This window comes from Faunimonas pinastri (genome assembly GCF_900110915.1).
Taxonomy (GTDB): domain Bacteria; phylum Pseudomonadota; class Alphaproteobacteria; order Rhizobiales; family Afifellaceae; genus Faunimonas; species Faunimonas pinastri.
Map to the genome: position 1 here is coordinate 53447 of NZ_FOFG01000013.1, position 55033 is coordinate 108479.

A 55033-nucleotide genomic window follows, 5' to 3' on the forward strand; every position below is an offset into this window, starting at 1 on the left:
GCCCATGTGACGGCTGACGACGCCATCACGATGCGGACCTGGGAGCGCGGCGTCGGCATCACGCGGGCTTGCGGCACCGCCGCCTGCGCCACCATGGTCTGTGCCGCCCGCACCCGCCGCACCGGCCGCAAGGCGACGATCACCCAGCCCGGCGGCATTCTGGATATGGCCTGGGACGAGCGCGACCACATCTGGATGACTGGCCCCGTGGAGCAGGAATTCACCGGGTTTCTCAACCCGGAAACCGGCCGCTTCACCCGCGAAGCGCAGGCGGCCTGAGCGCCTGGATGGCGATCGACGTTGTCACCTTCGGCTGCCGGCTCAACTCCTATGAATCGGAGGTGATGAAGGAGAAGGCGGAAGCCGCCGGGCTGTCTGACGCCATTCTCGTCAACACCTGCGCCGTCACCGGCGAGGCCGTGCGGCAGGCCCGCCAGACGATCCGGCGCGCCCACCGCGACCAGCCGGGGCGTCCGATCATCGTCACCGGCTGCGCCGCGCAGACCGACCCGGAAAGCTTCGCCGGGATCGAGGGCGTCACGCGCGTCCTCGGCAACGAGGAGAAGCTGACCGTCGGCGGCTATAACGGCGTGCCTGACTTCGGCATCGGCGCCGCGCCGGAACTCCTCGTCAACGACATCATGAGCGTGCGCGAGCAGGCCCTGCACATGGTCGAAGGTCTGGGCACGCGCGCCCGCGCCTTCGTGCAGGTGCAGAACGGCTGCGACCATCGCTGCACCTTCTGCATCATCCCCTTCGGTCGCGGCAATTCGCGCTCCGTGCCGATGGGTGCGGTCGTGGACCAGGTGAAGCGTCTTTCCGCCAACGGCTACCGCGAGGTGGTGGTGACGGGCGTCGACATCACCTCCTATGGCGACGACCTGCCCGGGCGGCCGCGCCTCGGTACGCTCGTGCGCGCGATCCTGAAGCACGTGCCGGAACTGGAACGGTTGCGGCTTTCCTCCATCGATTCCGTCGAGGCCGACCCGGACCTCCTGCGCGCCATCGGCGAGGAAGAGCGGTTGATGCCGCATTTCCACCTTTCGCTGCAATCGGGCGACGACATGATCCTGAAGCGCATGAAGCGCCGGCATCTCCGAGCCGACGCGATCGGCTTTTGCGATGAGGTGCGGCGGCTCAGGCCCGACGTGGTCTTCGGCGCAGACCTGATCGCCGGCTTCCCGACAGAGAGCGAGGCGATGTTCGCCAATTCGCTCCGAATCGTTGAGGACTGCGGCATCACCTATCTCCACGTCTTTCCCTTCTCTCCCCGTCCCGGCACCCCGGCCGCGCGCATGCCACAGGTCAACGGCGCGATCGCCCGCGAGCGAGCCGCGCGCCTGCGCGCCGCCGGCGACGAGGCGCTTGCCCGCCGACTGAGCTCCGAGGTGGGCAGGCTGCGGAACGTGCTGGTGGAAGGCCCTGAATTCGGCCGAACGGAACATTTCGCGCCCGTTCGGCTTGGCGCAAACAAGCATGGGTCCCTTGTGCCCGTGCGAATCGTGGGTGCGAACGCGACGGAACTCGTCGGTGAAGCGCTCCAGGAGGCAGCATAATGGCAGAAGAGAAGAAGGGATTTTTCGGCCGTCTCTTCGGCGGCGGCAGCGACAAGGCGGATGTCTACAAGCGCCCGACCTCCGACGCGCCGATGCAGGACGAAGCCCGGGCGATCAAGACGGACATTCCGGTCCACAACACCGACATGCACGAGCCGGACGAGCACGGCGTGGCGGCGGCCGGAACGTCGGCCGACGAGGAAGCGGGGGCCAGCGCCGCCGGCGATGACGATAGCGGCGGCATCGAGCCGCTGGATCGAACGCGCGGGCCGGAGGAGACCCCTCCGGCCGTTCTTCTCACGAAGCAGGCCCCGGATCTGACCCCGAGACTGGCACCGGAGCCGGTTCGGGAGCCGATCCCCCAGCCTTCCCCCCAGCCTTCCCCCCAGTCGGGCCCCCAGTCGGGGCCCCAGTCGGGCCCACAGTTGGGCTCCGAGCCTTCCTCCCAGCCGGAGCAGGAACCGCGCTGGACGGACTGGAACGGCGATTCCACTCCGGCGACGACGGAACAGGCCCGTGGTGGCTGGCTTCGCCGTCTGACGTCCGGGCTCTCCCGATCCTCCAACGCGCTGTCGAATAACATCGCGGGCAGCTTCACCGGCCGCCTGCTGGACGATCAGACGCTGCAGGATCTGGAAGACATCCTGATCCAGGCCGATCTCGGCGTGGAAACCTCCGCGCGGGTGGCGGAGGAGTTGTCGCGCGAGCGCTTCAACCGGGCGGTCAGCGCCGACGACGTTCGCACCGTGATGGCGCGCGAGGTGGAAAAGGTGTTGGGCCCCGTCGCCCAGCCCTTCCGCATCGACCGCAACCACCTGCCCTATGTCGTGCTCATGGTCGGCGTGAACGGCACGGGCAAGACCACGACGATCGGCAAGCTGGCCGCCAAGTTCCGCGCATCGGGCTTCAAGGTGATGATGGCGGCGGGCGACACGTTCCGCGCGGCCGCCATCGAGCAGCTCAAGGTCTGGGGCGAGCGCACCGGCACGCCTGTCATTTCCCGTGAGGGAGGGGCAGATGCCGCGGGGCTCGCCTTCGACGCGCTGACGGAAGCCAAGCGGCAGGGTTCGCACATCCTGCTGATCGACACGGCCGGCCGGCTGCAGAACCGCATCGAACTGATGGCCGAGCTCACGAAGATCATCCGCGTCATCAAGAAGCATGATCCGAGCGCACCCCATGCGGTGCTGTTGACGCTCGACGCCACGACCGGGCAGAACGCGCTGTCGCAGGTGGAGATCTTCCGTGAGCAGGCCGGCGTCACCGGCCTCATCATGACCAAGCTGGATGGCACGGCGCGCGGCGGCATTCTCGTCGCCATCGCGGAGAAGAGCGGACTACCCGTGCATTTCATCGGCGTCGGCGAAGGCGTCGACGATCTCGAACCTTTCGCGGCGCGCGATTTCGCGCGGGCGATCGCAGGACTGGATAAATGAGCATCTTCGAACCGGCCCCCGACCACGAGGGACGGACGCAGCATCCCTATCTCAAGCTGGCGCTCGAACTCGGGCCCCTGCTGGTCTTCTTCATCACTAATTCCAGGTTCGGCATCTTCACGGGAACGGCGGTCTTCATGGTCGCCACGATCCTGGCGCTCGCCGCATCATGGTTCCTGATGCGTCGCCTCGCCGTCATGCCGGTCGTGACGGCGGTCGTCGTGGTGATCTTCGGATCGCTGACGCTGATGTTCCACGACGACGTCTTCATCAAGATGAAGCCCACCATCGTGAACACCCTGTTCGGGGCCACGCTGCTGATCGGGCTCGCCTTCGGCAAGTCGCTGCTGGGCTACGTCTTCGACAGCGTCTTCAAGCTGGACGAGAGGGGCTGGAAGCAACTGAGCCTGCGCTTCGGCCTGTTCTTCCTGTTCCTGGCGGTGCTGAACGAGGTGATCTGGCGCTCCTTCTCCACGGAGTTCTGGATCTCGTTCAAGGTGTTCGGGACCATGCCGCTCACCTTCGTCTTCATGCTGCTGCAACTGCCGCTGGTCCAGCGCCACGGCATCGAGGAACCGGGAAAGCAGGCGTAAACCGCCGCTCGCCGCCCGGCGCAGCCTTCAGGGCTGCGCCAGCGCCTTCTCGATTGCCGGCATCAGTTGCGCCTGTAGCGACTGCGGGCTGAGCGGTCCGACGAACTTGTAGACGATAGTGCCGTTCTTCACGACGAAGGTCTCGGGCACACCGTAGACGCCCCAGTCGATGGCAGACCGCCCCGTGCGGTCCGCGCCGATGCGGGCGAAGGGATTTCCGAGCGCGCCCAGATAGTTCACGGCGTTGTCGGGCACGTCCTTGTAGTTGATCCCGACCAGCGAGAAGCGCTTGTCCTTCGCCAGATCCAGCAGGATCGGGTGCTCTTCCCTGCAGGGCGCGCACCAGGACGCGAAGATGTTCACGACGTGCACGCCGGTTGCCAGTGCCGTCGTATCGAGGCCACCTGCGTCGCCTCCCCCGCCCGATGCGCCCTCCAGCGCCGGCAGGCTGAATTGCGGCACGGGCTTGTCGATCAGCGGCGACGGCACCGCCGAGGGATCGCGACCTGATTCCAGCTGCACCATGAAGAGCACGGCAAGCGCCACGAAGGCGACGACCGGCAGGACCAGCCAGAAGCGCAGGCCGGACCGGGGCGCCTGCCCGGCTTCGTTTTCCGTGGCGGGATCCGCCTGCCGATCGGGCATATCCGTCATGCCGCCGGCCTCCGGGAGCGACGGCGCGTGCCGTCCCGGTCGAGCCGGGCGAGCTTGCGCTTCTGCGCGGCGAGGTCGAGCCAGACCCAGAGGATCAATCCGACGATCACGATGAACGCCGCGCCATAGGCGGCAAGGATGTAGCCGAGATGGGTCATGCGGTCAGGATGCCGAAGCCGGCGACGCGGCGGCGGACACGGGCGTTGCGGCGGCGACGCTCGCTCGTGGCCGCGCGGCCACGAGCTGTGCCGTGCGCACGCGGCGGCGATAGATCTCCGCCCGCATCGCGCCCATCAGCAGCGTGGCGAAGAGCAGGCCGAAGCCGCCCAGCATCAGGAAAAGCGGGCGCAGCATGGAGGGATCGATGGTCGGGCCGCCCATGCGGAAGATGCTCTCCGACTGGTGCAGCGTGTTCCACCAGTCCACCGAGAACTTGATGATCGGGATATTCACGAAGCCGACCAGGATCAGCACGGCGACGATCCGCGAGGCGCGGGCGGGATCGTCGAAGGCGCGCCAGAGGGCGATCAGGCCGAGATACATGATGAAGAGCACGAGGAAGGACGTGAGCCGCGCGTCCCAGACCCACCAGGCGCCCCACATGGGCTTGCCCCAGACGGACCCGGTGATCAGCCCCAGCAGCGTGAAGGCCGCACCGATGGGCGCCGCCGAACGGGCCGCCACGTCGGCCAGCGGATGCCGCCAGACCAGCGTGCCCAGCGCCGAGGCTGCCATCAGCGTGTAGCACCCCATGGCAAGCATGGCGGCCGGCACGTGGATATACATGATCCGCACCGTATCGCCCTGCTGGTAGTCCGGCGGCGAGGCGAAAAGCCCGTAATAAAGCCCGACCGCCAGCACGATGGCGGCGGCCGCGGCGAACCACGGGATCAGCTTGCCCGAGAAATCGAGAAAGCGGGTCGGATTGGCAAGCTGGGTCAGGCTCGGCATGACGTCCTCATACGCCCCGACCGCAGCGGCGGCAATGCGGCGCGATGGGCCACCTCACTCCACCGAGAGCTTCAACGCCGCCGCCGCCGCGATCGGGGCGAGTACGAGGGCGGCCAGTGTACAGGCGCAGAGGATCAGGAAGGGCGGCAGGAACGGTGCGGGATCGGAGATCGCACCCGCAGTCGCGGAAATGCCGAAGATCAGCACCGGGATCGTCAGCGGGATGATCAGCACGGCGATCAGCATGCCGCCACGCGCGAGCCCCGCCGTCAACGCCGCGCCGACCGTGCCGATCAGCGTCAGCGCCGGCGAGCCGACGAGAAGCGTCAGCGTCACGGCCGCGAGCCCCACCGGCTCCACGTTGAGAAGCAGGCCGAGCACGGGCGCGGCGATCACCAGCGGCAGGCCGGTCGCCAGCCAGTGGCCGATCGCCCGGCCGATCACCACCAGCATCATCGGCTGGCCGGAGATGATGAAGAGATCCAGGGAGCCGTCCTCGCGGTCGGCGCCGAAAAGCCGGTCGAGGCCCAGCAAGGAGGCGAGCAGCGCGCCGATCCAGAGAATGGCCGGACCGATTCGCGCCAGCAGCTTCAGGTCGGGACCGACGCCGAAGGGAATCACGGTGACCACCGCCAGAAAGAAGACAAGGCCCACGACCGCGCCGCCGCCGGCGCGCAGGCCGAGACGAAGGGTTTGCCCGATGATAGCGAGAAGCGCGCTCATGCGAGGACCACGTCCTGCGGCGCCATGTCGAGCGTGGCGTCCGGGACGATCGGCAAATCGAGGTGAGTGGCGACGAGGATCGAGCCGCCGGCCGCCAGATGATCGCGCATCGCTTCCCCGAGAAGCCCCTCGCCGTCGCGGTCCAGCGCGGAGGTCGGCTCGTCCATCAGCCAGAGCGGCCTGGGCATCAGGATCAGCCGCGCAAGCCCGGCCCGGCGCCGCTGCCCGGCGGACAGCGCACCGATCGGCAGGTCCGTCGCATGGGCGAGCCCGACCCTGTCGATCGCGTCCAGGATTGCGTCCTCATCGGGAGCCGGTTCGTCCAATGCGTAGACCCGGCACCAGAAGGCCAGCGTTTCGAGCAAGGTAAGCGATGCCTTGAAGGCGTCGAGATGGCCGAGATAGTGCATCCGCCCCGCATCGGCCCCCTGCCCGCCCACTTCGAAGCGGACATGACCGTCGACGGGCCGGATCAGGCCCGCGACCAGCCTGAGCAGGCTGGATTTGCCCGAGCCGTTCGGGCCGCGAAGCGCCAGAGAGCGCCCTGGCTCCAGCCGAAAGCTCACCCCGGAAAAGATGAGGCGACCTCCCCTTTCGCAGGAGAGATCGTCGGCCACCAGCAATGAAGGAGGCAGTCCGGTCGGATGATTGTTCAAAACCTGCGCATTCCGTAGTTTGGATCGTCTCTAGACTCTGGTCTCGGCCGGGGAAATACACTATATGCCGCGTGACCGACGACGGTAGGCGCTCCTTCTCGTCGGACCATGCAAAGATTACGATTGCGCCGCTGCGCGCTGACGCCCCGACCTTGAATCGGTGGCGCCGCCGGGTGCGACCATCGTGCCTTGGGAGCCTCACCGTGCCAAAATCTCTGGACAGCTTTAAATCTCGCCGCACCCTGAATGTCGGCGGGAAGGAATACGTCTATTTCTCCCTTCCCGAAGCGGAAAAGAACGGGCTTGAGGGCATCAACCGCCTGCCCTTCTCCCTCAAGGTCCTGCTTGAGAACCTCCTGCGCTTCGAGGACGGCCGCACCGTTACGGCGGACGATATCCGCGGCGTCGCCGAATGGCTGAAGGAGCGCTACTCCACGCGCGAGATCGCCTATCGTCCCGCCCGGGTGCTGATGCAGGACTTCACCGGCGTTCCCGCCGTAGTCGATCTCGCCGCCATGCGCGACGCCACCACCAAGCTCGGCGGCGATCCCAAGCGCATCAATCCGCAGGTGCCGGTCGACCTCGTGATCGACCACTCCGTGATGGTGGACTTCTTCGGCTCGCAGAACGCCTTCGAGAAGAACGTCGATCTGGAATATGAGCGCAACGGCGAGCGCTACACCTTCCTGCGCTGGGGCCAGGAAGCCTTCGACAACTTCCGCGTCGTGCCCCCGGGCACCGGCATCTGCCATCAGGTGAACCTCGAATATCTCGCCCAGACGGTGTGGACGCGTGACGAGGCGGAGGATGGCGGCACCGTCACCTACGCCTTCCCCGACACGCTGGTCGGCACCGATTCGCACACCACCATGGTCAACGGCCTTTCGGTGCTCGGCTGGGGCGTCGGCGGCATCGAGGCCGAGGCCGCCATGCTCGGCCAGCCGATCTCCATGCTGATCCCCGAAGTCGTCGGCTTCAAGCTCACCGGCAAGCTGCCGGAAGGCACCACGGCCACCGACCTCGTGCTCACCGTCACGCAGATGCTGCGCAAGAAGGGTGTCGTCGGCAAGTTCGTCGAGTTCTACGGCCCGGGCCTCTCCAACCTCTCGCTGGAAGACCAGGCGACGATCGCCAACATGGCGCCGGAATACGGCGCGACCTGCGGCTTCTTCCCCGTGGACAACGACACGGTCAACTATCTGAAGGCCACCGGCCGGCAGCAGGATCGCGTGGCGCTGGTCGAGGAATACGCCAAGGCCCAGGGCATGTGGCGTCTCGACGACATGGCCGACCCCTACTTTACCGACACTCTGGAACTCGACCTGTCCACGGTCGTCCCGTCGCTGGCCGGCCCGAAGCGCCCGCAGGATCGCGTCGCCCTCACCGACGTCGCCCCGGCCTTCGCCAAGGCGCTCGGCGAGATCCGCCCGACCGACGGCTCCTTCAAGACCGCCCCGGTCGAGGGCGCTGACTACACGGTCGGCGACGGCAGCGTCGTCATCGCGGCGATCACGTCCTGCACCAACACCTCGAATCCGAGCGTGCTGATCGGCGCAGGTCTCCTCGCCCGCAAGGCGCATGCGAAGGGCCTGACCGCCAAGCCGTGGGTCAAGACCTCGCTGGCGCCGGGCTCGCAGGTGGTGACCGAGTATCTCGCGAAGGCCGACCTGACGAAGGATCTCGACGCGCTCGGCTTCAACCTCGTCGGCTATGGCTGCACGACCTGCATCGGCAATTCCGGCCCGCTGCCGGAGCCGATCTCGGCCGCCATCAATGCGGGCGATCTCGTGGCCGCCTCGGTGCTGTCGGGCAACCGCAACTTCGAAGGCCGCGTCAACCCGGACGTGCGGGCGAACTATCTCGCCTCCCCGCCGCTGGTCGTCGCCTATGCCATTGCCGGCTCGCTGAACATCGACATCACCAAGGAGCCGCTGGGCCAGGACCCCGAGGGCAACGATGTCTATCTCCGCGACATCTGGCCGACCTCGGCCGAGATCGCGAGCGTCATCCGCGACGTCATCAGCCGCGAGATGTTCCTGTCGCGCTATGGCGACGTCTTCAAGGGCGACCGTCACTGGCAGGGCATCCAGGTCAAGGGCGGCATGACCTATGACTGGCCGATCAGCTCGACCTATGTGCAGAACCCCCCGTATTTCGAGGGGATGAGCATGACGCCGAAGCCGCTGACGGACATCAAGGGAGCCCGCGTCCTCGCGCTCTTCCTCGATTCCATCACGACGGATCACATCTCCCCCGCCGGCTCGATCAAGAAGAACGGCCCGGCCGGCGAATATCTCATGGAGCACCAGGTGCCCGCCTCGGAGTTCAACTCCTACGGCGCGCGTCGCGGCAACCACGAGGTGATGATGCGCGGCACCTTCGCCAACATCCGCATCAAGAACCAGATGGTTCCGGGCGTGGAAGGCGGCGTGACGCTGCACCAGCCGGACGGCGGGCAGATGTCGATCTACGACGCCGCGATGAAGTACCAGGAGGAACAGGTTCCGCTGGTCGTCTTCGCCGGAAAGGAATACGGCACCGGCTCCTCGCGCGACTGGGCGGCCAAGGGCACGACCCTGCTCGGCGTTCGCGCCGTGATCGCGCAGTCCTTCGAGCGTATCCACCGCTCCAACCTTGTCGGAATGGGCGTGCTGCCGCTGGTCTTCAAGGACGAGCAGAGCTGGCAGACGCTCGGCATCAAGGGCGACGAGAAGGTGACGATCGAAGGCGTGACCGAGCTGAAGCCGCGCCAGACGATCGACGCGAGGATCGAGTTCGCGGATGGTCGCGTCGAGACCGTCCCGCTGCTCCTGCGCATCGATACGCTGGACGAGATGGACTACTTCAGGAACGGCGGCATTCTTCAGTACGTCCTGCGGAACCTGGTTTCGCAGGCGGCCTGATCCCCGCAGCTCCCAAAAACAAGGCCGCGCTCCCGAGCGCGGCCTTTTTCATGTCAGGCATCCGAATGCGGCCAGCCGACCGGCATCGTCACTGCGGAGCGGCGGTCCCCTGCGTGTTCGCGGGCCCCTGCGTCGTCGCCCCGGCCGGAGCCGGGGTGGCCGGGACTGGAGTAGCAGGAGCGGCTGCGGCCGGAGCCGGCGCATTCGCGCTGGGAGCGGCAGGAGCCGGTGCGTTCCCGGCGGGAGCGGCAGCATCCGGCGGCGCGCTGTCGGCGGCGCTGTCGTCGTCATCGTCGTCTTCGTCCTTGGGCGCGAGGGCCGCTTTCACGAGCGCCTCGGCATAGGGCGTGATGCGCTTGACGATCTTGGCGATGCCTTCCGCCGTCGGATGGATGCCGTCGGACTGGGTCACGAGGTCGTCCGCAGCGACACCTTCCAGGAAGAAGGGATAAAGGCCGACCCGCTCTTCCGCCGCGACCTGGATGAAGATCCTGTTGAAGGCGCGGGCAAAGTCCGGCCCCATGTTCGGGGGCGCCTTCATACCGGCGAGAAGCACGTCCTGGTCGCGTTCCGTCAGCTTGTCGAGGATCGCGGTGAGGTTCTTGCGCGTCACCTCCGGGTCGATGCCGCGCAGCGCGTCGTTGCCGCCGAGTTCGACGATGACAGCCTGCGCATCCTTCGGCACCGACCAGTCGACACGGGCGAGCGCAGCCGTGGTCGTGTCGCCGGAGACGCCGGCATTGTCCACCTTCACGTCATAGCCCTTGGCCTTCAGCGCCGCTTCCAGCTGCTCGGGGAAGGACTGTCCCGGGCCAAGCCCGTAGCCCGCCGTCAGGCTGTCGCCGAAGGCCACGATGTGCACGGGATCGGCCAGAGCGGCGGAGCCCGGCCCCATCAGCCCGAGCGCTGTGCCGAACAGAGCGGCGGCCGCCCAAGGCGCGTTTCCGGGAAGCCGGTTCGCTTTCATTCTCATCGTCACGAATCCCTTGTCCTGCTGTCCACCCGGTCTCTGTCCCTGAACCCTGCACGACGATCCGAACGCTCGGAAAGGGTTTTCGTGACGACGACGCGCGGCATGCCCGTCAGAAGCACGAGATGGTGGCGAAAAAAGCAACGGCGGGGCAAACCCACGACCCTGCGACGCTTCGACCACATCTCGTCTCGGGCCGCGACGGCACGCAGCGCCGGTGAGCCGGCGGGTGTGTCCACCTAGGTGCCTCGGATCGCCTGCGCCTCAGCCCGGCTCCGTTGCGCCGCATGGAACCCGACCCGGCGGAAGAGCAGGTCGAGGTCCTCGCGGCTGACGTCGAAGGTTTCGCCGAGATCGTGCAGCGCGCGGTCCACGTCCTCCGGGTGCGGAACGCCGTCGAGGGCGGGTGCCATATGGCCGACCACGGGAACGGGACGGTGCGGATAGGAATGGCCGGAAAGGCGGTGGAAGGCGATGCCGGCCAAGGTCAGCAGGACCGCGTTGATCGCCACGGGCACGAAGGGAAAGAGGTAGCCCGCCGAGGCGACCGCCGGGCCGCCGATGACGGCGGTTAGCGCAGCCGCGCCGCCCGGCGGATGCAGGCAGCGAAGCCACGACATGGCGAGGATCGCGCCGCCGACCGCGAGTCCGGCGGCGAGATCCGGATTGGGCACAAGCCTCGCCACGCTCACGCCCACCAGGGCGGAGACGAAATTGCCGCCGATCACCGACCACGGCTGGGCCAGAGGGCTGGACGGCACGGCGAAGACCAGCACGGCCGAGACGCCCATCGGCGCGACCAGCAGCGCAAGGGTCGCCGAATGCAGGAAGACGGCCGCGCCGATCGCACCGGTGAGCGCGATCCCGATCAACGCGCCGAGACCGGCGACGGTCTGGTCGCGGAGACTGGAACCCGCAAGGATGGGAGGAAGGGAGAAGCGCATGGGTGGCCCGGCATATTGGTCGGCGTCGCACCGGCAACGGAGATGCGCCGGACTGCCTCGACCGCCAAGCCTACCCGGCCAGCGCACCCTGGAACAGAAACGGCTTTCCAACGGGAGATCGGGTGCGGGAACACTGTTCTGGAGCGTTCGCCTGCCGATCGACTCGGGTCGGCTGGAATGATACCGGCCGAGGTCCCATATCGGCGGAACCCGCCGCTCCAAAGGTCTCCCCGTGAACGATGCCGCCATCCTCCTCGACAATGTCGATCTCACGTTGGGCAGCGGGGCTTCCCGGGTCCATGTCCTGAAGCAGGTGAGCCTGAGCGTCGGTCGCGGCGAGACGGTGGGTCTTGTCGGGCCGTCCGGCTCCGGCAAGTCGACATTGCTGCTGGCGATCGCCGGGCTGGAACGGATCGACAGCGGGCGGCTGGTCGTGGCGGGGCAGGATTATGCCGGGTTGGGCGAGGATGCGCTGGCGGCGTTCCGGGGCCGGGAGATCGGCTTCGTCTTCCAGGCCTTTCACCTCATGCAGACCATGACGGCGCTTGAAAACGTCGCCGTTCCGCTGGAGCTTGCCGACGAGCCCGATGCTTTCGCCCGCGCCCGCGAGATGCTCGGTCGCGTCGGCCTCGCGCACAGGATCGGGCATTACCCGGCGCAGCTTTCCGGCGGCGAGCAGCAACGCGTCGCCATCGCCCGCGCGCTCGCGGTCAAGCCGTCGATCCTGATCGCCGACGAACCCACCGGCAATCTCGACAGCGAAACCGGCGAGGAGATCGCCGATCTGATCTTCCAGACCTCACGGGAGAACGGCTCCACTCTCGTCCTCGTGACGCATGACCAGGGCCTCGCCGCCCGCTGCAGCCGCACCGTGCGCATCGCATCCGGCCAGATCGAGGAAGCTGCCCAGACCGTGCGGCGGACGGCATGAACGGGGCTGCCTCGGCGCAAAGCCGCTCGCTGCCGATTTCGCTCCGCTTCGCGCTTCGCGAACTCCGGGGCGGCCTCGCCGGCTTTTATGTCTTTCTCGCCTGCATCGCGTTGGGCGTCGCGTCCATCGCGGGCGTCAATTCCGTTTCCCATGCGCTGACGGAAGGGATCTCCACGCAGGGCCGCACGATTCTCGGCGGCGATCTCTCGATCTCGCTGATCCACCGCGATCTCGGGCCCGAGCAGAAGGCCTTCTTCGCCCGGCAGGGAACGCTCGACACGGTCGCCACGATGCGCGCCATGGCGGTGCGGCCGGACGGCGCCGACCAGACGCTGGTGGAACTGAAATCGGTCGATGCCGCCTATCCGCGGCAGGGCGAACTGGCGCTGGAGGGCGGCGGCGACGGACAGGCCTTGCTGCGCGAAACGGACGGCGCCTTCGGCGCGCTCGCCGCGCCGGAACTGCTGGACCGGCTGAACCTGAAGGTCGGCGACGATCTCAAGCTCGGCGCGCTCACCCTGAAGCTGCGAGGCGTCATCGCGTCCGAGCCGGACCGCCTTTCCGAAGGCATCGGCTTCGGTCCGCACCTGATGATCTCGCTGGACGCCCTGCAACGGACGGAGTTGCTGCAGCCCGGCGCGCTCGTCACCTGGATGAACCGCCTCTCCTTTGCCGGGCCGGCCGATCCCGCCCGGGCGAAGCAACTCGCGGCAGATGCCGACAAGCAGTTCCCCAATGCCGGCTGGCGCATGCGGACCAGCGACAATGCCTCGCCCTCGCTGTCCGGCAATATCGACCGCTTCGCGCAATTCCTGACACTGGTGGGGCTTACCGCGCTGATCGTGGGCGGTGTCGGCGTCGCCAACGCGGTATCGAGCTTCGTCGATCTTAAACGCCCAGCGATCGCCACGCTGAAGAGCCTGGGCGCCAGCGCCGGCACGATCTTCCGCATCTATTTCCTGCAGATCCTGATCCTGGCGCTGTTCGGCATCGCGATCGGGCTGGTGGTCGGCGCGATCCTGCCCTTTGTCGCCAAGTGGGCGCTGTCGGACCTCCTGCCTGTCGCAGATGTCGGCCTTTACCCGGCGGAGCTCGGCCTCGCTTTCGTCTACGGGCTGCTGGTGACGGTCGCCTTTTCGCTCTGGCCGCTCGGCCGCGCCCGCCAGATGCCCGCGACCAGCCTCTTCGCCGACCGGGCGCTCGGGTCGAACGTCCGGCCGCCCTGGATCTACCGCATCTTCCAGCTGGTCGCGCTGTTGCTGCTGGCGGGGCTCGCCATCGCGCTTTCCAGCCAGCAGCGCCTTGCCGTCATGTATATCGCGGCCGTGGTGGTGGCCTTCGTGGTGCTGCGGCTGGTGGCGGTGCTCATCACCTTCCTCGCCCGCCATGCCGGGCGCATCAGAGGCACCACGCTGCGGCTGGCGATCCGCAACATTCAGCGACCGGGCGCGCTCACGTCCAGCGTGGTCCTCTCGCTCGGCCTCGGCCTGACGCTTCTGGTCAGCCTCGCGTTGATCGACACCAATCTGCGGGGCCAGTTGACGGGCGCCATCGCGGACAAGGCGCCGGACTTCTTCTTCATCGATATCCAGAACGCGGACCGCGATCGCTTCGTCGACCTGCTGAAACGGGAGGCTCCGGCCGCGTCGGTCGACACCGTCCCCATGCTGCGGGGACGCATCACGGCGGTGAAGGGTGTGCCGGCGACCGAGGTGAAGGCCGGCGAAGGCGGCAGCTGGGCGCTTCAGGGCGACCGGGGCGTGACCTTTGCCGATACCCTGCCCCGCAATTCGCGGCTGGTGCAGGGCTCGTGGTGGGCGGCCGGTTATGACGGCGAGCCGCTGGTCTCCTTCGAGGAAGGTGTGGCGAAGGCGCTGAATCTCGGCATCGGCGACCATGTGACCGTGAATGTGCTCGGCCGCAACGTGACGGCCAGGATCGCCAATATCCGCGCGGTGGACTGGGATTCGCTGTCGATCAACTTCGTGATGGTGTTCTCGCCCAACACATTCGCCGGCGCGCCGGTGACGGATCTCGCGACCCTCTCCCTGCCCAAGGGAGGCGATCCCGGTCTCGACCGGCATGTCGCCTCGGTCGTGACGAAGACTTTTCCGGCGGTCACCAGCGTGCGGGTCAAGGACGCCATCGATTCCGTCAACGACCTGATCGGCAAGCTGGCGCTGGCCGTACGGGTCGCCGCGTCGCTGGCGCTCGTCGTGTCCATGCTGGTGCTGGGCGGCGCGCTGGCGGCCGGCCATCGCCAGCGGCGGCAGGACGCCGTGATCCTGAAGGCGCTGGGGGCGACGCGCACCCGGCTCCTGACCGCGTTCTCGCTGGAATACGGGATCCTCGGGTTGGCGACCGCCGTCTTCGCCGTCGCCGCCGGGTCTGTCGCGGCCTGGTATGTGGGCGAGAGGGTCATGCATATCCCCTTCCACTTCCGCCCGGAAATCGCGGTCGCCGCGGCCCTGATCGCGCTTGCCGTGACCCTGGGGCTGGGGCTCGCCGGCACCTGGCGCATCCTCTCGGTGAAGGCCGGGCCATTCTTACGAAATCTTTAGGGCCGCGTGATCGACCTTGCCCTTGTGACAACGGGCCGCGCCGGCCATATTGGGGACAAACCCCGGTCGTTTCCGGGCGTGGGGGATACAGGAGAGTAACATGGCTGAATACGACCGCCGATATGCGACGGCCGTTCGCACGGGAGCCGGGACACGCGCCCAGGGGATCGACCAGGGCCTCCGCTCCTTCATGCTCGGCATCTACAACAATATGGCGATGGGCCTGGCCGTGACCGGCCTGTTCGCCTTCGGCACCTTCTATGTCGCGGCGACCAACCCCGCCGTGGCGCAGGCGCTTTACTTCAGCCCGCTGAAGTGGATCGTGATCTTCGCGCCGCTGGTGGTGGTGTTTGCCTTCTCCGCCGGCATCAACCGCATGACGCCGTCGACCGCTCGCCTCGTCTTCCTCGGCTATGCCGCGCTGATGGGCCTGTCTCTGTCGTCGATCTTCATCGTCTATACCGGCGTCGGAATCGCGCGAACCTTCTTCATCACCGCTGCCTCCTTCGGCGCGCTGAGCCTCTACGGCTACACGACGAAGCGTGACCTCAGCGGGATGGGTTCGTTCCTGTTCATGGGCGTGATCGGCATCATCCTGGCGTCGATCGTGAACATGTTCCTGCATTCGACCGGTCTGCAGTTCGCGGTTTCGGTCCTCGGCGTGCTGATCTTCGCGGGCCTGACGGCCTACGACACGCAGAACCTGAAGGCGATGTACGACTATGTCGGCAACGACCGCGAGGCCGCCGGCCGTGCCTCGATCATGGGAGCGCTCAGGCTCTATCTCGATTTCCTGAACCTCTTCATGTTCCTGCTGCAGTTCACGGGCAACCGCCGCTAAGCGGCTCGCGCCGGACGGGACACTGGATTAAGAAAGGCGGTGCTTCGGCGCCGCCTTTTTCTTTGCCTGGCCCTTCTCCTTGCCGGAATCTCCATGCCCTCCGACGACATCCTGATCCGTCCCACCGACGAGACGGACATCCCCGCTTTGACCGAAATCTACCGCCACGCCGTGCTGCACGGCACGGCATCCTACGAAGTGGAGCCGCCTGGCGAGGCGGAGATGCTGCGCCGATGCCGCGACCTGACAGGCCGCGGGTTTCCGCATCTGGTGGCGGAGCGTGGAGGTCGAGTCCTGGGATATGCCTATGCGGGGCCCTATCGCCCGCGCCCGGCCTATCGCTTCTCGGTCGAGGATTCGATCTATATCGCGCCTGACCTGCACCGCGCGGGCGTCGGCAGCCGGCTCCTGGCCGCACTGATCGAAGCTTGCGAGGCCAAGGGTTTCCGCCAGATTTTCGCCAGCGCCGGCGGTGGCACGGAGAACCCGGCTTCGGTGCGGCTGCATGAAAAACTGGGCTTCCGCACGATCGGCATTTTCGAGGGCTCGGGCTTCAAGCACGGACGATGGCTCGACACCGTCCTCATGCAGCGCCCACTTGGCCCCGGCAGCAGCCAGCCGCCGGAAGAGGCCGAGCCTAGGAACTGACCAGCGAAAGCTGCGGCTTATCCAGAACACGCATGACTGTGGGCAGATCGTGGCCCCGCTTCAGGATAGCGCCGGACGCCGCGACGACGCGATAGGCGCCCTGCTTGCGGGCTAGCTCCGGGATTTTCTCCACACGGTAGAGCGGCATCTCGCTGGTGCGGCGGAAGATCGAAAAGACGGCGCGGTCCGCCAGATGGTCGATCGCATAATCGCGCCACTCGCCTTCCGCGACCTTGTGGCCGTAGACGCGAAGGATCGCGTCGAGCTCGCGGCGATGGAAGGCCACGTATCCAGGCGCGGATTTCGGCTGCGAACTCGTCGAGATGGTGGACAGGATCTTTGCGCCCTCCGGTGAACGGTTCTCGAAATCGGTCAAAGCCTGTCTCCTGACGAAGTGCCTATTGAGGCGGAAAACGCCGTGCCGCGCAAGCGCCGGTCCTCCCGATATAGGGACGTGCGGCGCTCCTGCCATCGTCTGCGGCATTCCCGACGGAAGTGCTGTACCCGCTAACGAAAAATCTCATTTTGGCCGCGATCCGGCCTTTGGGCCGCCATTTGGCGCAGGCAAATAGTGATCGTTGCCCAACGGCCTGGTGCCGGGGAAGGTTATCTGCCCCCCAGCCCAGAACCGGCACCGGCCGGGCACGCTTTAGAGTATGGTTTAATCCCCAGAGTCTCCTAGGCCGGCATTGCCGGCCTTTTCTTTGGGCTCCGGCGCGGTCTTCTCCTGCCCCGACAGATCGCGCAGCGCCGCACTCCGCAAATCTCCGAATTGCGTTATCCTCTCTCTCGCCACGTCACCCCCTTCGATTCGAGGAGGCTGAAATGCCGAGGCTTTTTACGGCGCTGGAACTCCCTTCCGACATCACGTTCTCGCTGTCCCTGCTGCGCGGCGGCCTGTCCGGCGCACGCTGGATCGACCAGGCGAACTATCACATCACATTACGCTTCATCGGCGACATCGACGATCGCACCGCCGACGAGATCGCCAACCAGCTTGCGCGGGTGAGCCGGCCGCGCTTCGATCTTTCGCTGGATGGCGTGGGCTGCTTCGGCGGTCGCAAGCCGCATTCGATCTATGCCGGCGTTCGGTCTTCCCCGGCGCTCCGGGAACTGCAGGCCGAGCACGAACGGCTGGTGCAGCGCATCGGGCTGGAGCCGGAACGGCGCAAGTTCACGCCGCACGTCACGCTGGCGCGGCTACGGGGAACGAGCGAGCCGGATGTGGCGGATTATCTCGCGCTGCGCGGCAGCTTCGGCACGACTCCCTTCCCCGTCGGCCGCTTCGTGCTGCTGTCCTCGCGCGCCTCGCGCGGCGGCGGCCCCTATGTCATGGAGGAAGCCTACCCGCTCGCCGCCTGAGGTCGCGGGCCTCCCCCTCAGGCGAAGAGCCCGTGCACATACCAGAAGGGCCGGTCGGTCTCGCGGCCGTAAAGGCCCTCGCGGTAAAGCCAGTAGCGGCGGCCCGCCGCATCCTCCACGCGGTAGTAATCGCGCGTCCGCTCGTCGGAGAGCCCGGCGGGCGGGGCCGTCCCGCTCTGCCCCACCAGCCACCATTCCGGGGCGATCCGCTCCGGCCCCTCCGATCGCCTGACCTCGTGCACCGTACGGCGCCAGCGAAAGCGCACGGGCGCGCCTTCCGGCACTTCGGCCATGACCTCCACCGGCTCCGGCCGCTCGAAAAGCCGCAGCGGACGCAAGGCCGGCTCCTCCCGCTCGCCCGACAGGAGGGGCCAGTCGAGGCCACCCTCACCCTCCGCCAGCGCCGCCAGTGGCCTTGCCGCGACCGCCCGCTCCGGCAGATGGCTGTCCAGCGCGACGAACCGCATGACACTTGCCGAACCGAGCCGCGCGCCCAGCCGGTCCACCAGATGGTCGAAGCTCGCCTCCACGCCGCCTTCGCCGGCAAGGTCGATCTGCGCGGGGCCGAGCGGGCCCGTTTCCACGACGGAAAGGCGGATCGTGTCGAAGCCGAAGCCGGGATCGACGCTGTCGCCCAGCGTCGACAGGCGCTCGGCGAAAAGCGCCGTCATCCGGTCCGCTTCCCGCATCGGTCGCGCCGTGCCGAGCGAAATGCGGGCGACGCCGCCATCGACGCGGAACAGCGCCAGTTCCAGAAGCCGCGCGCCCAATGCCTGCCGCTCCAGCGCCTCCGCCAGCGAGCGGCCCAGCGAGCGCACAGTTTCGCGCACGCTGTCCTCCTCGCAGACAGGCTCGGCAAAGCGCCGCTCGGCCGAAAGAGCCGGTGGCGCCAGGCGCGGCGACAGCACCTCGTCCTCATGGCCGAGCGCCTGATCCAGCCGGCGAACGAGATCCAGCCCGAAGCGCGCGGCCAGCGGAGCGCGCGGCTGGCCGACAAGCTGGCCGATCCGCTTAAGGCCGAGCCGGTCCAGGAGACCGTTTTCCGGCTCGCCGATGCGGAGCGCGGCCACGGGAAGACCGGCCAGCGCTTCCCGCTCGCCGCCCGGCAGAACGATGGGTTCGCCGCCTCCATGCGCAACGCCCCAGGCCGCGCCGGCCGTGGAGGCGATCGCCGCCCGCGCCTCGAAGCCCTGCCGGCGGAGCCGCCGCAGGAGATCGGACCGCAGCGCCGTCTCGCCATCCTCCCCCTGCCGGGCAAAGAGATGGGTACAGCCGGAAATATCCAGAAAGAGCCCATGCGGCACATCGAGCGCGACCAGCGGCGTATAGCGATCGCACCAGTCGGCAATCGCCACCAGCGCTTCCCGGTCTGCCGCCTCGTCGATTTCCGCGATCGCCAGATCCGGAACCGCCCCGCGCGCATCGGCCAGCGACATGCCGGGGCGCAGGCCGCGACGCTCCGCTTCCCCGTCGATCACGGCCAGGCGGAAGGCGCCCTTGCTTCGGCTAACGACGGCGCGCGGCGGCGGATTGGCGCCGTTCGCGGAGGCTTCAGGAGGCGCGTTTCCAGCCACCCGGCCTTGCCCGGAAAAGCACTCCCGGCCGTTCCGCTCCAGCCGCAGCAGCCGATCCATCGGCAGACGCGGCAGCCAGAGGCAAAGGATTCGCTGCGGCGTCCGACCGGGCGAGGGAGCCGACGGAGCGGTCGATGGGGAGGGCGAGGCCGGAGAAGTCCTCGGCAAGGGACCGGGTTGCGAAGCGACGCTCATGACCATTCCACTCCACGATGAAGGCGCCAGTGCGCCCCAGTCGGTTCTTTTCCAGATCCAGCCGCCAGGCCGTGCGCCCGACTCCGTTGGCGAGCGCCCCTATCTGGCCGGCGGGCCTTGCCGAAAGCCGCCATCGCGTTTCCGCAGCACTCGGTTCGGCGGGTGAGGCGACGCGAAGCAGGAAGCCCGTGACGCCGGTTTCGCGGGCCCGCAGCGCGGCACGGCGGGTCGCGGTGAGGTCGAGACAGGCCGCGCGGCGCAATTCGCAGACGGCGAAGCTCAGCCCCTTGCAGGCGAGCCCCGCCTCGAAGGCCCAGACGGCATCCACCGGCCGGGCCGCCTCCACCCAGACGATGCGGGCGGGATCGAGCCCCATCGCCGCAAGTCCCGGGCCGTAAAGCGTGCCCGTCTCCCGTCGGCTTTCCGCCGAGCTGACCCAGAGCACGGTGCCGGGAGCGGCCTTTTCGCCTTCTCGGGCAGAAGCCAGAAGCGCCAGCACGAAGCCCGCCGCGGCCGATGCATCGCGGGTCTCGGCCGTGCGGATCTCGTGCAGCGCCGCCCGCGCCAGTCCGCCCTGCAGCAGCGTGTCCAGTTCCGGCACGCCGAGGCTCAACCGATCGGAGGCAAGGCGCGCGGCCGCCGGTCCGGCCGCCATCGTCCCTTTCGCGTCCGCGGGAGCGCCATCCAGAGACAGCTTTTCCGCTTCCGACATCCGGCCTTCCAGCCGGGCAATATCACTGCGCAAGCGGCAAAGCTCCGCCTGCGCCCGAGCGCTGACCGCCATGGCGTCACCTAACTGTTCCCTATTTGTTCACATAGATTCCGAAGCCGTGAAGCAGAGTCAAGGGACGGCATCCAAATCCTGTGCTAAGGGCGAAGAACTGGAGATTCAGGGCAGTGTCCAAAGCATGTTCGAAATCCGCCTTGCCCGAGAGGCAGATTACCCCGCACTCGCTGCCCTGCTGATCGAGGAACAACGGTTCTATCATCTCCCCCAGCCTGCCCGGCAGCATCTCCTGCGCGATCTCGCGGCCCTGCCGGACGGCGTGGAAGCGCTGGTCTGCTTCGACGGCGCGGATCTCGTCGGCGCGGCCTGCTTCAGCGCCGTCTATCCCGGCCCGGGTCTCACGCGCGGCCTGTTCCTGAAGGATCTCTTCGTCGCCGAGCGAGCGCGCGGAAAAGGCGCCGGGCGCCTTCTCATGCAGCAAATGGCGACCCTTGCCGCCGAGCGCGGCTGCACCTTCATCGACTGGACGACGCAGAAGGACAATGAGCCGGCCCGCGCGCTCCATGCGAGCCTCGGCGCCCGAGTCCGTTCTGAAAACATCGCCTATCGCCTGCAGGATCAGGCGCTTCTCGACGCGGCGCGCGGACAGGGTCGCGAGACAATTCCCGGCTCCCGATCCGAGGCACCGGAGCCCGTCAGGGGCTTTCGCCGGCGCATGGCCAGCCGCGTGGTCCGCCAAGGGGCGCGACTTCATTCGATCGGCGCGACCCGGCCGCTCGTCGCCACCCTGTTCGTGACGACGCTGCTGTCGATCCTCTTCATGGCGTGGCCGGCTCTCGACATCGCCGTGGCGCACGCCTTCTACATCCATCAATACGGCTTCAACGGCCCGGCCGTGGAACTCCTGCAGCTGATCCGCCATATCGGCCAATATATCGAGATCGCCGTCCTGGTCGGGCTGCTGCTGCCGCTGCTCCTGAAGCTCCTGCTGCCGCGCACGCGCATGCTGGTGCTGAAGGCGCGCGAGATCTTCTTCGCCGTCGGCGTCTTCCTGATCGGCCCCGGCCTCATCGTGAACGGCATCTTCAAGGATTATTGGGGCCGCGCCCGCCCGCGCGACATCCTGCAGTTCGGCGGCCAGCAGCACTTCTCCCCCGCCTGGTTCTTCTCCAACCAGTGCGACGACAATTGCTCCTTCGTTTCCGGCGAGGGATCCACCGCCTTCTGGATCGTGGTGCTGGTCTTCCTGGTGCCGCCGCGTTGGCGAAAGGCCACGGTGCTCGCCACCACCGGCTTTGCCGCCACGGTCTCCTTCACGCGCATCGCCATGGGCGGCCATTTCCTCAGCGACGTGCTGCTATCCTGGTGCTTCACGCTGGTCGTCATCCTGATGATGAAGCAGTTCGTGCTGGACGGATTGCCCACGAGCTTCGACCGCGCGGTGGAGAACGGCATCGGCCGGGCCGGGCTCGCCCTGCGGCGCGCGCTTGGCGAAGTTCGCCGTCTCGTCGTCAAGCTTTCCGGCTTCGCCTTGCGTCGACACTTCCCCTCACTATAGTGCGCCGCGCATTCAAGTTCCTCCACGGACCTCATCAATGGCGCGCGACATCAAGAAGGTGGTTCTGGCCTATTCCGGCGGCCTCGACACCTCGATTATCCTGAAATGGCTGCAGACAACCTATAATTGCGAGGTGGTGACGTTTACCGCCGACCTCGGCCAGGGCGAGGAACTGGAGCCGGCGCGCCGCAAGGCGGAAATGATGGGCGTCAAGGAAATCTACATCGAGGACGTGCGCGAGGAATTCGTTCGCGATTTCGTCTTCCCGATGTTCCGGATGAACGCCGTCTATGAGGGCGTCTACCTCCTCGGCACCTCCATCGCCCGCCCGCTCATCGCCAAGCGCCTCGTCGAGATCGCCCGCGAAACCGGCGCCGATGCCGTCGCCCATGGTGCGACCGGCAAGGGCAACGACCAGGTCCGCTTCGAGCTCTCCGCCTATGCGCTGAACCCCGACATCAAGGTGATCGCGCCCTGGCGGGAATGGGAGTTCAAGTCGCGCACGGACCTGCTGGACTTTGCCGAGAAGAACCAGATCCCGGTCGCCAAGGACAAGCGCGGAGAGGCGCCGTTCTCCGTCGACGCTAACCTCCTGCACTCCTCCTCCGAGGGCAAGGTGCTGGAAGATCCGGCGCAGGAGCCGCCTCCCTATGTGTTCCAGCGCAGCGTTTCCCCCGAGGAAGCGCCGGACAAGGCGACCACCATCGAGATCGGCTTCCGCAAGGGCGACGCCGTCTCGCTGAACGGCAAGGATCTGAGCCCGGCGACGCTCCTGGCAGCGCTCAACGATCTCGGCCGTGACAACGGCATCGGCCGCCTCGACCTCGTGGAAAACCGCTTCGTCGGCATGAAGAGCCGCGGCATCTACGAGACGCCCGGCGGCACGATCCTGCACACGGCGCACCGCGCGATCGAGTCCATCACGCTGGACCGCGAAGCCATGCACCTCAAGGACTCGCTGATGCCGCGCTATGCGGAGCTGGTCTATTACGGCTTCTGGTTCTCGCCGGAACGCGAGATGCTGCAGGCGCTGGTCGACCGCAGCCAGGAGAACGTCGAGGGCACCGTCCGGCTGAAGCTCTACAAGGGCAACGTCACGGTGATCGGCCGCGAAAGCGACATGTCGCTTTATTCCGATGCGCTCGTCACCTTCGAGGACGACCGGGGCGCCTACGACCAGCGCGACGCGGCGGGCTTCATCCGCCTCAACGCGCTGCGCCTGCGCACGCTCGCCATGCGCGACCGCCTTACCCGCAAGGACTGAGCGAAAGCTTCGATATAGTCGCGACGGGTCGCCCTATGGCGGCCCTTTTTTTTCGCCTCGCGCGGAGAAGCGGAAAGTCAGGCTGGAGCAGAATACGGCCGACCGGGAAGCCTTGGCGCGTGCGCCGCTTCCATGTCCGCGCCGCGCCCAACCGCCGGTCAACATCTCCAGACACGATTGAGCGGGCGGCTACCGCCCTGCCCCTCCCCAAAGGGAAGACTGTCAGAGGACGATGTCGCGCCCCTCATTGCCGAGATTGGAGCGCATAACGTTCAGCACCCGATGCAGCAGGCCGATCTCGTCCTCGCTGAGGCCGTTGGTCGCCTGCTGGCGCACGGTGCCCGCCGTTTCCCGGATCTGTTCCAAGAGGCTGTCCGCCTTCTCGGTCGTCGTCACGATCTTGGCGCGCCGGTCGTCCGGATCGGTCATGCGCGTGATCAGGTCGCGCTGCTCCAGCCGGTCCAGGAACCCGGAAAGCGTCATCGGCTCAACCAGCATCTTCTCAGCCAGCACCGCCTGACGCACCCCGCCGAGCAGCGAGACATAGAAAAGCGTGCGGGATTCGCCGGACGTCAGGCCCCTTCCTTCCGCCAGAAGGGCACGCTCGAAATGCTGCCTGAACAGGCGCGCGACTTCCGAGACCAGGAAACCGGTCGTTTCCGAATTCGATGAACTGAGGACCATTTTTATCCAGCTTTACGGCGGGCTAGGGTTGGCTTTCAGCTTTCCAGTGTCAATACGGCGCAGCCATGACGAGATGGTTCTCCCACTCACAACTGTGCGAGTCTGTCGCTTTTTCTGTCCTGAAAAGCCTTCCAGGACGATTTTTCCGCGCCCTTTCCGCTTCTATTAGGACGTCAGCATGCTTCAGGTTCTCCGAACCGACGGGCCGTTGTGCTCGCCCTGCGTCGAGCGCAGCATCCCGGCTCGGGATCCCCGATCGGAGCCACGCCGCTGTGTGGCGCGGTGCTGATCCGACCGGCAGGAAGAAGATCGCGGCGGCCGCAAGTCATTCCCGCAGATTTCGACAGAAGACGAAGCAGTTCGAGGTGGCCATCCTTCGAACGCAACCCCGTCCTGCGGTTTTTTGCCTTGATATTCGCGTCTGCGTGAACATATCAACCATCAGGCACGCGCGACGGATCGCATCGGCAGGATAGGCTCTATCTTGCAGCGCAAAAATCCGTTACGTGGGTGCAACCTCCAAAACCTGGACCATCTATGACCGCGACTCTCCGCAACGTCGCCATCATCGCGCACGTCGATCATGGCAAGACTACACTGATCGACGTGCTCCTGCGCTCGTCCGGTTCGTTCCGCACCGGGCAGCAGGTGGCGGAACGCGCCATGGACTCCAACGATCTGGAACGCGAGCGCGGCATCACGATCCTGGCGAAGGTGACTTCGCTGGTCTGGAACGACGCCCGCATCAACATCGTCGACACGCCCGGACACGCCGACTTCGGCGGTGAGGTCGAGCGCATCCTGAACATGGTGGACGGCGCCATCCTGCTGGTCGACGCCGCCGAAGGCCCGATGCCGCAGACGAAGTTCGTGCTCTCCAAGGCGCTCGCCATCGGATTGAAGCCGATCGTCGTGATCAACAAGATCGACAAGCCCGACGCCCGTCCCGATTTCGTGCTGGACGCCGTGTTCGACCTCTTCGCCGCGCTGGACGCCACCGAAGAGCAGCTCGACTTTCCTGTCATGTACGGCTCCGCCAAGCAGGGCTGGATGTCGGACAGCCCGGACGGCTCGCAGGAAAGCATCGGCCCGCTTCTCGACAAGGTGCTGGAACACGTTCCCGCCCCCGAGGTCGAGGAGGGCCCGTTCCGCCTGCTCGCCACCACGCTCGACGCCGATCCGTTCCTGGGCCGCATCCTGACCGGCCGCGTTCGTTCCGGCACAGTGAAGCCCGGCCAGAGCGTCAAGGCCCTGTCGCGCGAAGGCGACGTGGTGGAAAGCTTCCGCATTTCCAAGGTGCTGGCTTTCCGCGGCCTGGAGCGTCAGCCGGTCGATTCCGGCGAAGCAGGCGACATCGTCTCGCTGGCCGGCATGACGGAAGCGACCGTCTCCAATACGATCTGCGATCCCTCGATCACCGAGCCGATGTTCGCGCAGCCGATCGACCCGCCCACGCTGTCCATGACCTTCCGCATCAATGACGGCCCGCTGGCCGGCACCGAAGGCGACAAGGTGCAGAGCCGCGTCATCCGTGACCGTCTGATGCGCGAGGCCGAAGGCAACGTTGCCCTCCGCGTCACCGATTCCGACGACAAGGACGCCTACGAGGTCGCCGGTCGCGGCGAACTCCAGCTCGGCATCCTGATCGAGAACATGCGCCGCGAGGGCTTCGAACTCACCATCGGCAAGCCGCGCGTCGTGTTCCGCACGGGTCCGGACGGCGAGCGTCTGGAGCCGATCGAGGAAGTGATCGTCGACGTCGACGACGAGCATACCGGCGCCGTCATCGAGAAGCTCGCGTCCCGCAAGGGCGAGATGCTGGAAATGCGTCCGTCCGGCGGCGGCCGCACCCGGCTTCGCTTCAACGTGCCGACCCGTGGCCTCATCGGCTACCAGCCGGAGCTCCTCTCCGACACCCGCGGCACCGCGATCATGAACCGCGTGTTCCACGCCTACGAGCCGCATCGCGGCGATATCGTCGGCCGGCGCACGGGCGTCCTGCTCTCCATCGGCCAGGGCGATGCCGTCGCCTTCGCGCTCTTCAACCTGCAGGACCGCGGCTCGATGATCGTCAGCCCCGGCGACAAGGTCTATACCGGCATGATCGTCGGCGAGCACACCCGCGGCAACGACCTCGAGGTCAACGTGCTGAAGGGCAAGCAGCTTACCAACATGCGCGCGTCCGGCAAGGACGAGGCGATCGCCCTGGTTCCGCCGATGCGGCTCAGCCTGGAGCGGGCGCTGTCCTATATCTCCGACGACGAGCTGGTCGAAGTGACGCCGAAGTCGATCCGCCTGCGCAAGGCGATCCTCGACCCCAACGACCGCAAGAAGGCGGAGCGCTCCAAGGCCAGCGCCGCCTGACCTGCCTGACAGCGAGGGCCCGCTCCGGCGGGCTCTCCGCATCGTGATGATCCATCAGGGCTACGCCCGGTTTCCTCCCCTTTCCAAAGGAGGGAACCGGGCGTAGCCTTTTGTGCATGACAGCTCTTGCCGTCGACTTCCGCTTCGCTCGCGCCTCGGACGCCGCCGACCTGGCGGATGTCTATGCCGAAGCCTGGCGGGAAGCCTATTCCGGCATCATCCCCTCCGTCACCTTGCAGCGGATGATCGCGGGACGCGGCGCGCCCTGGTGGCGGCAGGCGATGAAGCACCGCAACGTCGTCGTCGTGGAAGCGAGCGGAAAGGTCGTGGGCTACGCGACCTTCAGCGCGGCGCGCACCGCCGTGCAGGTGCCCACGGCCGAGATCCACGAGCTTTATCTGCACCCCCTCTATCAGGGCATCGGCATCGGGGGTCGCTTCTTCGCCGCGCTCCTGAAGACGCTCGGTGCCCGGGGTTTCAGGCGCACGGTGCTTCGCGCGTTGGCCGACAACGATCGCGCCCGCGATTTCTACACCCGCCGCGGCGGCGCGGTTTTCGCCCGCAGCGACGACCCGCTCGGCCCGGTCAGGCTCCCCTGCCTCTGGTTTCAGTTTCCGCTTTAGAAACAATTCGTCTTTGCCTGGCAGATTCGAACATTGCGCGGGGGCATCTGCATGTTCTAGCTTCCGCGTTATACGGTGAAGGATGCATGTAGATGCGTATTGAGGCGATTCCGATCGGGAAGAATCCTCCGGAAGATATCAACGTCATCATCGAAGTTCCCGTTGGCGGCGAACCGATCAAGTACGAGATGGACAAGGAATCCGGGGCCCTGTTCGTCGACAGGTTCCTCTATACGCCGATGCGGTATCCCGCGAATTACGGCTTTGTTCCCCATACCTTATCCGACGATGGCGACCCCATCGACGTTCTCGTGACCTCCACCCGCGCGCTCGTGCCGGGCTGCGTGATCAACTGCCGTCCGATCGGCGTCCTCATGATGGAGGATGAATCCGGCGGCGACGAGAAGATCCTCGCGGTTCCCGCCCCGAAGATGACGCGGCGCTACGAGAAGATCCACAGCTACCAGGATCTCCCGGAGATCACGCTGGAGCAGATCGAGCACTTCTTCACCCACTACAAGGACCTTGAAAGGGGCAAGTGGGTCAAGATCGTCCGTTGGGGCGATGTCGGCGAAGCCAAGAAGCTGATCGTCGAATCGATCGACCGCTACAAGCAAGATAAGGGCGCCTGAGCGCCCTCATTCCGTCCTGAGACGAAGCCTGTCGAGCCTGGCGATCAGCTCGGCAGGCTCCCCTTCCACCAGCACGGCCTTGAGCCGGCTGGTACTGCCGGAGGCCAGCGATACCGCGCCTTTGGGAACGTCAAGTCTTTCCGCCACCAGCGCCAGCAGTGACTTGTTCGCCGCGCCCTTTTCAGGCACCGCCCGCACCCGCGCCTGCAGCACGGCCCTGCCGTCAGACAAGACCTGCACGCCCTCGATCGCATCCCGGCTGCTGCGCGGCGTCAGCCGCACCGAGAGCTGAAGCCCGGACGGCCGGATCTCCCAGGCGTCCCAGGCCAAGACCGGCTCTCCGTCAGAAAGCGTAGGGATAGATGTAGTAGGCGATGATCTGCTGGATCAGGAAGATCAGCAGCAGCAGAATGACGGGCGAAATATCGAGCCCGCCGAACACCGGCACCACGCGGCGGATCGGCCGCAGCACCGGCTCCGTCATCTGGTAGAGCGCGCGGCCGATATTGGCGACGACGGGGCTACGCGGATTGACGACGTTGAACGCATAGAGCCAGGAAAAGATCGCGCTGCCGATGACGACCCATGTGTAGAGACGAAGCGCCAGCAGGATGACGTCGAGCAGCGCGCGCATGGATTGTCCTTCAACCGGGGCCTTGAGCGTCCCATGTAGAGGCAGAAAGCCGGCGATACAAGCTTGCGGCCATTGCGTTGGCCCGGACGGCGTGACGTGCTAGGAATGTTCGACGCAATCGGCGGCCGGATCATGGATCGAACTTCCTCTTTCCTCATTCTCACCGGCAACCTACGCCCGTTCGATTGCCAATGACCCCTTCTCCAGACCTCCAAATGCTGCTGGAAGCCACCGCGCGTGGCGAGCACTCCGCGTTTCGTGATCTCTACGATGCTACGTCGTCAAAACTTTTCGGCGTCGTGCTCCGTATCGTGAGAGATCGGGCACTCGCGGAGGATGTCTTGCAGGAGACGTATCTCAAGGTATGGCAGAAGGCGGATGTCTTCTCCCCGGCGGCCGGCGCCCCCCTCACCTGGCTTTGCACGATCGCGCGCAACCGCGCGATCGACAGGGTACGGGCGAGCGACTACACGCGCAGGACCACCGGACTCGACGGCTCGAACGACGTGTTCGCCACGCTCGCCGATCCCGCGCAGACCGATCCCGTCATGCTGGAAACGTTGCGCCTATGCCTTTCCCGGCTGGAAAGCGAAGCACGCGAATGCGTGGTGCTCGCTTATTGCTCCGGCTTTTCGCGTGAAGAACTGGCCGAGCGCTTCGCCCGTCCGGTCGGGACCATAAAGACCGTGCTGCACCGGAGCCTGAAACTGCTGTTCGGATGTCTGGAAAACGGATGAACGAAGAGCTCGAACAACTCGCCGGCGAATATGTGATCGGGACCCTGCCGGGTGCCGAGCGGCAGGCTTTCGCCGCGCGGCTGGGCACCGACGCCGACGCGCGCGACGCCGTGCAGCGCTGGGAGCGCCGCCTGGCGCCGCTCGCCGCGCTGGTGCCGGAATCCACCCCGCCCGCGACGCTCTGGGCGGCAATCAGCAGCCGCGTCGGCCAGCCGGCGGCAGGCGGCACGGTCGTCTCCTTCGATCAGGCGGTGGAGGAATTGCGTGATCGCTATCGCCGCCGCCTCGCCTTCTGGCGGCGCGCCACTATCGGCTCTGGCGCCATTGCGGCAGGTCTCGCCGGTCTTCTGGTGATCAACCTTTCCCTGCTCCGCCCGCCGCCCGCTCCGGCCGCCGCGCGCTATGTGGCGGTCGTGAACTCCACTGGTGAAGAGCCCGCGCTGATCGTGGAGGCCGATACCGGCACCGGCCAGATCCGGGTGCGCAGCGTCACCGCCGCCATCCCGTCCGGCAAGAGCCTGGAGCTCTGGCATATCGAGGGTAGCTCCGCCCCGCGCTCCATGGGCGTGATCCAGACCGGCGACCAGCCGCAGGTCATGCCGATGCCCGTGAGCTTTCAGCAAGGGGCTGGGCAGAACCTCTTCGCCGTCAGCGTGGAGCCCACCGGCGGTTCGCCCACCGGCGCCCCGACGGGACCGGTGGTCTACAAGGGTACGCTGATCCGGACGGAATAACGGGGGAGTGGACAGGCTGCTTGCTTGGCGCGGGATCCGCGCAAAGCCGCTTGACACTCCGCCGTCGCCCACCCTAAATGCCGCTCGCCTGACGGAGTGCTTCGCGCCTTCGAGGATGGGGGCCGTAGCTCAGATGGGAGAGCGCTGCAATCGCACTGCAGAGGTCAGGGGTTCGATTCCCCTCGGCTCCACCAGCCTTCCCCCAGGCTTTCATGTCATCGAAGTCCCTGATGGGACTGTTTCCTGCATTCCCGTCCGGCTTCAGTCTTCACTTGGCTGAACGGTTGGCGGTGTTCGCCCGGCGTTTGCCGGAATGATCCGTCCCGCGCGTGAGGCAAGCCAGGCGCGGCCTGCCGAGACGTTGTGCCGGAGAAGCTCGGCCGTGGCGCTCGCCTGCGCTTCTTTCAGCCGGCAGAACAGCTTTCCCTTCGGGGAGACCGGGACCAGCGTATCGAAGACATCGCAGTTCCGGTTGGCGAACCGCTGCTTATAGTCCTGCCCGCCCCAGAGAAAATCGAAGTTGAGGGACCTCTCGCACGCCCAGGCCAGCGTATGCCTGTGCAGCAGGCTGCCCGGCGTGTAGGCGAGGAACTCCGTGTCGTAGGCGGGGTGGAGAAACAGGATCCCTCCATCGTCGACGAGGCTGAGGTGGACGGCAAGGATCCGCTCCCCGAGCTTCAGCGTGAAAGCCTTCACCGCGCCGTCCCCCAGCCTGCCCTGAACCGCTCGCAGGAACTCCGGATAGCCCGTCATCTGCATCCAGGCCGCGGGGGCCTGCCTCCGGCGCGCCAGCCAGTCGCGCTTCGTGAGGAGAAGCCAGGAGAACAGCTCGGCGATCGCCTCAGGGTGGGACTCCACGGAAAAACTGACCGGGCCAAGCTCTTGCAGCCTCCGTTGTCGCCGGTCGATATGGCCCCGGAAGCTCTTTCCGCGCGAGCGCCAGTAGGTCGCGAAATCCGGGAATTCGTTCCAGTCCACATAAGGGGCCGGCTCGGTCTGGCGCGGCCGGGCTCCGTCGGACTGAAGCGCATGGCCAAGCAGCGATCCGCTCCGCACATGCTCCAGCAGAACGAGATCGGCTGAGCAGGTCTTGCGGAGATGCGCCCAGGCGAGTTCAGCGAGCTGAGCCCGGTCGGGTCCGCCATCAACGAGCATCTCGGGGTAGTCGCCCGGCGACCCGAGCTGCCGCGCGACGCTCCAGAAGCGATGATACGGCACGATCGCGAAAGGCCAGGCCAGCACGAGGCGGTCCGCCCGGCGCAGGACAAGGCAGCAGAGGCGCGCACCGGCGGGCCCGAACATGGTCTCCCACGCGGTCCAGCACCAGTTGAAGCTCTGGTAGATCCCCGCTCCCGGCGCGCGACGAAAAAGGTCGTCCCACTCCGCCTGCAGTGCCGCGAGGCGCCGCGGCTCGCGGATCACATCGAAGATGGATCGCTCCATCCGGCCCTCCCTCATGCGCCGCTCTCCCGGCGAGTGCCGGTGTCTCGCCTCTGCGGACGAATGCGGGTCACAACCGGAGAGTAACGAAGGTCTTTCACCGCCGAAATATTACAACTTGAGTAGATCTATCGGCAAAGGACGGAGGCGGGCCACGCGGTGCCCGACCAAAGGACAGGCGGCGGCGACAAGGAGCCACGCCCCCCGCTGGGAAACGCCCTTTCGGAGGATGCATGGGCCGACCATCGAGCGGCCGCCAGTGACCGCCAGTGGCGGCCGGCTCTCCTTACCGGCTGAAGAAGACCGGGCGGGTCGTGCGGTCGATGAGCCCTTGGGTGACGCCGCCGAGCGCCCATTCCCTGAGGCGGCTGTGGCCGTACGCGCCGGTCACCACCATGCTCGCCCCGCAATCCCCGGCGACGTTCAGGATCGTATCGGCCACGGCCTCGCGCGTCCGTGTTTCCACCCGGATGGCCGCGTTCACGTCGTGCCCCTGCAAACGATCGCGCACGGCGCGGATACCGTGCGACGCCTGTCCGTTATGGCCGGCTTCGCGCACCTCCAGCAGGACCACCTCCTCGGCCCGCCGCAGGAACGGCAGGGCGTCGGCAAGGGCGCGGCGCGCCTCGCGCGAGTCCTTCCAGGCGACGAGCACCCTGCGGCAATCGACGGAATCCTGTTCTTCCGGCAGGAAGAGCACGGGGACGCCGGCTTCCATGATGAGATCGGCCACCGGAGCGACAAATGCGTTGGCGTTGCCCTGCCCCGGCCGACTGGTGACGATGAGGTCGGCGCCCCGCGCGTTCATGATCACGGAGCGGGAGGGTAAGTCGACCCCGCCCATCCAGCGCACGCCACGGTCCACGGTGCCGGTGAGATGGTGGAAGCGGTGTTCGGCCCGTTCCAGGTCCCTGTCGATCTGTACCTTCAGCGCGCCGAGGATATCCGGATCGATATAGCCGTAAGCGGCCGAGATCCCGGGCGGCTGGAACTGCTCGGCTCCGACCCCGATCAGCGCGGCGTCGCATTGGCGGGCGAGATCGGCGGCGGCCAGGATGCGCGCCTCCGCGCTGCTGGAGGAATCCACGGGTACGAGGATGGTTTTGAATGACATTGCGGGCACCGCTCCCTTTTCCCGAACCGGTATAAAGGAAAGAGACGCCCGATCCTTGATCCAACGCAAGAGTTTCGGGCGGGGAAGCCCGCCCTGAACTGCTTCTAGCGGCGCGAAACGACGTTCTGCGGCTTGCCCGATCCGAAGGCCAGGATGTTGGCGATCGATGTCGCCACGATGCGGCTCACGGCTTCCCGCGTGTTGTAGGCGCTGTGCGGCGTCACGATGACATTGGGGAAGCGCAGCAAGGCATGGTTGGCGACCAGCGTGCGGTAGTCGCTTTCCTTGCCCGCGCCGCGGAAGATCTGCGCCTCGTCGCGCAGCAGCGGCTCTTCCGGCAGCACGTCCAGCCCGGCGGCACCGATATGACCGTCATTGAGGGCACGCACGAGCGCGGCGGAATCGACGATGTTGCCGCGCGCCGTATTGATGAGGATCGCCCCCTCCTTCATGCTGGCGAACTCCGCATCCGACAGCAGCGGCGCGGAATCGCGCGTGGCCGGCACATGCAGGCTGATGACGTCGGCGACGCGCAGAAGCTCGGGAAGATCGATATAGCGGAAGCCCAGCGCCTCGGCCGCCTGCGGGTTCGGGAACATGTCGAAGGCCACGATGTTCATGCCGAATCCCCGGGCGATCTCGATCACCCGCCGGCCGATGCGCCCGGTGCCCACCACGCCGAACGTCTTGCCGTTCAGCTCGAAGCCGGGCGTGTCCACGCTCATGAAGTCGCCCCGGCGGGTGCGGGTCACCGCTTCCACCAGGCTGCGGCTGCAGCCGAGAAGCAGCGCGAAGACGTGCTCGGCCACCGTATGATCGCCGTAGTCCGGCACGTTGGAAACCGTGATCCCGTGCTCTGCGCAATAGCCGAGGTCGACATGGTCGAAGCCCGTGGAGCGGGTGGCGATCATCCGAAGCCCGGGCATGGACTTCAGGGTTTCCGCACCGAGATCGGAATAAACGAAGCTGGAGACGATCTCTGCATCGGCATATCGCGCAGCCGCCTCGGGGGTGAACCGCTCGCCGGTCAGCACGACCTCATAGCGGCCCCGGAGCTTTTCGAATTCCGGACGCTCCCATTCGGCCGCTTCCGCAAAGACGATCTTCATTCCACTCAACCTTCCATGCTCGCCAAACGAAACGGCGGCCTCGCCCGAAAGCGAAGCCGCCGCATTGATCTCCGTCAGTCCCTCACCGTCACCCGGGCAGTCAGCCCTGCTGGATGGCCGACAGCAGCCAGCGTCCGCCATGGGCGCGGCGGAAGGTCCAGAGCTCCGTCGCCTCGCTCGGATTGGTTTCCACGATGCGACCGGTGTTGCGGTCCTCCATCACGTCGCGCAGGCCGAAGCGCATGGCGACCGTGGCATATTCCTGCGCGCCTTCCTGCCAGGCCTCCGCAGGATCGCCCTGCAGGAGCTTCACGTCGGTGATGCGGTTGACGATGCCCTGGCTGTTGTTGGCGGCGAGCTCGTCGGCGAATTCGGAGAGCATCTCCGGCGTAAGCAGCGCACGCAGACCGTTCAGATCCTCGCGGCCATAGGCGGTCTGCACGTCCACCAGCAGCTTCTCGAACGTATCGAGATCCGCCTGGCCGATGGCGATCGGCTGGCCGGCATCGACCGTCTGGGCCCCGGCATTCGGACCGGTCCCGCCAAAGCGGCCGGAGCCGCCGCCGATGCCGCCGAAACCGGGAAAGCCGAAGCGGCTGCCGGCACCGTTGCCGTTGCCGGATGCCGGTGAGGCGCGGTCGGCAAAGGCGGGCTGCGAGCGGCGGCCGAAGAAACCCATTGCCCAGCGCACCACCAGGAAGATCAGGCCGAACTGCAGGAGCAGGCCAAAGATCGAACCCATGCCGCCGATGCCGCCGAAGAAGCCATGCCCGAAGAGCGCGCCGAAGAGACCCGCACCCAGCATGCCCGCGAAAAGGCCGCCCATGAAGCCGGGGCGTCCGAACATGCCGGGGCGCGCCGTATTGGTGCCGAATGTCCCGCGCTGATCGTAATTCGGGCGCTGCGTCATCGAGCGGTCGAGCGGCGAAACGTTGGGCGCCGTCCGGGTCGACGGCGGCATGCTCCAGGTGCGACCGCCCCGGCTGCCGAAGCTTCCGCCACGTCCGGCGCGGGCGTCCGCGGCGGTTGAAAGGGCAAGCGAAGCGGCCAGCGCCAGGGCAACCAGACCGACTTTCGTGCGAGACATGTGCAAGTGTTCCTCTCTCCGTCGCGGGCGTGCGCCCGATGCCCCTTCCCGAGGGTCCCAACGCATGTGGGGACGACGGCGCCCTGAGACAATATGCAGCGGGCGGATAATCGAGGATAGCCGGCCGGCAGTTCCCGGTGGGGCTCCGCGTGGCAACGCACGGCACCGTCCGTTCCCTACCCCCGCTCCGCTGGAACCAGAAAGCCGGGCGATGGTTGCCCTGCCGCTTCCAGGAGACGATCCATGCAGCACGCTCCCCGCCGCCGACTTCTGCTCGCCACCGCGGTTCTGGCCCTCGTCGCCTTGGGTCCCGGGCTGGGCCTCGGACTCGCCTCAAGCCCGGCCAGCGCCGCCGACGCGGAGAATGGCACGAAGCCTGCGGCCATGGATTATTCCAAGGGCGGCAAGCTCGATCTCGTCGCCAGTTGGCCGGACCGGCAGATCACCGGTGTCACCGTGGCGGGTGACGGACGCATTTTCGTGAACCTGCCCCGCTGGAACAAGGACGTGCCGATCTCGGTCGCGGAGCTGAAGCCCGACGGCGAATTGCAGCCTTATCCAGATGCCGACTGGAACGGCTGGCGCAACACCAGGCACCTTTCGCCCAAGGATCACTTCGTCTGCGTCCAGAGCGTCGTCGCCGATCGGCACGGCAGTCTCTGGGTTGTCGATCCCGCCGCGCCCGGCATGAGCGGCCCCGTCAAGGGCGGCCCCAAGCTGGTGAAGATCGACCTGAAGACCAACAAGGTGTCCCGCACCTACCCCATCGACGATGCCGTCGCGCCTCCCGGCAGCTACCTCAACGACATCAGGTTCAGCCCGGACGGCGGCTGGGCCTATCTGACGGATTCCGGCATAAAGGGTGCGCTGGTCGTCGTGGACCTGAAGAGTGGCGATGCGCGCCGCGTGCTGGATGGGGATCCGAGCACGCAGGCGGACCAGAGCCTCGTGCCGAAGGTCGACGGCCACGAACTGCGCCGACCCGATGGCCGCACCCTGCAATCCGCCGCCGACGGCATCGCGCTGTCGCCGGACGGCGAGACGATTTACTGGCAGGCGCTGACCGGCAAGACGCTGTATTCGATCCCGACCGGCGTCTTGCGCGACGCGTCGCTGAAGCCTTCTGTCGTCGCCGACAAGGTCAGGAAAGTGGGGACGACGCATCCCGCGGATGGCCTGTGGATCGACGGCGCGGGCAAGCTCTATGTCAGCAATCCCGCGGCGAACTCGGTGGAAATGGGTGAGCCCGGCGGCGACCTGAAGGTGCTGGTACAGGACGATCGCCTGCGCTGGCCGGATACCTTCTCGCAGGCGCCCGACGGCACGATCTACATCAGCGGCTCGCACATCCAGGACAGCCCCTGGTTCAAGCCGGATGCGAAAGCCACGCCGTCCGAGCTCTGGAAGATCAGCCCAAAGTAAACCGCGCCTTAACCAAGCGGAAGAAACCCGGAAAGAGCTTCGATCCCGCTACAATCCCGTCACCGGTCCGCCCAAATCGACTTCTAGCGTGCAGATGACGGTGCTCCTGACCAAGCAGAGGGGCGACCGTTTAGGGAGAAATCCATGAAGATCGTTGGACTTGGCTTGGCCACCGCACTTCTCGCCGGTCTGGTCGCTGTTCAGCCGGCGGCTGCCGGTACGATGCCGCAGAGCCCTGCCCTCTCGCAGCCCTCGCATGTCGCGACCGACGTGCAGTGGGACGGCGGCTGGCACCCTCATCACGGCTATTACGGCCCGCGCTACGGCTATCCGCCGCCCCCGCCGCCCCCGCGTTATGGCTACGGCTGGCATCGTCCGGGCCCGCGCTGCTGGGTGGAGTCCCACCGGACCTGGCGCCACGGCCACCCCGTCATCTACAGCGTTCGCCGCTGCGACTGAAGATAAGGGCGGGACGGCATAACCGTCCCGCCCTTCGTGTCTGAGGCCTCTCCGGCGAGCGCCCCGCTCCCGCTCAGGAGCCGGACTTGCCCTGCGTCGTGCTTCCCGTGCCGGGCTGCGTATTCTGCAGGCTCTGGTCGCCAGGAACGGCAGTTCCGGTCGCGGCATTCGGCACGGCCGTGTTCAGGCTGCCCGGCGCGCCCTTGGCAGGATCGTCGGAGTGACTGCCGCTCCCGGCGTTCGTCTCGCCGGGATTCTGTACGGCCTTCGTGCCGGGGTTGGCGTCGGTCGGACAAGCCGCCGCGTTGCTCGCGTTGGGGCAGTCGGTGGCCGAAGTGCCGCCAGCAGATTGCGCCTGGGCGACGCCGATGGCCGAAGCCGCCAGCCAGGCGGCGAGCCCGGCTCCAATCATCAGTGATCTGATCCTCATCCCGTTCTCCTCAGCTTCCGCTTTGACCTGTTCCCTCAATGCGCGAGCGGCACCGGGGGTTCAACGGACGCGCCGAGACGCATCGAACGCCGATATGCCGGAAAAATGTTGCCCGGCTACATTTTCATGCATCCTATCCGCCGCTTCGTCGTTTCTCTGGCAACGGCATATCGCCCGGACCAAGGAGAGAGATCATGGTGGACATCAATCGCGTTCAGGGCACCGCTCGCGAAGCAGTCGGCAGCATCCAGGAAGGTGTCGGCAGCTTCATCGGCGACTCCAAGACGCAGATCCAGGGCAAGGTGAAGCAGTTCGCCGGCCAGGCGCAGGACGCCTACGGCCAGGCCGCAGACGGCGCACGCGCGGTAGCCGGCACGATCTCCAGCAATGTCGAGCGTCAGCCGATCCCGGCGATCCTGATCGCGGCGGTCGCCGGCTATCTCATCGGCATGATTTCCGCCCGCCGCTGATCCTTCAGACGGACGGTAAAATCGAGGGGGGCTCCGTCTTTCGGCGGGGCCCTTTTACGCGTTCCGGGGCCCGATGGATAACAGCGCTGGCGCATCCTGAAAACTTGGCCGAAGCCGCCGGAACTTTAGGGAAGCCTCCCTGTTGAGTCGGCACAATCGCCACAGGGGAGACAATCATGGCTCACGAGAAAGATCTGAACGACCTTTTCCTTGATATGCTCAAGGACGTCTACCACGCCGAGAAGCAGATCCTTCGCGGTCTAAGCAAAATGTCCAAGTCGACCAAGACTGCCGAAGTCAAGGAAGCCTTCGAAAAGCATCGCGACGAGACCGAAGGCCATATCGAGCGCCTCGAAAAGGTGTTCGAGATCATCGGCAAGCCCTCCCGCGCCAAGCCGTGCGAAGCGATGCAGGGCCTGATGGAAGAAGCCAAGGAAGTGATGGACGAGTTCAAGGGCGCCCCCGCTCTCGACGCCGGCCTCGTCGCGACCGCGCAGGCCGTCGAGCACTACGAGATCGCCCGCTATGGCACGCTGAAGACCTGGGCCGGTCAGCTCGGCTACAAGGACGCCGTAAAGCTTCTCGAGGAGACGCTGGCGGAAGAGAAGAAGACCGACGAGCTCCTGACGCAGCTGGCGGAGAGCAGCGTCAACCAGGAAGCCGAAGCGGCCTGATCGAACGTCTTCCGCAGCTTATTCCAAACGGCGGCTTCGGCCGCCGTTTTCTTTTGCGTGTCCCGCCGCACGAGGGGGGTCACCGCGCCCATCCAGAATTTTGTCCGGCCACGGAACCCTTTCCCTATCCTGAGTAGTTCTTCCTCTCCAAACTGGGCGGAAGAATTTCGGACACCCTGATGAAACGCGATCCCGAGGCCGCCTCTCCAAGCTTCGTCACGGTCTCACCACCGCCCCTCCCGATGCCCTGGATCAGGGTTGCGGACGGGGCTCCCTATTTCCTCACCGAGGACGGCAGGCCCTGGGCACCGATCGGCCAGAACGACGCGATCAGCTGGACGGAATTCGCCGGGCTCTTCCGCCGCCGCGATCTCGATTCCGTCGAGCGGCATCTGGAGAACCTGCGCCGGCAGGGCGTCACCTGCCTGCGTCTGATGATGGAATACGCGCAGGTGCGCCACCGCTATATCGAGCGGCCGGTCGGCACCTTCGTGCCCGCCATGGTGCGGCTTTGGGACGACCTTTTCGCGCTCTGCGAGAAGCACGGCCTCCGTATCCTGCTGACGCCCTTCGACACCTTCTGGATGTGGCTGCATTGGCGCTGGCATCCCTATAATCGAGCCAATGGCGGCCCGCTCGGGCATCCATCCGCCGCCCTCACCTGTCCGCAGACGCGGGAGGCGATCAAGGGACGCCTCACCTTCGCTGTCGAGCGCTGGGGCGGCAGCGGCGCGCTTTTCGCCTGGGATCTCTGGAACGAGATCCACCCGGCCCACGGCGGCGATAGCGCCGAACCCTTCCCCGACTTCATTACCGACCTCTCCCACCATGTGCGCACGCTGGAGCTGCGCCTCTACGGCCGGTCGCATCCCCAGACGGTGTCGCTATTCGGCCCGGAGCTGATCTGGCGCGCCCACATGGAGATGGAAGAGCCGATCTTCCGCCATCCAGACCTCGATTTCGCGACCATCCACATCTACGAGAAAGGCACGATCGATCACCCCGCCGACACGGTCGCGCCGGCCGAGGCGATGGGGCGCATCGTCCGCTCATCGCTCGCCGAGATCCGCGACGCCCGGCCCTTTTTCGACAGCGAGCACGGGCCGATCCACACGTTCAAGGATCACAAGCGGACACTGCCGGAGCCGTTCGACGACGAATATTTCAGGCACCTGCAATGGGCGCACCTGGCGTCCGGCGGGGCCGGCGGCGGCATGCGGTGGCCGAACCGCCATCCGCATATCCTGACCGCCGGCATGCGACGGGCGCAGGGCGCGATGGCCGCTTTCCTGCCGCTGATCGACTGGTCGCGCTTTCGCCGCGTCAACCTCAACGCGGAGATCGGTACAAGCGCCGATGCGGTTCTGGCCTTTGGCTGCGGCGACCGGGAACAGGCCGTGCTCTGGCTCGTCCGGCGCGACACGATCCGACGCGACGGAACGCTGGCCCCCGACGCGCCGCCCCATGAACTCACGGTGACGGTCCCGGGTCTCGACGCCGGTCGCTACCGCGTCACGGCGTGGGACACGAAAGCTGGCGGGGAAACCGAAATCTTCGAGGCGGAAGCGGCAGACGGAATGCTCCGGCTCGAAGGCCTGCGCCTCTCCACCGACCTCGCGCTGGCGATCCGCCCGCTCTGACCGGGCGGGGTGCGATCGGCGGGCGGTTACCCGACGGCCCGCGTCTTTTCCCGCGCGTTGAAGCTGTCTTCCCAGGCCAGAGCATGGCCGACGATGACGTCGAGATCGGCATGGCGCGGTTCCCAACCGAGGACGGCGCGGATCTTCTCCGAACGCGTGATGAGGTTGGCGGGATCGCCCGCGCGGCGAGGCGCGTGATCGACCCGGAAATCGACGCCCGCGACGCGCTTCACCGCCGCCACCACGTCCAGCACGGAATAGCCCTGGCCGTAGCCGCAGTTGAGCACCTGGCTTTCGCCGCCGCGCTCCAGATGCGCCAGCGCCAGCACATGCGCATCGGCAAGGTCGCTGACATGGATGTAGTCGCGCAGGCAGGTGCCGTCCGGCGTGGGATAGTCGGTGCCGTAGATCTCCAGATGCGTCCGCTCGCCCCGCACCGCCTGCAGCGCGACCTTGATCAGATGCGTGGCGCGCGGCGAGGTCTGGCCGGTGCGGCCAAGCGGATCGGCGCCCGCGACGTTGAAGTAGCGCAACGCCACGAAGCGGAAATCGTGCGCGAACGCCGTGTCGCTCAGCATCATCTCCGTCATCAGCTTGGAGGAGCCGTAGGGCGAGATCGGTCCCGGCCGGGTCGTCTCGTCCACCGGGCTGGCTTCCGGTTCGCCGTAGACGGCCGCCGTGGAGGAGAAGATGAAGTGCTTCACGCCGCCGGCCACCGCCGCCGCGATCAGCGAGCGGGACTTCACGGTGTTGTTCAGGTAGTAAAAGAGGGGATCGGCGACGGAGTCCGGCACGACGATGGAGCCCGCGAAATGGAGTATCGCGTCGATGCCCTGCTCGCGGATCAGTTTCCCGACCAGCGCCTCGTCGCCCACGTCGCCTTCCACCAGGGTCGCGCCGCGCGGCACCAGATCGCGCGAGCCGGTGCTGAGATCGTCGAGAACCACGACCTGCCGTCCCGCCTCGATCAGCGCCAGCACGGCATGGCTGCCGATATAGCCAGCTCCCCCGGTTACCAGAACAGTCATGCGCGTGCCTCCGATTTGGTCATGGTTCATAGGCTGCTGCACACGTTTTAACAAAGGTTTCCATCCGACTAAATCGCGGACGTACTGATCGCCTCGGTCGTGCGGATGAGCGGCACATCGAGAGCACCGACCGGCTTGATCCAGACATTCATTCCGTCCATCTCCGCCGCGCCGTAGATCGTGGCGAACGACACCTCCGCCGCGTCCCGCCCTGCCCCGATGCGGACGAGCCCGTCGAGATGCGCCTGCCGCGTCGCGTCGAAAAGCCACCAGCGGCCATCGAGATAAGCCTCGAACACCGCGTGGAAGTCGCTCGGCTGCAGACCGTGCGCGTAGCAGCTGACGAACCGGGCCGGGATATTGAGCGCGCGGCAGAAGGCGATGCCGAGATGCGCGAAGTCGCGGCAGACGCCGGCCCGGCCGATCAGCGTGTCCGTCGCGGATGTGGAGCTGCCGCTGGTTCCGGGCTGATAGGCGACGTTGTCGTAGATCCAGTTGCAGATCGCGGTGACGCGCTGGTGCCCGGCAAAGAGGTGGCCGAACTCACGCGCCGCGAAGGCGCCGAGCAGATCGGACGGGCAATAGCGGCTGGGCAGCAGGAAGGGGAGCAGGTCGAGCGGCACGTCGGCGACCGCAGTCTCGGCGATATCCGCCGGATGCCTGCGAAAGACGTGGAGATCCACCCCGGCTTCGTAGCGGACGACGAGCCGGCCGGCCGGCGCGACGAAGCTGAAATAGCGGTTCTCCAGGCCCGGCACGGTGAAGGCGTTGAGGGGGATCTCGGGCGTGATGCTCAGCCCGTCGGAAATGTCGCGATGCGCCTGAGTGCGCGCGATCTCCAGGCTGAAGATAAAGAGCGTCGGGCTGCCGACCCGGTAGCTGAGTTCACAGCCCGCATTGAACCTCATCGTGTTTTCCTCTCGGCGATTCCAGCGCCTCGCGCGCAGTGTCGCGCCATGAACATGTCACGTGCAAGTGATCAACGACGGCTGGCAGCGTTCGCATTTCGGCCCGAAATTGAACTCATGGGTTCAATTGCCCCGATGCGGGGCGTTTACCGGGGATCGGGATGGAAGGAATCGCTCAGGTCGCGCGGCGCAAGCGGCTGGTCGAAGCGGCGGCCAGCCTGTTTGCCGCCGCCCCCTATGCCGACGTGCAGGTGGACGAGATCGCGCGTGCCGCACGCATGGCGAAGCCGACGGTCTATCGCTACTTCCACACCAAGGAAGAACTTTTCTTCGCCGCTCTGGAGCAGGATCTCGAACGTCTTGCCGAGCAGATCCGCACGATCCGCAGCGACGGCCGGACCGCTTCCAACGCGCTGGCCTGCGCCATCCGCGCCATGATCCCCGCGGTCGGCGGCTTCAAGGCGGCGGTTTCGGCCGTCGAGGCAGCTTCCGGCGGGGTCCAGAACCGTGGGCCGCGCCTGCTTACCAAGCGCCTGCGCGCGCTCCGGGGCGAGATTGCCGAAATGATCGAGGACGGCATCGCCACCGGCGAATTTCGGCCCGTCAATTCGGCGATCGTCGCCATGGCCATTCTCGGCAGCGTCCGCATGTCGGTCAACAATGCACCGGAGGACGATGTGACCGAGACGGTCGCCGACCTCCTCCTGAACGGCCTCAGCCAGACTTCGGGCTCCCAGCCCCACAACCATGGACAGCTCGAATGCGAGTGAAACTCCTTCTGGCGGCCGGCTGCTGCCTCGCTATCGCGGGCGGCGGTGCCTATGCCCTTTACCGCGATGGCGGGATGACGACGCCGGCCAGCGCCCAGCAGAGCGCGGATGGGGGCAGGAGCCCGGGCAATTCCGACAAGGGGGCCGAGAACGGAGCCCACAAGGGGGCCGACAAGTCCGGCGGCAATGGCGGGCGCGGCGATCATGCCACCGCCGTGGTGACCGCCATCGCCGAAACGAGGCAGCTGCCGCTTTCCCGGCATTCCGTCGGCTGGATCGAGGCGATCGCCAGCGTCGACGTCAAGCCGCAGATCACCGGCACGGTGACGGAGGTTTCCGCCAAGGACGGCCAGATGGTGAAGGTCGGCGATCCGCTGCTGAAGCTGGACGACCGCACCCTGCAGGCGACCGTCGCCAAGGATCAGGCGGCCATCGCCAAGGACCAGGCGACGCTGGCGCAGAACCAGGCGGATCTCCAGCGCGCGCAGACGCTGCTTGCCCGCAATGCCGGCTCGCAGCAGGCGGCGGACCAGGCATCGGCGACGGCCAAGGCCACCGCAGCGACGGTGGAAGCGGACAAGGCGACGCTGCAGGCCGACCGGATCCAGCTCGGCTACACCACGATCGAAGCGGCGATCTCCGGCCGCATCGGCGTGGTGAATACCAGCCTCGGCAATTACGTGACCTCCGGCACGTCGCTGATGACGATCACCCAGATGAAGCCGCTGCGCGTCGCCTTCGCCCTGCCGGAGCGCGACCTCGAAGCGTTGCGGAACCTCATCCCCCACCCGATCGGGAACAACGTGTCCATCACCGTGCACGGCGAAAAGGATCCCCGCACCACGGGAACGCTGGACTTCGTCGACAGCAGCGTAGACCGCGACACCGGCACGATCACCGCCAAGGCGGACATCGCCAACGAGCACGACGAGCTCTGGCCCGGCCAGTATGTCGACGTGAACGTCACCATCGGCCAGCAGCCGGCCATGCCGGTCGTGCCGCAGCAGGCCGTGCAGGAAAGCCCCGACGGCAGCTTCGTCTTTCGCGTCAAGGAAGACGGCACCGTGGAGCGCGCCAAGGTGACGGTAGCCACCATGCAGGGCGGCCAGGCGGCCATAGCGTCCGGGCTTTCGGCCGGCGACCATGTGGTTGTGGAGGGGCAGCTTCGCCTGACCGAGGGCGCCCATGTGCGCGAAACCGTGCAGAGCGCGTCGGGCGCGGCCCCGGGCCAATCCCCGGCCCAATCCCCTGGCCAATCCTCTGGCCAATCCTCTGGCCAGTCATCCGGCCAGTCATCCGGCCAGTCGAAACCGCAGGTCGTCGGCTCGGCCGGCAATGACGGAGGCGCCCGATGAGCCTGTCCGAACCGTTTATCCGCCGTCCCGTCGCGACGCTGCTCCTGGCCGTCGCGATCGCCGCGGCCGGCTATTTCGGCTACCGCTCGCTCCCTGTCGCGGCTTTGCCGGAGGTGAGCTTCCCGACCGTTACCGTCTCGGCCAACCTGTCCGGCGCCTCGCCGGACACGATGGCGACATCGGTCGCCACGCCGCTGATCAAGCAGTTCTCGCAGATTCCGTCGATCGACCAGATCAGCTCGTCCAGCACGCAGGGCGCGACGCAGATCACCATCCAGTTCAACCTGAACCGCGACATCGATCAAGCGGCAGCCGACGTGCAGGCGGCGATCACGCGCACGCAGCGCCAGTTGCCGACGGAGATGACGACCCCGCCGAGCTACCGCAAGGTGAACCCGGCCGACGCGCCCGTGCTGCTGCTTGCCCTGCAAAGCACGACGACGCCGCTGCCGAAGCTCGACGCCTTTGCCCAGCAGGTGATTTCCCCGGCCCTCTCGACGGTCGCCGGCGTCGGACAGGTGCAGATCTACGGCAGCCAGAAGTTCGCCGTTCGCATCGAGCTCGACCCGAACGCGCTGACGGCGCGCGGCATCGGCATCGACCAGGTGCAGTCGGCGGTGGCCAGCGCCAATTCCAACACCGCCGTCGGCACGATCAACAGCACCACGCAGAGCCTGACGATCGAGGCCAACACGCAGATGACGGACGCGGCGGAGTTCTCCAAGCTGGTGATCTCCTCCAAGGGCGGCCGCGTCGTGCGCCTCGGCGACGTCGCGCGGGTTATCGATTCCACCGAGAACCTGCAGCGCTCCAGCACCTATGACGGCCGGCCCGATATCCTGCTGGCCGTGCAGCGCCAGCCGGGCGCCAATACGGTGGACGTGGTGGACGCGGTCAAGAACATGCTGCCCCGCTTCACCGATGAGGCGGGACCGGGCACCACGATCAGCGTGCTGAACGACCAGTCCACCTCGATCAAGCAGGCGGTGCGCGACGTCGGCGAGACCCTGCTCCTGACGATCGGCCTCGTCGTGCTGGTCATCCTGATGTTTCTGCGCAAGCTTACCGCGACGGCGATCCCGGCGGTGGCCGTGCCGCTTTCCATCGTCGGCACCTGCGCGGTGATGTACCTGTTCGGCTACAGCATCGACAACATCTCGCTGCTGGGCCTCACCCTGTCCGTCGGCCTTGTCGTCGACGACGCCATCGTGATGCTGGAGAACATCTTCCGGCATATCGAAGAGGGCATGCCGCCATTCCGGGCCGCTCTGGAGGGTAGCCGCGAGATCGGCTTCACCATCATCTCCATCACGGTGTCGCTGATCGCGGTGTTCCTGCCGGTGCTGCTGATGGGCGGAGTCGTCGGCCGGATCTTCAACGAATTCGCGATGGTGGTCAGCATCTCCATCGTGCTTTCCGCGCTGATCTCGCTGACGCTGACGCCCATGCTGGCGGCGCGCCTCCCCGCCAGCGTCGCCACGCACGACCCGAACCGCCGCCCCGGCATTCTGGAGCGCGGCTTCATCGCCGTGGACCGCACCTATGCGTGGCTGCTGGACCTGGCGCTCCGCTTCCGCCCCGTCGTGCTGCTGATCTTCTTCGGCACCGTCGTCCTCACGGGCTATCTTTTCGTGACCATCCCGAAAGGCTTCTTCCCGCAGGAGGATATCGGGCAGCTGATGATCTCCACGCAGGCGCGCGAGGACATTTCCTTCGACCAGATGGAGAAGCTGCAGAACCAGGTGGCGGATGTGCTGAAGGGCCGCCCGTATGTCGCGCACTTCGCCTCCATGGTGGGCGCCACCGGTTCCTCCGGCAGCCTCAACTCCGGCCGCTTCTTCGTGCAGCTGAAGCCCAAGGACGAGCGCGCGCCGCTGGACGACCTGATGTCGGACCTGCGCCAGCATCTCAATGCCGTGGCCGGTATCCGCAGCTTCGCCGTTCCCTCGCAGAGCCTGCGGCTCGGCGGGCGGCAGTCCTCCAGCCAGTACCAGTTCGTCGTCCAGGGCCTGACCTCGGCGGAGCTCTACGAATGGTCGAACCGGCTGACGGAGCGGATGGAAAACGACCGCGCCTTCACCGACGTGGCGACCGACCTGCAGAACAGCGCCCTGCAGGCCTCCATCGACGTGGACCAGGACAAGGCGAACGCGCTCGGCATCAGCGCCGATCAGCTCCGCACGACCCTCTACAGCGCCTTCGGCGTGCAGCAGGCCTCGACCATCTACGAGACCGGCGACAATTACGAAGTGATCGTCGAGTTCGACCCGGACATTCCGTGGAACGTGAACAGGCTGGACGAGGTGCATGTCCGTTCCACGGCGACCGGCAAGCTCGTGCCGCTATCCGCCTTCGCGACCGTGAAGCAGACGGCCGGCCTGCTCTCGGTGAACCAGCTCGGCCAGCTTCCCGCGGTGACGATCTCGTTCAACCTGCCCGCCGGCGTCTCGCTCGGCGAGGCGGTGAGCCGCATCGACCAGATCAAGGGGGAGATGAACGTTCCGAGCACGATCAGCACGACCTTCTCCGGCAACGCGCAGATCTTCCAGCAATCGCTGAACAACCAGGGCGTTTTGCTTCTGGCGGCGGTGCTGACGATCTACATCATCCTCGGCATTCTCTACGAGAGCTTCATCCACCCGCTGACCATCCTGACGGGCCTGCCCGCGGCCGCGGCTGGCGCGCTGATCGCGCTGCGGCTCTTCGGGATGGATCTCAGCGTGATCGCGATCATCGGCATCCTGATGCTGATCGGCATCGTGAAGAAGAACGCGATCATGATGATCGACTTCGCGCTGCAGCGGCAGCGGGCGGGCGAGGAGCCCTTCACCGCGATCCGCGACGCCTGCCTGATCCGCTTCCGGCCGATCATGATGACGACGCTGGCGGCCCTCATGGGCACGCTGCCGATCGCCCTCGGCCACGGCGCCAGCTCGGAGCTCCGCCAGCCGCTCGGCATCGCCGTGGTGGGCGGCCTGATCGTCTCGCAGCTCCTGACGCTGTTCATCACGCCGGTGATCTACCTCTACATGGAGGCGATCTCAGGCTTCGTGAAGCGGCTGGTGGGACTGCGCTCCCGCCGCCCGGAAGAAACGGCCGCCGGAGTGCCGCAGCCGGCGGAATGACGGAGCCGGGCCCGGGATCGAGCTTGCACGAGGCCGGTCGCCTCAAAAGAACGGCAAGGGGCCCGGAAAGTCGCCGATCGGCACGAAATGGGTGACGAGGCCCCGGCCCGGCTTCCAATGGTGCAGCAGCAAGGCAGGCGGCTCGACGAAGGACGCCGGTTCGGCATCCTCCGCGAGGCGCAACGCGATGGCGGTCGTCGTGCTCGGCGCCGTGACCAGCATCGTTCCCCCGAACCGGAGCTGGATGAAGCGGTGGATGTGCCCGCAAACCACCCGCTCGACGTTGGAGTAACGCGCGAGCAGCGCGGCCAGCCTGTCGCCTCCACGGCAATTGTACCGGTCAATGAAGGAGATGCCGCTCTCGAAAGGCGGCTGGTGCATCATCAGGATCGTCGGACGATCCGGCTCGTCCTGCAGGGCGTCCGCGAGCCATCGGCAGGTTGCGTCATCGACGGCGCCATGGTGCTCGCCGGGAACCGTCACATCCAGCCCCACGATCCGCACGGCCCCGTGCCCCCCGGCCGCGAAATGCATCGGGCCAGCCGACGGCAGGTCCATGCGATCCGCCATGCAGGCGCGAAAACCGCCGGGTTCATCATGATTGCCGGGGATCGCGAGAAGGGGCTGCCGGATGCGCGCGAAGGCCTCGCGCGCGGTCGCATACTCCGCCGCTGTCCCCTCATCCACGAGATCGCCCGAAATCAGCACGAGATCCGGGGCGGGATCGAGGGCGTTCAGGCAATCGATCGCCGTCTCGAACATCGCGTTGGAATCGACGAGGCCCTGATAGAGCAGGCCGGGCGGACGCAGGTGCGGATCGGAGAGGTGGGCAATCAGCATCTGCGTCTCCGACGTTCCGGGATCGCTCCCGCCAAAAAGCCCGGACTGATCGGTCCGGGCTTTTTGCGTTCTAAATCCGGAAGGCGATCAGGCCCGGGCGAGGCGCATCAGATCGAAGGCCGCGACATCGCGGCAAAGATCGATAAACGCGTCGGCCTGGTATTCCGCCGTCGCCCTGCCCTTTTCCGCCGTGCCGTTCGCGGCATTGCCGAGCGCGCCGTTCGGATTGAGATCCTGCGCCATCCAGCCGAACGGCACGTTGCCGTGAGCGCGCAGGTGCTTGAATTCCTCGATGAACTCCAGCTGCGCGGAGCGGAAGTCCTCGGCCTTCTCCATGCGGACGAGATCGGGCCGGAAATGCAGCATCAGCGACGTTTCCACGTCGCCGCCATGGATACCGTAGGTGAACTCCTCTTCCGGGAAGAGACCCTGCGGCTGGCCGAAACTGCTCCAGGCGGTGTTCACCACCAGCATGCCGAGCTTGACGCGGAGTTCGCGCGCGACGACTGCCAGGATCGGCACGTTGCCGCCATGGGAGTTGATCAGCACCAGCTTGCGCACGCCCGCGCGCTCGACGCTCTCGCCGATCTCCAGGAGGACGCGGGTCAGCGTCTCCCAGCTGAGGGTCAGCGTACCGGGCGACGCGATGTGCTCGTTCGACTTGCCGACGGATTGCGTGGGCAGGAACGTCGCCGGCACATCCTCCGGGATCCGCTCCAGCACGGTCTTGACCAGGCCCTCCCCGATGCAGGTATCGGTATAGACTGGCAGATGCGGCCCGTGCTGCTCGATGGCGCAGACCGGCAGGACGGCGATCCATTCGGCCGTCCGGCTGTTGCGGAAATCCAGCGTCGTCATCTCGTGCCAGAAGCGCTTGCGAAGCATGGCCGTCCAGTTCCCGATTCTTAAACGTTGTTCTTGGATTAGCCGAACTCGATCAGCCTTGCGCGGGCAAAGATGCGGCGACGACTTCGATCTCGACCAGAAACTCCGGCCGGGTGAAGCCGGAGACGATCATCAGCGTGGAAGCGGGCGGCGGGTCGGCGGTGAAGCGGTCGCGGACCTCCATGTAGCCCTTCATGTGCTCGCGCGCCGTGACATAGGCATTGATGCGCACGATGTCGGCGAAGCCCATCCCGGCCCCGGCGAGAATGATTCCGATCGCCTTGAAGCAGAGCTCCGCCTGCCCTTCCACATCGTCCGGGATCGTCTCGTCCGCCGCGATGCCGAGCTGGCCGGAGCAGAAGACCATGCGGCTCCCCGCCTCCACCTCCATGGCGTGGCTGTAGCGGGCGAAAGGCGGACGGATGCCGGCGGGCGTGATCGGGCGCATGGAGACTCCAGGAAGCGCCGGGACGTTAGGGGCTGCGGCGGTCCGGTGACAAGGGACGGGCGTGCTCAATCTTTGATCATGCGGGCGATTCTATAGGCAGCATGTTCCCCATCGTATCGCATAATAAAGCAGCAGGCTGGCCGGATCCCCGCCTCTCTCCGATGCTGTCTGGCATGGGGGTTGCAGATGAAGGGCGAGGCGAACGCGGCGCTGTGGCGCCTGCAGGCGAAGGGGAAGCGAATGAAGGCATTGAAGTATCTGCGCAGCCTTGCGCTGGGCGCAGCAGGTTTCGCCCTGGCGGCTTCCGCCCTGACCGGCGAGGCGCTGGCGCTCGACAAGGTTTCCTTCGGCACCAACTGGCTGGCCGAGGCGGAACATGGCGGCTTCTACCAGGCCGTCGCTGACGGCACCTACAAGAAGTACGGCCTCGACGTCACCATCGTGCAGGGCGGGCCGCAGGCGGCCAACCAGGCCCTGCTGATGGCCGACAAGATCCAGTTCTACATGCAGGGCAACCTGATCGGCGACTTCTCCGCCGTGGAGCAGGGCGTGCCGGTCATGGAAGTGGCGGCGGTTTTCCAGAAGGACCCGCAGGGCTTTCTCGCCCATCCCGATGCCGGCGCCACCTCGCTGGGCGACCTGTCCAAGGCGCCCGTCATCTACATGGGCAAGGAGGTCTATGCGAACGCCTTCCAGTGGATCAAGGCGAACTTCAAGGGCTTCAAGGACGAGCAGTACCGTCCCTACACGTTCAGTCCCGCGCCGTTCCTGGCCAACAAGGATTCCGCGCAGCAGGCCTACGTCACCTCCGAGCCCTACGAGATCGAGAAGCAGGCGGGCTGGAAGCCCAAAGTCTTCCTCTTCGCCGATGCCGGCTTCTCGACCTATTCCGAGATGATCGAGGCCAAGGTCGACTACGTCGCCAAGAACCCCGACATCGTGCAGCGCTTCGTCGATGCGACGACGGTCGGCTGGTACAATTACCTCTACGGTGACAACAAGGCTGCCAACGACCTGATCAAGAAAGACAATCCCGACATGACGGATGGCCAGATCGCCTATTCCATCAAGGCGATGAAGGATTCCGGCCTGCTGGAGTCGGGCGATGCGCTCACCAAGGGCATCGGCTGCATGACCGACGCGCGCGTCAAGGATTTCTACGGCAAGATGGTCAAGGCCGGCGTCGTGAAGGCCGACCTGGACGTCTCCAAGATCTACACCACCCGGTTCGTCTGCAAGGGCGTCGGGATGGACATCAAGAAGTAAGGCGACCGGCGGCGGCCCAGCAAGGGCCGCCGCATTCCCGCAAGGCACGATCGGTTGATGATGACAACACGACAGGCTGAAGCTCACCTTCCCACGGCGGCCTCCCCCTTGGCCGGCAACGCCCATTCGCACGGCGGCCAGACGGCCAGGTCGCTGGTGGCGCTCCGCTCCGTTTCAAAGACCTTCTCCAACGGCACGGTCGCGCTGAAGAACATGTCGCTGGACATCCGGGAGGGCGAGTTCGTCAGCCTGCTCGGCCCCTCCGGCTGCGGCAAGTCCACGGCGCTGCGCATCATCGCCGGCCTGGGCGAACCCACGTCGGGCGCCATCGACTGGCCGAAGGCCAATTATGACGCGGCTGGACGGGCGGAGCCGGAAGTCGGCTTCGTCTTCCAGGAGCCGACGCTGATGCCGTGGGCGACCGTCTTCGACAATGTCTGGCTGCCCTTCCGCCTGCGCGGCATGTCGAGATCGGCGGCCCGCGAGCGCGTGATGGATGCACTCGCCATGGTCGGGCTGGAAAAATTCGGCAACGCCTATCCGCGCGAGTTGTCCGGCGGCATGAAGATGCGTGTCTCCATCGCCCGCGCGCTGGTGACCCGCCCCAAGATCCTGCTGATGGACGAGCCCTTCGCCGCGCTGGACGAGATCACCCGCTTCAAGCTGAACAACGATCTCCTGAGGCTTTGGGAAAACTTCGGCTGGACGGTCGTCTTCGTCACCCATTCGGTGATCGAGTCCGTCTACATGTCGAGCCGCATCGTCGTCATGGCGGCGCGCCCCGGTCGCGTCATCGACGACATCGCCATCGATGCGCCTTTCCCGCGAAGCGACGAATTCCGCACCTCCCCGCTCTACAACGATTATTCCCGAACGGTCTCGCAGGCGCTGCACTCCGCCATGGGGGCGAACGACCACCTATGACCCTGATCCAGGCCCAGGACCCCGCGTCCACCCCGGAAGATCCCGAAACGGTGGCAGCCAACGAGGACGTGCTCGCGACGCCGTCGTCGCGCCGGCCCGAGCGCTGGCTGCGCTTCGTCATCCCCGTCGTCATGCTGCTGCTCCTGCTGGGCGTCTGGCAGGTCTACGTGACGATGGCCAACGTGCCGCAATACATCCTGCCGAGCCCGCTCCGCATCGCGCAGGCGCTCGGTACCGACTGGGGCATCCTTGGCTCCGCCTTGCTGGTCACGCTGAAGATCACGCTCTCGGCGCTGATCCTGGCGCTGATCGGCGGCGTGGTACTAGCCGTCCTCATGGCGCAGTCGCGCTGGATCGAGCTGGCGCTCTATCCCTATGCCGTGATCCTGCAGGTGACGCCCGTGGTGGCCATCGCGCCGCTGATCCTGATCTATGCGCCGAGCACGCAGGTGGCCCTGCTCTTCTGCGCCTGGATCGTCGCCTTCTTCCCCGTGCTTTCCAACACGACGCAGGGACTGAAGAGCACGGACCACAACCTGCTGAATCTTTTCGAGATGTATCGGGCGAGCCGCTGGCAGACGCTGCGTTACCTCCAGATGCCGAATGCCCTACCCTATTTCCTGGCGGGCCTGCGGATCGCCGGCGGGCTGGCGTTGATCGCGGCGGTCGTGGCCGAGTTCGCGGCGGGTTCGGCGGGCGCCGGATCGGGCCTCGCCTTCCGCCTGCTGGAAGCGCAGTTCCGCCTCAACATCCCCCGCCTCTTCGCCGCGCTCTTCCTCTTGTCGATGACGGGCGTCGTCATTTTTCTCGGCACGAGCCTGATTTCTCACCTTCTTCTTCGGAAGTGGCACGAGAGTTCGATCCGAAGGGAAAACTGACGTGGCAGCCAAACTCGAAACGATCTCCGGAGCCACGCGCTTCCGCATCGCGCATGCGACCGTGCCGTCCTGCCTGCTGGAGGGCACTCCCGCGCTGCTCCTCGGGGAAGTCGCGCTGAACGGGCTGACCGCCGCCGACCTCATCATCGCGGATGGGCGCATCGAGCGGATCCTGCCGCCCGGCACCGACGGCGAAGACCTGCCGGTGCTGGATCTGGACCACGGCATGGCGTGGCCAACCTTCGTCGACATGCACACGCATCTGGACAAGGGGCACATTTCCCCGCGCAAGCCGAACCCGGACGGCTCCTTCATGGGCGCGCTGGAAGCCGTCGGGGCCGACCGCGCCGCGCGCTGGACGGCCGAGGACGTGGCGGGCCGCATGGATTTCGCGCTGCGCTCCGCCTATGCGCACGGCACCAGCCTGATCCGCACCCACATCGATTCCATCCCGCCGCAGCACACGATCTCGTGGCCCGTCTTCGACTATATGCGCGAGCGCTGGGCCGGGCGGATCGATCTGCAGGCCGTCGCGCTCTTCCCGCTGGATTTCTTCGGCGACGACGCCTTCGCCGACGACATCGTCGCGACCGTCACACGCTATGGCGGCGTGCTCGGCTCGTTCACCCAGGTTCTGCCGGAAGGCGACACGTCGCTCGACCGGCTGATGCAGCGCGCGACGGAGGCTGGGCTCGACATCGACCTCCATGTCGACGAGACCCGCGAACCGCAATCGCGGTCGCTTCGCGCCATCGCGGAGGCCGCCCTTCGCAACCGTTTTGAAGGCCGCATCGTCGTCGGCCATTGCTGCTCGCTGGCGCAGCAGCCGGAGGACGAGGCGGATCGCACGATGGACCTGGTTGCGGAGGCCGGGCTTTCCGTCGTCTCGCTGCCCATGTGCAACATGTACCTGCAGGATCGGCAGACCGGGCGCACGCCGCGCTGGCGGGGCGTGACGCTGCTGCACGAGATGAAGGCGCGCGGCATCTCCGTCTCCGTCGCATCCGACAATACGCGCGATCCGTTCTACGCCTATGGCGACCTCGACGCGGTGGAGGTCTTCCGCGAGGCCGTCCGCATCGGGCAACTGGACCATCCCGTCGGCGACTGGGCCAATGCCGTGACCCGCACGCCGGCAGATGCGCTCGGCCGAGCCGACCACGGTCGTCTCGCCGAAGGCGCGCCCGCCGATCTCGTGCTTTTCCCAGCCCGCAACTGGAGCGAGTTCCTGTCGCGCCCGCAGTCCGGGCGGATCGTGCTGCGCAACGGCGAGGCTATCGACCGGACTCTGCCGGATTACCGGGAACTCGACCGCTTCGTGTCCCTCGCCTGAGAGGCAGGCCCGGCGCTCGATCCTCCAGGACGATCGGCGCCGGCTCCATCAGACGGGCCACTCCCCGGAGGATCAGGTACCGGCGAGCTCGCTTTCCTTGCGTGGACGCCGCCGCGAGCACCGGAGAAGCGCGTGGATCACGCCGGCACGATCTTGCGCGATTTCCATCGGACGCCTTCAGCCCGTACGACGATGGCCGGAGAGAACGATCAGGCCTGACTTGCCTCATCGTCGTTTGCGCCGACGAGGCTTCCGATCAGCCTCATGAGCGCCTGATGCTCGGGGCCATGGGCGCCATTGCCGAGAAAAGACCCGATGTCGATTTCCGACACGTGTCCGCCGGAGGAAGCGTTGCCCTCGTGCCGGATGTAGGCTCGGTTCGAGGAAGACTCCTTCGCCAGGAGCCAACGGTCTCCGCTCGAGCTCCGATAAAGCTCTCTCGTGTGGTCAGTCATCTGATTCTCCCGTCTAGGCCCTTGCAAATCGCTCTACGCTAACTAAATACAGGTTATCGACTTGCCAGGATAACTTGGTCCTTCCCGCCTTTTCATAAGGGCGCACGGTCAGCTTTTTCTCTCAACATCGACGACAGCGTGCGGATAACTCGTGCGTCGTGACGCGCATCGCCTTTTCGGGAGGCATCTATGACTACTGGTACTGTGAAATTCTATAACGACCAAAAGGGCTTCGGCTTCATCCAGCCGGATGATGGCTCGAAGGACGTTTTCGTTCATGCAACGGCCCTTGAGCGCGCCGGCATGCGGGGCCTGATCGAAGGACAGAAGATCTCCTTCGATACCGAGACCGATCAACGGTCTGGGAAGATGGCGGCGACGAACCTCGCCCACGCATAATCTTGAAGGCCCGCTCCGGCGGGCCTTTTTCATTTCGGGGCAACGAGACGGGACCGCGGCAAATATGGGCGCTCTTGTTCAGCGACCGCCCCGTATCGGCTTACACCCCGGCACACTGATCCCTGCCGGCTTCGCGAAGAAGCTCGTATTCTTCCCGCTCGGTCGAGCATGGCTGCCGCGGCAGGCTACCCGGGAATAAACTTCGCTTCGTTCTCGCCTCCCATCTGAACGCGGCCTGAGACGAGCACGCACGGAGGATCAAAGGAATGGCAGCGACCACCACCGGGAAGCTCTTCGACCCCCGTCCTCAGAGCAATTCCGGCCGATCCAGCACCGACGTTTCCGTCGAGTGGCTGAAGAACTGGGCCGCCTCCCATGTCACCGCTCCGATGGGCGAAGGTGCCGTCTCTGCGGAGACCCTCGCCAAAGATGTTGAAGCGGACGCCGTGGGCCACGGTCTTTATCTCAAGTCGGCCATGCGAGCTCTCGGCTACAAAAACCTCGTCGACTTCATGCTCGATGAACTCGAGGCCGCAGACCAGGCGAACGCCTGATGAACCGGCTTCGGTCGGTCTGGGCCTTCCGACGGATTATTTGATTGCGCAACGAACCGGGCGAACACCTTGAGGTGTTCGTTGAGGGGAGCCTCCAATGGCTAAATCGCAGAACAACAAACGAGAAGCCCGCAAGCCCAAAGCCGACGCCAAGAAGCCGAAGTCGGCCGGACCCAAATATATGGCCGAAACGAGCCTGGCAGCCGCGAAACCTGCACCCTCCAAGCCCGCCTCAAAGAAATAAGACCCGCCGTCCAGCGGAGCCGTTGGAGCCGCATCGGCGCACTGAGTTCGGCCGGCGCAACAGCGCAGGCCGTTCAGACCCGTGCGTCAGAGCTTACCAAGCGATCCTCGCTTAGCCTGCAACTTCAGGATTTGGCTGGTGACCCCGGCAGGACTTGAACCTGCGACCCTCAGATTAGGAATCTGATGCTCTATCCGCTGAGCTACGGGGCCTTGCCGCTGCGGCCTCCGCTTTGTATCGGGAAGTGCTACAGCGGTCCAGAGCGAGGTTGCATGCAGGCGGGCGGGCCCCGGTTTTTCTCCAGGGCCACGCGATTGCGGC

The 55033-nt window shown here is 66.3% G+C and carries 57 protein-coding genes and 2 tRNA genes (2 of these 59 cut by a window edge); 34 read left to right on the top strand and 25 right to left on the bottom strand.

Annotation, left to right across the window (positions count from 1 at the left end):
* The 4 genes in view from dapF to BMY25_RS15730 are tightly spaced (at most 8 nt apart) and all read left to right on the top strand, a layout consistent with a single transcriptional unit that may run on beyond the window.
* Nucleotides 1-279 carry the 3' portion of a diaminopimelate epimerase gene (dapF, locus tag BMY25_RS15715; RefSeq protein ID WP_238858377.1) on the top strand. The gene continues 600 nt to the left of window position 1, outside the view, so only the last 279 of its 879 coding nucleotides appear in the window; its start codon lies beyond the left edge, outside the window; its stop codon occupies nucleotides 277-279.
* Between the two features lie 8 nt (nucleotides 280-287).
* Nucleotides 288-1556: a tRNA (N(6)-L-threonylcarbamoyladenosine(37)-C(2))-methylthiotransferase MtaB gene (mtaB, locus tag BMY25_RS15720; RefSeq protein WP_092498265.1), complete on the top strand. Its 1269-nt coding sequence runs from the start codon at nucleotides 288-290 to the stop codon at nucleotides 1554-1556.
* The gene (gene ftsY, locus BMY25_RS15725; protein WP_092498267.1) at nucleotides 1556-2992 is read left to right on the top strand and encodes a signal recognition particle-docking protein FtsY; all 1437 of its coding nucleotides are present in this window, start codon (nucleotides 1556-1558) and stop codon (nucleotides 2990-2992) included. Before mtaB ends, ftsY begins: the two co-directional genes overlap by 1 nt.
* On the top strand, nucleotides 2989-3585 hold the full coding sequence (locus BMY25_RS15730) for a septation protein A (RefSeq protein ID WP_092498269.1): 597 nt from the start codon (nucleotides 2989-2991) through the stop codon (nucleotides 3583-3585). The genes ftsY and BMY25_RS15730 overlap by 4 nt, the downstream gene beginning before the upstream one ends.
* A 27-nt stretch (nucleotides 3586-3612) precedes the next feature.
* Here the strand turns inward: BMY25_RS15730 and BMY25_RS15735 are convergent, their stop codons facing one another.
* The 5 genes from BMY25_RS15735 to ccmA are packed head-to-tail and all read right to left on the bottom strand — an operon-like array spanning nucleotide 3613 to nucleotide 6569.
* Nucleotides 3613-4239 carry a DsbE family thiol:disulfide interchange protein gene (locus tag BMY25_RS15735; protein ID WP_428976977.1) on the bottom strand — a complete coding sequence of 209 codons (627 nt, stop codon included), beginning with the start codon at nucleotides 4237-4239 and terminating at the stop codon, nucleotides 3613-3615.
* A complete protein-coding gene (ccmD, locus tag BMY25_RS15740; protein WP_092498271.1) occupies nucleotides 4236-4397 on the bottom strand; it encodes a heme exporter protein CcmD in 162 nt (53 codons plus the stop codon). The genes BMY25_RS15735 and ccmD overlap by 4 nt, the downstream gene beginning before the upstream one ends.
* Before the next feature lie 4 nt (nucleotides 4398-4401).
* Nucleotides 4402-5190, bottom strand: a complete 789-nt coding sequence (locus BMY25_RS15745) for a heme ABC transporter permease (RefSeq protein WP_092498273.1) — start codon at nucleotides 5188-5190, stop codon at nucleotides 4402-4404.
* A gap of 54 nt (nucleotides 5191-5244) precedes the next feature.
* Nucleotides 5245-5913, bottom strand: coding sequence for a heme exporter protein CcmB (gene ccmB / locus BMY25_RS15750; RefSeq protein ID WP_092498275.1), 669 nt, complete (start codon nucleotides 5911-5913; stop codon nucleotides 5245-5247).
* Entirely contained in the window at nucleotides 5910-6569 is a 660-nt protein-coding gene (gene ccmA / locus BMY25_RS15755; RefSeq protein WP_238858378.1) for a heme ABC exporter ATP-binding protein CcmA, read from the bottom strand. Before ccmA ends, ccmB begins: the two co-directional genes overlap by 4 nt.
* 203 nt (nucleotides 6570-6772) lie before the next feature.
* Between ccmA and acnA the strand changes: the two genes are divergently transcribed.
* The gene (gene acnA / locus BMY25_RS15760) at nucleotides 6773-9472 is read left to right on the top strand and encodes an aconitate hydratase AcnA (protein ID WP_092498279.1); all 2700 of its coding nucleotides are present in this window, start codon (nucleotides 6773-6775) and stop codon (nucleotides 9470-9472) included.
* An 88-nt stretch (nucleotides 9473-9560) separates the two neighbouring features.
* Here acnA and BMY25_RS21380 read toward each other — a convergent pair whose 3' ends face one another.
* The gene (locus BMY25_RS21380; protein WP_346432152.1) at nucleotides 9561-10445 is read right to left on the bottom strand and encodes an arylesterase; all 885 of its coding nucleotides are present in this window, start codon (nucleotides 10443-10445) and stop codon (nucleotides 9561-9563) included.
* A 236-nt stretch (nucleotides 10446-10681) separates the two neighbouring features.
* A complete protein-coding gene (locus tag BMY25_RS15770) occupies nucleotides 10682-11386 on the bottom strand; it encodes an HPP family protein (RefSeq protein ID WP_092498283.1) in 705 nt (234 codons plus the stop codon).
* 232 nt (nucleotides 11387-11618) lie between these two features.
* Between BMY25_RS15770 and BMY25_RS15775 the strand changes: the two genes are divergently transcribed.
* The 4 genes from BMY25_RS15775 (at nucleotide 11619) to BMY25_RS15790 (ending at nucleotide 16367) form a co-directional block, all read left to right on the top strand.
* Nucleotides 11619-12317, top strand: coding sequence for an ABC transporter ATP-binding protein (locus BMY25_RS15775; RefSeq protein ID WP_092498285.1), 699 nt, complete (start codon nucleotides 11619-11621; stop codon nucleotides 12315-12317).
* Entirely contained in the window at nucleotides 12314-14878 is a 2565-nt protein-coding gene (locus BMY25_RS15780) for an ABC transporter permease (RefSeq protein ID WP_092498287.1), read from the top strand. Before BMY25_RS15775 ends, BMY25_RS15780 begins: the two co-directional genes overlap by 4 nt.
* Before the next feature lie 100 nt (nucleotides 14879-14978).
* Complete coding sequence (locus BMY25_RS15785) at nucleotides 14979-15719, top strand: Bax inhibitor-1/YccA family protein (RefSeq protein ID WP_092498289.1); 741 nt, start codon at nucleotides 14979-14981, stop codon at nucleotides 15717-15719.
* Nucleotides 15720-15812: 93 nt separating this feature from the next.
* Nucleotides 15813-16367 (top strand): GNAT family N-acetyltransferase, encoded by a 555-nt coding sequence (locus tag BMY25_RS15790; protein WP_092498405.1) that lies wholly within the window; start codon nucleotides 15813-15815, stop codon nucleotides 16365-16367.
* Here the strand turns inward: BMY25_RS15790 and BMY25_RS15795 are convergent.
* Complete coding sequence (locus tag BMY25_RS15795) at nucleotides 16357-16704, bottom strand: DUF2794 domain-containing protein (protein WP_428976979.1); 348 nt, start codon at nucleotides 16702-16704, stop codon at nucleotides 16357-16359. The genes BMY25_RS15790 and BMY25_RS15795 overlap by 11 nt on opposite strands.
* Before the next feature lie 488 nt (nucleotides 16705-17192).
* On the opposite strand from BMY25_RS15795, the gene thpR reads away from it, so the two are divergent.
* Nucleotides 17193-17729 (top strand): RNA 2',3'-cyclic phosphodiesterase, encoded by a 537-nt coding sequence (gene thpR / locus BMY25_RS15800; RefSeq protein WP_092498291.1) that lies wholly within the window; start codon nucleotides 17193-17195, stop codon nucleotides 17727-17729.
* A 17-nt stretch (nucleotides 17730-17746) separates the two neighbouring features.
* Here thpR and BMY25_RS15805 read toward each other — a convergent pair whose 3' ends face one another.
* The gene (locus BMY25_RS15805; RefSeq protein ID WP_346432153.1) at nucleotides 17747-19303 is read right to left on the bottom strand and encodes a Y-family DNA polymerase; all 1557 of its coding nucleotides are present in this window, start codon (nucleotides 19301-19303) and stop codon (nucleotides 17747-17749) included.
* A complete protein-coding gene (locus BMY25_RS21235; protein WP_238858380.1) occupies nucleotides 19281-20243 on the bottom strand; it encodes an ImuA family protein in 963 nt (320 codons plus the stop codon). Before BMY25_RS21235 ends, BMY25_RS15805 begins: the two co-directional genes overlap by 23 nt.
* A gap of 163 nt (nucleotides 20244-20406) precedes the next feature.
* Here BMY25_RS21235 and BMY25_RS15810 point away from each other — a divergent pair, with 163 nt between their 5' ends.
* Entirely contained in the window at nucleotides 20407-21783 is a 1377-nt protein-coding gene (locus BMY25_RS15810) for a GNAT family N-acetyltransferase (protein ID WP_177176891.1), read from the top strand.
* 37 nt (nucleotides 21784-21820) lie between these two features.
* Complete coding sequence (locus BMY25_RS15815; RefSeq protein ID WP_092498297.1) at nucleotides 21821-23047, top strand: argininosuccinate synthase; 1227 nt, start codon at nucleotides 21821-21823, stop codon at nucleotides 23045-23047.
* Nucleotides 23048-23269: 222 nt separating this feature from the next.
* On the opposite strand, the gene BMY25_RS15820 is transcribed toward BMY25_RS15815, so the two are convergent.
* A complete protein-coding gene (locus BMY25_RS15820; protein WP_092498299.1) occupies nucleotides 23270-23731 on the bottom strand; it encodes a MarR family winged helix-turn-helix transcriptional regulator in 462 nt (153 codons plus the stop codon).
* 537 nt (nucleotides 23732-24268) lie between these two features.
* On the opposite strand from BMY25_RS15820, the gene typA reads away from it, so the two are divergent.
* The 3 genes from typA (at nucleotide 24269) to ppa (ending at nucleotide 27350) form a co-directional block, all read left to right on the top strand.
* Nucleotides 24269-26095, top strand: a complete 1827-nt coding sequence (gene typA / locus BMY25_RS15825; protein ID WP_092498301.1) for a translational GTPase TypA — start codon at nucleotides 24269-24271, stop codon at nucleotides 26093-26095.
* Between the two features lie 116 nt (nucleotides 26096-26211).
* On the top strand, nucleotides 26212-26718 hold the full coding sequence (locus BMY25_RS15830) for a GNAT family N-acetyltransferase (protein ID WP_092498303.1): 507 nt from the start codon (nucleotides 26212-26214) through the stop codon (nucleotides 26716-26718).
* A gap of 92 nt (nucleotides 26719-26810) precedes the next feature.
* Nucleotides 26811-27350, top strand: a complete 540-nt coding sequence (gene ppa, locus BMY25_RS15835) for an inorganic diphosphatase (RefSeq protein WP_092498305.1) — start codon at nucleotides 26811-26813, stop codon at nucleotides 27348-27350.
* A 6-nt stretch (nucleotides 27351-27356) separates the two neighbouring features.
* On the opposite strand, the gene BMY25_RS15840 is transcribed toward ppa, so the two are convergent.
* Complete coding sequence (locus BMY25_RS15840) at nucleotides 27357-27680, bottom strand: DUF167 family protein (protein ID WP_092498307.1); 324 nt, start codon at nucleotides 27678-27680, stop codon at nucleotides 27357-27359.
* A gap of 13 nt (nucleotides 27681-27693) precedes the next feature.
* Complete coding sequence (locus BMY25_RS15845; RefSeq protein WP_092498309.1) at nucleotides 27694-27984, bottom strand: YggT family protein; 291 nt, start codon at nucleotides 27982-27984, stop codon at nucleotides 27694-27696.
* 215 nt (nucleotides 27985-28199) lie between these two features.
* Between BMY25_RS15845 and BMY25_RS15850 the strand changes: the two genes are divergently transcribed.
* From BMY25_RS15850 to BMY25_RS15860, 3 genes are all read left to right on the top strand, one after another.
* Nucleotides 28200-28721 carry a sigma-70 family RNA polymerase sigma factor gene (locus BMY25_RS15850; RefSeq protein ID WP_238858381.1) on the top strand — a complete coding sequence of 174 codons (522 nt, stop codon included), beginning with the start codon at nucleotides 28200-28202 and terminating at the stop codon, nucleotides 28719-28721.
* A complete protein-coding gene (locus tag BMY25_RS15855) occupies nucleotides 28718-29455 on the top strand; it encodes an anti-sigma factor (protein ID WP_143061998.1) in 738 nt (245 codons plus the stop codon). Before BMY25_RS15850 ends, BMY25_RS15855 begins: the two co-directional genes overlap by 4 nt.
* A gap of 118 nt (nucleotides 29456-29573) precedes the next feature.
* A tRNA-Ala gene (locus tag BMY25_RS15860) sits at nucleotides 29574-29649 on the top strand.
* Nucleotides 29650-29716: 67 nt separating this feature from the next.
* Here BMY25_RS15860 and BMY25_RS15865 read toward each other — a convergent pair.
* The 4 genes from BMY25_RS15865 to BMY25_RS15880 form a co-directional block, all read right to left on the bottom strand.
* The gene (locus BMY25_RS15865; protein WP_177176892.1) at nucleotides 29717-30898 is read right to left on the bottom strand and encodes a GNAT family N-acetyltransferase; all 1182 of its coding nucleotides are present in this window, start codon (nucleotides 30896-30898) and stop codon (nucleotides 29717-29719) included.
* Nucleotides 30899-31181: 283 nt separating this feature from the next.
* On the bottom strand, nucleotides 31182-32009 hold the full coding sequence (locus BMY25_RS15870; RefSeq protein ID WP_092498317.1) for a universal stress protein: 828 nt from the start codon (nucleotides 32007-32009) through the stop codon (nucleotides 31182-31184).
* Nucleotides 32010-32113: 104 nt separating this feature from the next.
* The gene (locus BMY25_RS15875) at nucleotides 32114-33118 is read right to left on the bottom strand and encodes a hydroxyacid dehydrogenase (protein WP_092498319.1); all 1005 of its coding nucleotides are present in this window, start codon (nucleotides 33116-33118) and stop codon (nucleotides 32114-32116) included.
* Nucleotides 33119-33218: 100 nt separating this feature from the next.
* The gene (locus BMY25_RS15880; RefSeq protein ID WP_092498321.1) at nucleotides 33219-34205 is read right to left on the bottom strand and encodes a Tim44 domain-containing protein; all 987 of its coding nucleotides are present in this window, start codon (nucleotides 34203-34205) and stop codon (nucleotides 33219-33221) included.
* A 243-nt stretch (nucleotides 34206-34448) separates the two neighbouring features.
* Between BMY25_RS15880 and BMY25_RS15885 the strand changes: the two genes are divergently transcribed.
* Together BMY25_RS15885 and BMY25_RS15890 are read left to right on the top strand one after the other, a co-directional pair.
* Complete coding sequence (locus tag BMY25_RS15885) at nucleotides 34449-35627, top strand: L-dopachrome tautomerase-related protein (RefSeq protein ID WP_092498323.1); 1179 nt, start codon at nucleotides 34449-34451, stop codon at nucleotides 35625-35627.
* Between the two features lie 144 nt (nucleotides 35628-35771).
* The gene (locus BMY25_RS15890) at nucleotides 35772-36086 is read left to right on the top strand and encodes a hypothetical protein (RefSeq protein WP_092498325.1); all 315 of its coding nucleotides are present in this window, start codon (nucleotides 35772-35774) and stop codon (nucleotides 36084-36086) included.
* 73 nt (nucleotides 36087-36159) lie between these two features.
* Here the strand turns inward: BMY25_RS15890 and BMY25_RS15895 are convergent, their stop codons facing one another.
* Entirely contained in the window at nucleotides 36160-36516 is a 357-nt protein-coding gene (locus tag BMY25_RS15895) for a hypothetical protein (protein WP_143061999.1), read from the bottom strand.
* 194 nt (nucleotides 36517-36710) lie between these two features.
* Between BMY25_RS15895 and BMY25_RS20865 the strand changes: the two genes are divergently transcribed.
* The 3 genes from BMY25_RS20865 (at nucleotide 36711) to BMY25_RS15910 (ending at nucleotide 39300) form a co-directional block, all read left to right on the top strand.
* A complete protein-coding gene (locus tag BMY25_RS20865; RefSeq protein WP_177176893.1) occupies nucleotides 36711-36986 on the top strand; it encodes a CsbD family protein in 276 nt (91 codons plus the stop codon).
* A gap of 176 nt (nucleotides 36987-37162) precedes the next feature.
* Nucleotides 37163-37660 (top strand): YciE/YciF ferroxidase family protein, encoded by a 498-nt coding sequence (locus BMY25_RS15905; protein WP_092498331.1) that lies wholly within the window; start codon nucleotides 37163-37165, stop codon nucleotides 37658-37660.
* A gap of 179 nt (nucleotides 37661-37839) precedes the next feature.
* A complete protein-coding gene (locus BMY25_RS15910) occupies nucleotides 37840-39300 on the top strand; it encodes a glycoside hydrolase 5 family protein (protein WP_238858382.1) in 1461 nt (486 codons plus the stop codon).
* Nucleotides 39301-39326: 26 nt separating this feature from the next.
* Here BMY25_RS15910 and galE read toward each other — a convergent pair whose 3' ends face one another.
* Together galE and BMY25_RS15920 are read right to left on the bottom strand one after the other, a co-directional pair.
* A complete protein-coding gene (gene galE, locus BMY25_RS15915) occupies nucleotides 39327-40328 on the bottom strand; it encodes a UDP-glucose 4-epimerase GalE (protein ID WP_092498409.1) in 1002 nt (333 codons plus the stop codon).
* Between the two features lie 68 nt (nucleotides 40329-40396).
* Nucleotides 40397-41236, bottom strand: a complete 840-nt coding sequence (locus tag BMY25_RS15920; RefSeq protein WP_092498335.1) for a transglutaminase-like domain-containing protein — start codon at nucleotides 41234-41236, stop codon at nucleotides 40397-40399.
* A 161-nt stretch (nucleotides 41237-41397) separates the two neighbouring features.
* Between BMY25_RS15920 and BMY25_RS15925 the strand changes: the two genes are divergently transcribed.
* The 3 genes from BMY25_RS15925 to BMY25_RS15935 are packed head-to-tail and all read left to right on the top strand — an operon-like array spanning nucleotide 41398 to nucleotide 46486.
* Complete coding sequence (locus BMY25_RS15925; protein WP_092498337.1) at nucleotides 41398-42006, top strand: TetR/AcrR family transcriptional regulator; 609 nt, start codon at nucleotides 41398-41400, stop codon at nucleotides 42004-42006.
* Nucleotides 41997-43361 carry an efflux RND transporter periplasmic adaptor subunit gene (locus BMY25_RS15930; protein WP_092498339.1) on the top strand — a complete coding sequence of 455 codons (1365 nt, stop codon included), beginning with the start codon at nucleotides 41997-41999 and terminating at the stop codon, nucleotides 43359-43361. The genes BMY25_RS15925 and BMY25_RS15930 overlap by 10 nt, the downstream gene beginning before the upstream one ends.
* Nucleotides 43358-46486 carry an efflux RND transporter permease subunit gene (locus BMY25_RS15935; RefSeq protein WP_092498341.1) on the top strand — a complete coding sequence of 1043 codons (3129 nt, stop codon included), beginning with the start codon at nucleotides 43358-43360 and terminating at the stop codon, nucleotides 46484-46486. Before BMY25_RS15930 ends, BMY25_RS15935 begins: the two co-directional genes overlap by 4 nt.
* A 42-nt stretch (nucleotides 46487-46528) precedes the next feature.
* Here the strand turns inward: BMY25_RS15935 and BMY25_RS15940 are convergent, their stop codons facing one another.
* The 3 genes from BMY25_RS15940 to BMY25_RS15950 form a co-directional block, all read right to left on the bottom strand.
* Nucleotides 46529-47326 (bottom strand): phosphodiesterase, encoded by a 798-nt coding sequence (locus BMY25_RS15940; RefSeq protein WP_092498343.1) that lies wholly within the window; start codon nucleotides 47324-47326, stop codon nucleotides 46529-46531.
* A gap of 87 nt (nucleotides 47327-47413) precedes the next feature.
* Complete coding sequence (locus tag BMY25_RS15945) at nucleotides 47414-48211, bottom strand: creatininase family protein (RefSeq protein WP_092498345.1); 798 nt, start codon at nucleotides 48209-48211, stop codon at nucleotides 47414-47416.
* Between the two features lie 52 nt (nucleotides 48212-48263).
* A complete protein-coding gene (locus tag BMY25_RS15950) occupies nucleotides 48264-48659 on the bottom strand; it encodes a RidA family protein (RefSeq protein ID WP_092498347.1) in 396 nt (131 codons plus the stop codon).
* Between the two features lie 240 nt (nucleotides 48660-48899).
* Between BMY25_RS15950 and BMY25_RS15955 the strand changes: the two genes are divergently transcribed.
* The 4 genes from BMY25_RS15955 to BMY25_RS15970 are packed head-to-tail and all read left to right on the top strand — an operon-like array spanning nucleotide 48900 to nucleotide 53060.
* Nucleotides 48900-49925: an ABC transporter substrate-binding protein gene (locus BMY25_RS15955; RefSeq protein WP_092498411.1), complete on the top strand. Its 1026-nt coding sequence runs from the start codon at nucleotides 48900-48902 to the stop codon at nucleotides 49923-49925.
* A 57-nt stretch (nucleotides 49926-49982) separates the two neighbouring features.
* On the top strand, nucleotides 49983-50849 hold the full coding sequence (locus tag BMY25_RS15960; RefSeq protein ID WP_238858383.1) for an ABC transporter ATP-binding protein: 867 nt from the start codon (nucleotides 49983-49985) through the stop codon (nucleotides 50847-50849).
* Nucleotides 50846-51727: an ABC transporter permease gene (locus BMY25_RS15965; protein WP_092498349.1), complete on the top strand. Its 882-nt coding sequence runs from the start codon at nucleotides 50846-50848 to the stop codon at nucleotides 51725-51727. Before BMY25_RS15960 ends, BMY25_RS15965 begins: the two co-directional genes overlap by 4 nt.
* A gap of 1 nt (nucleotide 51728) precedes the next feature.
* Nucleotides 51729-53060, top strand: coding sequence for a cytosine deaminase (locus tag BMY25_RS15970; protein ID WP_092498351.1), 1332 nt, complete (start codon nucleotides 51729-51731; stop codon nucleotides 53058-53060).
* A 209-nt stretch (nucleotides 53061-53269) separates the two neighbouring features.
* Here the strand turns inward: BMY25_RS15970 and BMY25_RS21325 are convergent, their stop codons facing one another.
* Nucleotides 53270-53392 carry a hypothetical protein gene (locus tag BMY25_RS21325; protein WP_255365511.1) on the bottom strand — a complete coding sequence of 41 codons (123 nt, stop codon included), beginning with the start codon at nucleotides 53390-53392 and terminating at the stop codon, nucleotides 53270-53272.
* Between the two features lie 312 nt (nucleotides 53393-53704).
* Here BMY25_RS21325 and BMY25_RS15980 point away from each other — a divergent pair, with 312 nt between their 5' ends.
* The 3 genes from BMY25_RS15980 (at nucleotide 53705) to BMY25_RS20870 (ending at nucleotide 54712) form a co-directional block, all read left to right on the top strand.
* Entirely contained in the window at nucleotides 53705-53914 is a 210-nt protein-coding gene (locus BMY25_RS15980) for a cold-shock protein (RefSeq protein ID WP_092498355.1), read from the top strand.
* Nucleotides 53915-54180: 266 nt separating this feature from the next.
* Nucleotides 54181-54468, top strand: coding sequence for a hypothetical protein (locus BMY25_RS15985; RefSeq protein ID WP_092498357.1), 288 nt, complete (start codon nucleotides 54181-54183; stop codon nucleotides 54466-54468).
* 97 nt (nucleotides 54469-54565) lie between these two features.
* Complete coding sequence (locus BMY25_RS20870) at nucleotides 54566-54712, top strand: hypothetical protein (RefSeq protein WP_177176894.1); 147 nt, start codon at nucleotides 54566-54568, stop codon at nucleotides 54710-54712.
* 136 nt (nucleotides 54713-54848) lie between these two features.
* On the opposite strand, the gene BMY25_RS15990 is transcribed toward BMY25_RS20870, so the two are convergent.
* Nucleotides 54849-54924, bottom strand: a tRNA-Arg gene (locus BMY25_RS15990).
* Nucleotides 54925-55026: 102 nt separating this feature from the next.
* On the opposite strand from BMY25_RS15990, the gene BMY25_RS15995 reads away from it, so the two are divergent.
* Nucleotides 55027-55033: the 5' end (the start) of a thermonuclease family protein gene (locus tag BMY25_RS15995; protein WP_143062000.1), read on the top strand. The gene runs 800 nt beyond the window's last position; 7 of the gene's 807 nt are visible here — the first part of the coding sequence; its start codon is at nucleotides 55027-55029; its stop codon lies beyond the right edge, outside the window.

Bases quoted from the DNA above. Each gene is read 5' to 3' on its own strand.
- mtaB (WP_092498265.1), top strand. From the start codon at position 288: ATGGCGATCGACGTTGTCACCTTCGGCTGCCGGCTCAACTCCTATGAA.
- ftsY (WP_092498267.1), top strand. From the start codon at position 1,556: ATGGCAGAAGAGAAGAAGGGATTTTTCGGCCGTCTCTTCGGCGGCGGC.
- BMY25_RS15730 (WP_092498269.1), top strand. From the start codon at position 2,989: ATGAGCATCTTCGAACCGGCCCCCGACCACGAGGGACGGACGCAGCAT.
- BMY25_RS15735 (WP_428976977.1), bottom strand. From the start codon at position 4,239: ATGACGGATATGCCCGATCGGCAGGCGGATCCCGCCACGGAAAACGAA.
- ccmD (WP_092498271.1), bottom strand. From the start codon at position 4,397: ATGACCCATCTCGGCTACATCCTTGCCGCCTATGGCGCGGCGTTCATC.
- BMY25_RS15745 (WP_092498273.1), bottom strand. From the start codon at position 5,190: ATGCCGAGCCTGACCCAGCTTGCCAATCCGACCCGCTTTCTCGATTTC.
- ccmB (WP_092498275.1), bottom strand. From the start codon at position 5,913: ATGAGCGCGCTTCTCGCTATCATCGGGCAAACCCTTCGTCTCGGCCTG.
- BMY25_RS21380 (WP_346432152.1), bottom strand. From the start codon at position 10,445: ATGAGAATGAAAGCGAACCGGCTTCCCGGAAACGCGCCTTGGGCGGCC.
- BMY25_RS15770 (WP_092498283.1), bottom strand. From the start codon at position 11,386: ATGCGCTTCTCCCTTCCTCCCATCCTTGCGGGTTCCAGTCTCCGCGAC.
- BMY25_RS15780 (WP_092498287.1), top strand. From the start codon at position 12,314: ATGAACGGGGCTGCCTCGGCGCAAAGCCGCTCGCTGCCGATTTCGCTC.
- BMY25_RS15785 (WP_092498289.1), top strand. From the start codon at position 14,979: ATGGCTGAATACGACCGCCGATATGCGACGGCCGTTCGCACGGGAGCC.
- BMY25_RS15790 (WP_092498405.1), top strand. From the start codon at position 15,813: ATGCCCTCCGACGACATCCTGATCCGTCCCACCGACGAGACGGACATC.
- thpR (WP_092498291.1), top strand. From the start codon at position 17,193: ATGCCGAGGCTTTTTACGGCGCTGGAACTCCCTTCCGACATCACGTTC.
- BMY25_RS15810 (WP_177176891.1), top strand. From the start codon at position 20,407: ATGTTCGAAATCCGCCTTGCCCGAGAGGCAGATTACCCCGCACTCGCT.
- BMY25_RS15815 (WP_092498297.1), top strand. From the start codon at position 21,821: ATGGCGCGCGACATCAAGAAGGTGGTTCTGGCCTATTCCGGCGGCCTC.
- BMY25_RS15820 (WP_092498299.1), bottom strand. From the start codon at position 23,731: ATGGTCCTCAGTTCATCGAATTCGGAAACGACCGGTTTCCTGGTCTCG.
- typA (WP_092498301.1), top strand. From the start codon at position 24,269: ATGACCGCGACTCTCCGCAACGTCGCCATCATCGCGCACGTCGATCAT.
- BMY25_RS15830 (WP_092498303.1), top strand. From the start codon at position 26,212: ATGACAGCTCTTGCCGTCGACTTCCGCTTCGCTCGCGCCTCGGACGCC.
- ppa (WP_092498305.1), top strand. From the start codon at position 26,811: ATGCGTATTGAGGCGATTCCGATCGGGAAGAATCCTCCGGAAGATATC.
- BMY25_RS15845 (WP_092498309.1), bottom strand. From the start codon at position 27,984: ATGCGCGCGCTGCTCGACGTCATCCTGCTGGCGCTTCGTCTCTACACA.
- BMY25_RS15850 (WP_238858381.1), top strand. From the start codon at position 28,200: ATGCTGCTGGAAGCCACCGCGCGTGGCGAGCACTCCGCGTTTCGTGAT.
- BMY25_RS15855 (WP_143061998.1), top strand. From the start codon at position 28,718: ATGAACGAAGAGCTCGAACAACTCGCCGGCGAATATGTGATCGGGACC.
- BMY25_RS15865 (WP_177176892.1), bottom strand. From the start codon at position 30,898: ATGGAGCGATCCATCTTCGATGTGATCCGCGAGCCGCGGCGCCTCGCG.
- BMY25_RS15870 (WP_092498317.1), bottom strand. From the start codon at position 32,009: ATGTCATTCAAAACCATCCTCGTACCCGTGGATTCCTCCAGCAGCGCG.
- BMY25_RS15875 (WP_092498319.1), bottom strand. From the start codon at position 33,118: ATGAAGATCGTCTTTGCGGAAGCGGCCGAATGGGAGCGTCCGGAATTC.
- BMY25_RS15880 (WP_092498321.1), bottom strand. From the start codon at position 34,205: ATGTCTCGCACGAAAGTCGGTCTGGTTGCCCTGGCGCTGGCCGCTTCG.
- BMY25_RS15885 (WP_092498323.1), top strand. From the start codon at position 34,449: ATGCAGCACGCTCCCCGCCGCCGACTTCTGCTCGCCACCGCGGTTCTG.
- BMY25_RS15890 (WP_092498325.1), top strand. From the start codon at position 35,772: ATGAAGATCGTTGGACTTGGCTTGGCCACCGCACTTCTCGCCGGTCTG.
- BMY25_RS15895 (WP_143061999.1), bottom strand. From the start codon at position 36,516: ATGAGGATCAGATCACTGATGATTGGAGCCGGGCTCGCCGCCTGGCTG.
- BMY25_RS20865 (WP_177176893.1), top strand. From the start codon at position 36,711: ATGGTGGACATCAATCGCGTTCAGGGCACCGCTCGCGAAGCAGTCGGC.
- BMY25_RS15905 (WP_092498331.1), top strand. From the start codon at position 37,163: ATGGCTCACGAGAAAGATCTGAACGACCTTTTCCTTGATATGCTCAAG.
- BMY25_RS15910 (WP_238858382.1), top strand. From the start codon at position 37,840: ATGAAACGCGATCCCGAGGCCGCCTCTCCAAGCTTCGTCACGGTCTCA.
- galE (WP_092498409.1), bottom strand. From the start codon at position 40,328: ATGACTGTTCTGGTAACCGGGGGAGCTGGCTATATCGGCAGCCATGCC.
- BMY25_RS15920 (WP_092498335.1), bottom strand. From the start codon at position 41,236: ATGAGGTTCAATGCGGGCTGTGAACTCAGCTACCGGGTCGGCAGCCCG.
- BMY25_RS15925 (WP_092498337.1), top strand. From the start codon at position 41,398: ATGGAAGGAATCGCTCAGGTCGCGCGGCGCAAGCGGCTGGTCGAAGCG.
- BMY25_RS15930 (WP_092498339.1), top strand. From the start codon at position 41,997: ATGCGAGTGAAACTCCTTCTGGCGGCCGGCTGCTGCCTCGCTATCGCG.
- BMY25_RS15935 (WP_092498341.1), top strand. From the start codon at position 43,358: ATGAGCCTGTCCGAACCGTTTATCCGCCGTCCCGTCGCGACGCTGCTC.
- BMY25_RS15940 (WP_092498343.1), bottom strand. From the start codon at position 47,326: ATGCTGATTGCCCACCTCTCCGATCCGCACCTGCGTCCGCCCGGCCTG.
- BMY25_RS15945 (WP_092498345.1), bottom strand. From the start codon at position 48,211: ATGCTTCGCAAGCGCTTCTGGCACGAGATGACGACGCTGGATTTCCGC.
- BMY25_RS15950 (WP_092498347.1), bottom strand. From the start codon at position 48,659: ATGCGCCCGATCACGCCCGCCGGCATCCGTCCGCCTTTCGCCCGCTAC.
- BMY25_RS15955 (WP_092498411.1), top strand. From the start codon at position 48,900: ATGAAGGCATTGAAGTATCTGCGCAGCCTTGCGCTGGGCGCAGCAGGT.
- BMY25_RS15960 (WP_238858383.1), top strand. From the start codon at position 49,983: ATGATGACAACACGACAGGCTGAAGCTCACCTTCCCACGGCGGCCTCC.
- BMY25_RS15965 (WP_092498349.1), top strand. From the start codon at position 50,846: ATGACCCTGATCCAGGCCCAGGACCCCGCGTCCACCCCGGAAGATCCC.
- BMY25_RS15980 (WP_092498355.1), top strand. From the start codon at position 53,705: ATGACTACTGGTACTGTGAAATTCTATAACGACCAAAAGGGCTTCGGC.
- BMY25_RS15985 (WP_092498357.1), top strand. From the start codon at position 54,181: ATGGCAGCGACCACCACCGGGAAGCTCTTCGACCCCCGTCCTCAGAGC.
- BMY25_RS20870 (WP_177176894.1), top strand. From the start codon at position 54,566: ATGGCTAAATCGCAGAACAACAAACGAGAAGCCCGCAAGCCCAAAGCC.